The 57,671-nt window shown below is 72.5% G+C and carries 43 protein-coding genes and 1 pseudogene (2 of these 44 only partly in view); 17 read left to right on the plus strand and 27 right to left on the minus strand.

All coding sequences use genetic code 11. The features are described from left to right. The 8 genes from O7619_RS20700 to O7619_RS20735 all read right to left on the minus strand — a co-directional run. Positions 1–1,043, minus strand: the 5' portion of a protein-coding gene (locus tag O7619_RS20700; RefSeq protein WP_282282846.1) for a lyase family protein. 409 nt of this gene lie to the left of the window's left edge; 1,043 of the gene's 1,452 nt are visible here — the first part of the coding sequence; its start codon is at positions 1,041–1,043; the stop codon falls past the left edge of the window. Continuing rightward, on the minus strand, positions 1,040–2,011 hold the full coding sequence (locus O7619_RS20705; RefSeq protein WP_282282847.1) for an amidohydrolase family protein: 972 nt from the start codon (positions 2,009–2,011) through the stop codon (positions 1,040–1,042). The genes O7619_RS20700 and O7619_RS20705 overlap by 4 nt, the downstream gene beginning before the upstream one ends. Beyond that, complete coding sequence (locus O7619_RS20710) at positions 2,008–2,835, minus strand: creatininase family protein (RefSeq protein WP_282282848.1); 828 nt, start codon at positions 2,833–2,835, stop codon at positions 2,008–2,010. The genes O7619_RS20705 and O7619_RS20710 overlap by 4 nt, the downstream gene beginning before the upstream one ends. After that, positions 2,823–4,607, minus strand: a complete 1,785-nt coding sequence (locus O7619_RS20715) for an iron ABC transporter permease (protein ID WP_282282850.1) — start codon at positions 4,605–4,607, stop codon at positions 2,823–2,825. The genes O7619_RS20710 and O7619_RS20715 overlap by 13 nt, the downstream gene beginning before the upstream one ends. Then, complete coding sequence (locus O7619_RS20720) at positions 4,604–5,677, minus strand: ABC transporter ATP-binding protein (RefSeq protein ID WP_282282853.1); 1,074 nt, start codon at positions 5,675–5,677, stop codon at positions 4,604–4,606. Before O7619_RS20720 ends, O7619_RS20715 begins: the two co-directional genes overlap by 4 nt. Before the next feature lie 110 nt (positions 5,678–5,787). After that, positions 5,788–6,837: an extracellular solute-binding protein gene (locus tag O7619_RS20725; RefSeq protein ID WP_282282854.1), complete on the minus strand. Its 1,050-nt coding sequence runs from the start codon at positions 6,835–6,837 to the stop codon at positions 5,788–5,790. Positions 6,838–6,873: 36 nt separating this feature from the next. Next, positions 6,874–8,037 (minus strand): ROK family protein, encoded by a 1,164-nt coding sequence (locus O7619_RS20730; RefSeq protein ID WP_282282855.1) that lies wholly within the window; start codon positions 8,035–8,037, stop codon positions 6,874–6,876. A gap of 518 nt (positions 8,038–8,555) precedes the next feature. Further along, positions 8,556–8,930, minus strand: coding sequence for a nuclear transport factor 2 family protein (locus O7619_RS20735; RefSeq protein ID WP_282282856.1), 375 nt, complete (start codon positions 8,928–8,930; stop codon positions 8,556–8,558). A gap of 70 nt (positions 8,931–9,000) precedes the next feature. Between O7619_RS20735 and O7619_RS20740 the strand changes: the two genes are divergently transcribed. After that, positions 9,001–9,612: a TetR/AcrR family transcriptional regulator gene (locus O7619_RS20740; protein WP_282282857.1), complete on the plus strand. Its 612-nt coding sequence runs from the start codon at positions 9,001–9,003 to the stop codon at positions 9,610–9,612. 320 nt (positions 9,613–9,932) lie between these two features. Further along, on the plus strand, positions 9,933–10,823 hold the full coding sequence (locus O7619_RS20745) for an SGNH/GDSL hydrolase family protein (RefSeq protein ID WP_282282858.1): 891 nt from the start codon (positions 9,933–9,935) through the stop codon (positions 10,821–10,823). 154 nt (positions 10,824–10,977) lie between these two features. On the opposite strand, the gene O7619_RS20750 is transcribed toward O7619_RS20745, so the two are convergent. Then, a complete protein-coding gene (locus O7619_RS20750; protein WP_282282860.1) occupies positions 10,978–11,268 on the minus strand; it encodes a flavin reductase in 291 nt (96 codons plus the stop codon). A 159-nt stretch (positions 11,269–11,427) separates the two neighbouring features. On the opposite strand from O7619_RS20750, the gene O7619_RS20755 reads away from it, so the two are divergent. Further along, entirely contained in the window at positions 11,428–11,637 is a 210-nt protein-coding gene (locus O7619_RS20755) for a hypothetical protein (RefSeq protein ID WP_089155922.1), read from the plus strand. A gap of 103 nt (positions 11,638–11,740) precedes the next feature. Here the strand turns inward: O7619_RS20755 and O7619_RS20760 are convergent, their stop codons facing one another. Both O7619_RS20760 and O7619_RS20765 read right to left on the minus strand, forming a co-directional pair. Next, on the minus strand, positions 11,741–12,283 hold the full coding sequence (locus O7619_RS20760; protein WP_282288888.1) for a GNAT family N-acetyltransferase: 543 nt from the start codon (positions 12,281–12,283) through the stop codon (positions 11,741–11,743). Positions 12,284–12,310: 27 nt separating this feature from the next. Beyond that, a pseudogene (locus O7619_RS20765) lies at positions 12,311–14,449 on the minus strand (penicillin acylase family protein); the annotation flags it as partial. Positions 14,450–14,537: 88 nt separating this feature from the next. Here O7619_RS20765 and O7619_RS20770 point away from each other — a divergent pair. The 10 genes from O7619_RS20770 (at position 14,538) to O7619_RS20815 (ending at position 27,280) form a co-directional block, all read left to right on the plus strand. Beyond that, positions 14,538–15,248, plus strand: a complete 711-nt coding sequence (locus O7619_RS20770) for a siderophore-interacting protein (protein ID WP_282282864.1) — start codon at positions 14,538–14,540, stop codon at positions 15,246–15,248. Beyond that, positions 15,248–16,492, plus strand: coding sequence for an MFS transporter (locus O7619_RS20775; protein WP_282282865.1), 1,245 nt, complete (start codon positions 15,248–15,250; stop codon positions 16,490–16,492). Before O7619_RS20770 ends, O7619_RS20775 begins: the two co-directional genes overlap by 1 nt. A 69-nt stretch (positions 16,493–16,561) precedes the next feature. Continuing rightward, positions 16,562–18,067, plus strand: a complete 1,506-nt coding sequence (locus O7619_RS20780; protein WP_282282866.1) for an aspartate aminotransferase family protein — start codon at positions 16,562–16,564, stop codon at positions 18,065–18,067. A gap of 8 nt (positions 18,068–18,075) precedes the next feature. After that, positions 18,076–19,338, plus strand: a complete 1,263-nt coding sequence (locus O7619_RS20785) for a SidA/IucD/PvdA family monooxygenase (RefSeq protein ID WP_282282867.1) — start codon at positions 18,076–18,078, stop codon at positions 19,336–19,338. Continuing rightward, positions 19,335–19,904, plus strand: a complete 570-nt coding sequence (locus O7619_RS20790; RefSeq protein ID WP_282282869.1) for a GNAT family N-acetyltransferase — start codon at positions 19,335–19,337, stop codon at positions 19,902–19,904. Before O7619_RS20785 ends, O7619_RS20790 begins: the two co-directional genes overlap by 4 nt. Beyond that, complete coding sequence (locus O7619_RS20795; protein ID WP_282282871.1) at positions 19,901–21,670, plus strand: IucA/IucC family siderophore biosynthesis protein; 1,770 nt, start codon at positions 19,901–19,903, stop codon at positions 21,668–21,670. The genes O7619_RS20790 and O7619_RS20795 overlap by 4 nt, the downstream gene beginning before the upstream one ends. Positions 21,671–21,754: 84 nt before the next feature. Next, complete coding sequence (locus O7619_RS20800; RefSeq protein ID WP_282282872.1) at positions 21,755–22,930, plus strand: siderophore biosynthesis protein; 1,176 nt, start codon at positions 21,755–21,757, stop codon at positions 22,928–22,930. Next, on the plus strand, positions 22,927–24,546 hold the full coding sequence (locus O7619_RS20805) for an IucA/IucC family siderophore biosynthesis protein (protein ID WP_282282873.1): 1,620 nt from the start codon (positions 22,927–22,929) through the stop codon (positions 24,544–24,546). Before O7619_RS20800 ends, O7619_RS20805 begins: the two co-directional genes overlap by 4 nt. After that, positions 24,543–26,138: an IucA/IucC family protein gene (locus O7619_RS20810; protein ID WP_282282874.1), complete on the plus strand. Its 1,596-nt coding sequence runs from the start codon at positions 24,543–24,545 to the stop codon at positions 26,136–26,138. The genes O7619_RS20805 and O7619_RS20810 overlap by 4 nt, the downstream gene beginning before the upstream one ends. Continuing rightward, positions 26,135–27,280: an alanine racemase gene (locus O7619_RS20815; RefSeq protein ID WP_282282876.1), complete on the plus strand. Its 1,146-nt coding sequence runs from the start codon at positions 26,135–26,137 to the stop codon at positions 27,278–27,280. Before O7619_RS20810 ends, O7619_RS20815 begins: the two co-directional genes overlap by 4 nt. A gap of 23 nt (positions 27,281–27,303) precedes the next feature. Here the strand turns inward: O7619_RS20815 and O7619_RS20820 are convergent, their stop codons facing one another. The 5 genes from O7619_RS20820 to O7619_RS20840 all read right to left on the minus strand — a co-directional run bounded on the left by O7619_RS20820 (position 27,304) and on the right by O7619_RS20840 (position 34,925). Further along, a complete protein-coding gene (locus tag O7619_RS20820) occupies positions 27,304–28,248 on the minus strand; it encodes a siderophore-interacting protein (protein WP_282282878.1) in 945 nt (314 codons plus the stop codon). 18 nt (positions 28,249–28,266) lie between these two features. Next, on the minus strand, positions 28,267–30,366 hold the full coding sequence (locus O7619_RS20825) for an iron ABC transporter permease (RefSeq protein WP_282282880.1): 2,100 nt from the start codon (positions 30,364–30,366) through the stop codon (positions 28,267–28,269). 5 nt (positions 30,367–30,371) lie between these two features. Beyond that, on the minus strand, positions 30,372–31,355 hold the full coding sequence (locus tag O7619_RS20830) for an iron-siderophore ABC transporter substrate-binding protein (protein WP_282282882.1): 984 nt from the start codon (positions 31,353–31,355) through the stop codon (positions 30,372–30,374). Positions 31,356–31,384: 29 nt separating this feature from the next. Beyond that, complete coding sequence (locus O7619_RS20835) at positions 31,385–32,194, minus strand: ABC transporter ATP-binding protein (protein ID WP_282288889.1); 810 nt, start codon at positions 32,192–32,194, stop codon at positions 31,385–31,387. Positions 32,195–33,308: 1,114 nt separating this feature from the next. After that, positions 33,309–34,925, minus strand: coding sequence for a cellulose-binding domain-containing protein (locus tag O7619_RS20840; protein ID WP_282282883.1), 1,617 nt, complete (start codon positions 34,923–34,925; stop codon positions 33,309–33,311). 347 nt (positions 34,926–35,272) lie between these two features. On the opposite strand from O7619_RS20840, the gene O7619_RS20845 reads away from it, so the two are divergent. After that, positions 35,273–36,106 (plus strand): hypothetical protein, encoded by an 834-nt coding sequence (locus tag O7619_RS20845; RefSeq protein WP_282282884.1) that lies wholly within the window; start codon positions 35,273–35,275, stop codon positions 36,104–36,106. Positions 36,107–36,194: 88 nt separating this feature from the next. Here O7619_RS20845 and O7619_RS20850 read toward each other — a convergent pair whose 3' ends face one another. After that, positions 36,195–36,857, minus strand: coding sequence for a response regulator transcription factor (locus O7619_RS20850; protein ID WP_282282885.1), 663 nt, complete (start codon positions 36,855–36,857; stop codon positions 36,195–36,197). Beyond that, positions 36,845–38,071, minus strand: coding sequence for a sensor histidine kinase (locus O7619_RS20855; RefSeq protein ID WP_282282886.1), 1,227 nt, complete (start codon positions 38,069–38,071; stop codon positions 36,845–36,847). Before O7619_RS20855 ends, O7619_RS20850 begins: the two co-directional genes overlap by 13 nt. A 246-nt stretch (positions 38,072–38,317) precedes the next feature. Between O7619_RS20855 and O7619_RS20860 the strand changes: the two genes are divergently transcribed. Together O7619_RS20860 and O7619_RS20865 are read left to right on the plus strand one after the other, a co-directional pair. Continuing rightward, positions 38,318–39,793, plus strand: a complete 1,476-nt coding sequence (locus O7619_RS20860; protein WP_282282887.1) for an arabinofuranosidase catalytic domain-containing protein — start codon at positions 38,318–38,320, stop codon at positions 39,791–39,793. Positions 39,794–39,881: 88 nt separating this feature from the next. Beyond that, positions 39,882–42,638, plus strand: coding sequence for a beta-L-arabinofuranosidase domain-containing protein (locus O7619_RS20865; protein ID WP_282282889.1), 2,757 nt, complete (start codon positions 39,882–39,884; stop codon positions 42,636–42,638). Positions 42,639–43,486: 848 nt separating this feature from the next. Here the strand turns inward: O7619_RS20865 and O7619_RS20870 are convergent. The 9 genes from O7619_RS20870 to araB form a co-directional block, all read right to left on the minus strand. Next, positions 43,487–44,476, minus strand: a complete 990-nt coding sequence (locus tag O7619_RS20870; protein ID WP_282282891.1) for a LacI family DNA-binding transcriptional regulator — start codon at positions 44,474–44,476, stop codon at positions 43,487–43,489. A 260-nt stretch (positions 44,477–44,736) separates the two neighbouring features. After that, complete coding sequence (locus O7619_RS20875) at positions 44,737–46,803, minus strand: RICIN domain-containing protein (protein ID WP_282282892.1); 2,067 nt, start codon at positions 46,801–46,803, stop codon at positions 44,737–44,739. A gap of 234 nt (positions 46,804–47,037) precedes the next feature. Then, positions 47,038–48,540, minus strand: coding sequence for an L-arabinose isomerase (araA, locus tag O7619_RS20880; protein ID WP_282282893.1), 1,503 nt, complete (start codon positions 48,538–48,540; stop codon positions 47,038–47,040). A 26-nt stretch (positions 48,541–48,566) separates the two neighbouring features. Then, a complete protein-coding gene (gene yjfF, locus O7619_RS20885) occupies positions 48,567–49,559 on the minus strand; it encodes a galactofuranose ABC transporter, permease protein YjfF (protein ID WP_282282894.1) in 993 nt (330 codons plus the stop codon). Next, positions 49,556–50,626 carry an ABC transporter permease gene (locus O7619_RS20890; protein ID WP_282282895.1) on the minus strand — a complete coding sequence of 357 codons (1,071 nt, stop codon included), beginning with the start codon at positions 50,624–50,626 and terminating at the stop codon, positions 49,556–49,558. Before O7619_RS20890 ends, yjfF begins: the two co-directional genes overlap by 4 nt. Further along, positions 50,623–52,164, minus strand: coding sequence for a sugar ABC transporter ATP-binding protein (locus O7619_RS20895; protein WP_282282896.1), 1,542 nt, complete (start codon positions 52,162–52,164; stop codon positions 50,623–50,625). Before O7619_RS20895 ends, O7619_RS20890 begins: the two co-directional genes overlap by 4 nt. A 72-nt stretch (positions 52,165–52,236) precedes the next feature. Beyond that, positions 52,237–53,232, minus strand: coding sequence for an ABC transporter substrate-binding protein (locus O7619_RS20900; RefSeq protein ID WP_282282897.1), 996 nt, complete (start codon positions 53,230–53,232; stop codon positions 52,237–52,239). A gap of 95 nt (positions 53,233–53,327) precedes the next feature. Beyond that, positions 53,328–54,011, minus strand: coding sequence for an L-ribulose-5-phosphate 4-epimerase (locus O7619_RS20905; protein WP_282282899.1), 684 nt, complete (start codon positions 54,009–54,011; stop codon positions 53,328–53,330). Then, positions 54,008–55,690: a ribulokinase gene (araB, locus tag O7619_RS20910; protein WP_282282901.1), complete on the minus strand. Its 1,683-nt coding sequence runs from the start codon at positions 55,688–55,690 to the stop codon at positions 54,008–54,010. The genes O7619_RS20905 and araB overlap by 4 nt, the downstream gene beginning before the upstream one ends. Positions 55,691–56,364: 674 nt before the next feature. Between araB and O7619_RS20915 the strand changes: the two genes are divergently transcribed. After that, positions 56,365–57,671, plus strand: the 5' portion of a protein-coding gene (locus O7619_RS20915; RefSeq protein ID WP_282282902.1) for a ricin-type beta-trefoil lectin domain protein. The gene runs 328 nt beyond the window's last position; 1,307 of the gene's 1,635 nt are visible here — the first part of the coding sequence; its start codon is at positions 56,365–56,367; its stop codon lies beyond the right edge, outside the window.

Genomic DNA, 57,671 nt, shown 5'->3' on the forward strand with positions numbered 1-57,671 from the left:
GGCGGGTTCAGCGGCGCGATCTCGGCGAGGAAGCCACCGACGAGCGCGAAGAACCGCCGCGCCCGGTCGTTGCTCTCCCAGAGCCGCACCTGCACGTCGGTGGTGGCGTTGTTGGAGTCCTCCCACCAGGCGGCGCCCACGTTGTTGAGCACCGAGGCGGCGTCCGCCGCGGCCTGCCCGGCGTAGGAGACCAGGTGCTCCAGCACCACCGGGTTGCGCTTCTGCGGCATGATGCTGCTGCCCTGGGTGAAGTCGCCCGGGGTGGTGACCCACTGCCAGCTCAGCCAGTCCATCAGCGTGCGGGCCAGCCGCGCGCCGGTGGCGAGCGCCCGCGCGTTGACCGTGCCGACCCGGACCAGGTGGTCGGCGCCGGCCACCGCCTCGTACGAGTTGGTGACCAGGCCGGCGAAGCCGAGCAGCTCGGCCACCCGGGCGGGGTCGATGTCCAGGTCGGTGCCGGCGAACGCGCACGAGCCCAGCGGCGAGACGTTGAGCTGGTCGATCACGTCGGCGTAGCTGGCGGCCTGGCCGGCGAGCGCCTCGGCGTAGCCGGCGAGCGCGTGCCCGATGGTGGTGGGCTGGGCCGGCCGGCGGTGGGTGTAGCCGGTGATGACCACGTCGGCGTACCGGTCGGCCTGGTCCAGCGCGGCGCAGCCGGTGTCCAGCACCCGCTGGAGCACCTCGACGAGCTGGTCGCGCAGCAGCATCCGGAACACGCCGGCGTCCAGGTCGTTGCGGCTGCGGGCGAGCTGCACGTCCAGCTCGGAGGTGGGGATGCCGCACGCCGCCGCGAGCCGCTTCTCCAGCAGGTAGTAGGTGTCCTCGAAGCTGCCGTCGTACGCCGGGGGCGCGCTGGTGTCGGCGCGCAGCTCGGCCAGCCCGCGCAGCAGGCGGGCGCCGCGCTCGGCCGGGATCAGCCGCTGCTCGGTCAGCATCACCACGTGCGCCTGGCTGGCGCGCACCATCGCCGGGTAGAGGTGCCCGACGTGGTGGTCGTACGTCGGCGCCAGGTGGTAGCGCTGGTAGGTGGTCAGCGTGCTCATCGGGTTTCCTTCCAATCGACGGTCGGGCCGAGCAGCCGCTCGGCGTTCCCGGCGAAGATCGCGCGCAGGTGGTCCTCGGGCAGGCCCAGCTCGTGGCAGACGCGGAGCTGGTCGTCGAGGTAGCGGGTGACGTAGCCGCGCGGGAACCAGGACGAGTCGCTGCCGTAGACGATGCGCCGCGGCCCGATCGTCTCGTAGCAGCGGCGGAACAGGTCCTCGAGCGTGAGCTTGTACGGCATCCAGCGCACCCACTGGTTCGAGCCGGACGTGTCGATGTGGATGTTCGGGCAGCCCCAGGCGGCGAAGGACAGCTCCTGCACGTGCTGGACGCCGAAGTGCGGCACCACCACGGCCAGCTCGGGGAAGCGGCGGGCCATCCGGACCAGCTCGTCCGGCCCGCCGTACCGGCCCACGGGCAGGCCACCGGCGCTGCCGTAGTGACCGATGTGGATCAGCACCGGCACGCCGAGCCGCTGGGCGGTGGCCCAGAGCGGGTCCAGGTCGGTGTGGTCGAGCGGGCCGCGCAGCAGCGGCGCGAACAGCTTCAACCCGCGCAGCCCGCGCTCGGTCACCGCGCGTTCCAGCTCGGCGGCGGCGTCCGGGCCGTACGGGTCGTGGTGCGCGAAGCCGAGCAGCAGGTCCGGGTGCCGGTCGACGACGTCGGCGAGCGCGTCGTTACCGCCGCCGGTGACGAAGACCGCCCGGCGCACCCGCACCGCGCGCAGCTCCTCGGCCCACCGGTCCGCCTCGTCCTCCCAGCGCTCGGCGGGCGGCTCCGGGTCGGGGAAGCTCCAGGCCCGACGCCACTGCCGGGCGTACGGCGCGGACCCGTCGGCCCGCGCCGCGCGTTCGTGCTCGCCGCCCGGGTGCATCCCGGCGGCCTCCTCGCAGGCGTGGATCGTCTCGTCGGCGCCGATGCGGAAGTGCAGGTGGAAGTCGACGACGTCGAGTCCCCGGTCGACGGTCACACGTCCTCCTCAGGGAGCGGGTCGGCGGTGGGCGGGGCGGGCATCGGGGCGGCCACCCAGGCGGCGACGATCTCGCGCAGCCGCTCGCCGGCCGTGCTGCGCACCGTGCGGCCGGCCTCCTCGGTGGCCCGCGAGACGTGCCCGGACCAGCCCTGCCACGGGTCGGGGCGGGACTCGACGAGCACGTACGGGTGGGTCACCGGCAGCTTCGGTCGTGGCGGCAGGTCGGTGGCGGCGTCCAGGCGTACCGTCTCCGGCGCGAAGCCGAGCACGCCGGACGTCTCGTACGCGCCGCCGTGTCCGCGGGCGATCACGTCGCCGTACAGCTCGCCGGTCTCCGCCGGGGTGACCAACTGGAACCAGTTGACGAGCAGCAGGCTCGCGGTGCGCCGCCCGGAGACCCACTCCATCGCGGCCCGGACGGTGGACATGTTGGCGTCGTGTCCGTTGACCACCAGCAGGCGGGGGAAGCCGGCGGCCACGATGCCCTCGATCACGTCGGCGAGGTAGCCGACCGCGATCTCCGGCCGGATCGCCACCGTGCCCGGCCAGGGTCGGGTCTGCCCGGGGCAGGCCGCGTACGCCACCGGCGGGAACAGCACGCCGCGCGGGCCGGGACCGGGCGCGGCGCTCTCGGCGGCGAAGCCCTCGGCGAGGATGAGGTCGGCGCCGAGCGGCAGGTGCGGCCCGTGCCACTCGACCGCGCCGACGGGCAGCACCGCGAAGTCGGCCGCCGCGACGACCGCGGCCAGCTCGCCGCCGGGGATCCCGGCGGCGGGCAGCAGCCCACCGCCGGCCGGCCAGAGGGTCGTCACGCCGTCCATTTCACTGCCTCCCGGGCCGCCCGGCCGCCGCTCTGGAGCCGGCCGGAGACCACCATCACCACGAAGATCAACACCACCTGGAGCATGCCGTACGCGGCGGCGGTGCCGACCTCGAACGAGTACATCCGGTTGTTGATCTCCACCGAGATCGGCGCGGTCTCCGAGGTGTAGATCAGCACCGAGGCGACGAACTCGCCGACGCCGTTGACGAACGCGAGCAGCGCGCCGGCCAGCACGCCCGGCAGCATCAGCCGCAGCGTGACCGTGCCGAACGCCCGTCCCCAGGACGCGCCGAGGTTGCGGGCGGCCTCCTCCAGCGACGGGTCGAGCTGCGCCAGCGTGGCCGAGCTGGACCGGAACACCAGCGGCAGGAACCGCACGAAGTAGGCCAGCGGCATGATCCAGAAGGTGCCGATCAGCACCTGGCCGAAGCTGAACGCGTTGCCGGTGCTGAACGCCGAGATCAGGTTGATCGCGACCACCGTGCCGGGCAGCGCCCACGCCAGCATGACCGCCACGTCGAGCAGGCCGCGCCCGCGGAAGTCCAGCCGGCGCACCGCGTACGCGATGAGCACGCCGACCACGACGCAGCCGACGGTGGCGAGCAGGCTCATCTGGAGCGAGTTGACGATCGGCCGGTAGGCCCCCGGGTCGGAGAAGATGGTGGTGAAGTTCTGCGTGGTGTAGCCGGACGGAATGACCTCGGTGGTCCACGAGCCGTCCTGCGAGAACGCCACGAGCGCGATGGTCGCCACCGGGGCGAGCAGCACGACGACGGCGAGCAGCGAGGCGGCCAGCGCCAGCCAGCGGGCAAACGGGTTGGTCAGCTCACGGCGGTGGCTGGCGACACCCTTGGACTGGGAGCGGTAGCTGCGCCGCCCCTCGTACCAGCGCATGCCGAGCAGGAACAGCACCGACACCACGGCCAGCACCGACGCGTAGGTCGAGGCCATCGGCAGGTCGCCGTTGGTGCGGTTGATGTAGATCTGCATGGTCATGGTCCGGTCCACCCCGAACAGCAGCGGAGCGGTGTACGACGCCAGCGACGTCATGAAGACCAGCAGCGAGGCGGAGACCAGCGCCGGGGTGAGCATCGGCAGCAGCACGGTCCGCCACACCCGCACCCGGCTGGCGCCCAGGTTGTAGGCGGCCTCCTCCACCGACGGGTCCATGCCGGTCAGTGCGGCGGACGCGGCCAGGTAGAAGAACGGGTACATGGTGAACGTGTGCACCACGAGCACGCCGGCGATGCCGCTGAACGGCAGCACCGGGTTCTCCGTGCCGAAAAGCTGTTGCAGCGCGCGCGGCAGGATGCCGGTCTCGCTGTAGAGGAGCTGGAACGAGATCGCCCCGATCAGCGGCGGCAGCGCCGCCGGCACCAGGATGATCGCCTCGATCAGCCGGCGGCCGGGGAAGGAGAACCGCTTGAGCAGGAACGCCATGGCGACGCCGACGATCCCGCAGAGCAGCACGCTGGCGGCGGAGATCAGCAGCGAGGTGAGCAGCGCGGAGCGGGCCACGCCGTCGCCGGTGAGGAAGCGGGACCAGTTGTCCGGCCCGTCCACGCCGACGCTCTCGCCGAACGTGGCGAGCATCGGCTGCACCACGTAGCCGAAGAGGATCAGCACCAGCGGGAACACCAGGACGTACGGGAACCAGCGCGAGTTGGCGCCGATCGTCGGGCGGCGGAAGCGCCGACCGCCCGGCGGCGTGGGGTCCTCGGTGACCGGCGGGACGGTGGCCGCGCTCGGGGTCGCGGGGATGGTGCTCATGCGCCCACCACCCACATCCGCTCCGGCGGCAGCCGCAGCCCGACCTGGTCGCCCACGGCCAGCCCGCCCGGCACGTCGATCGCGGCCACCTGGACCGCCTCGCCACCCACGTCGACGAGCAGGTTGGTGGCCATGCCGGTGAACTCCAGCTCGGTCACCCGGCCGCTGAGCGTGCCGTCGTCGGTGGGCGGGCCGAGCGTGATGTGCTCGGGGCGTACCGACACCAGGGCGGTGCCGCCCTCGCGGAGCCCGTGCTCGGCGGGCGCGGCGACCGGCACCTGCCAGCCGCCGGGCAGCGCCACGGTCACCGTGTCCGGTCCGGCGGTCACCACCGGCAGGCTGAGCACGTTGCTGCGGCCGATGAACCGGGCCACGAACGAGGTGGCCGGCCGGTGGTAGATCTCCTGCGGCGTGCCGACCTGCCGGACCCGGCCGGACTCCATCACCGCGATCCGGTCGGACATGGCCATCGCCTCGGACTGGTCGTGCGTGACGTAGAGCGCGGTGGTGCCGGAGTCCTTCTGGATCCGGCGGATCTCGACCCGGGTCTCCTCGCGCAGCTTCGCGTCGAGGTTGGACAACGGTTCGTCGAGCAGCAGCGTGCGGGGCCGGATCACCAGCGCCCGGGCCAGCGCGACCCGCTGCTGCTGGCCGCCGGAGAGCTGGTCGATCCGCCGGTCGCCGTACCCGCCCAGGTGGACCTCGCCGAGCACCTCGTCGACCCGCCGCTTGGCGTCGGCCCGGCCGACCTTGCGGATCTTCAGGCCGTACGCCACGTTCTGGGCGACGCTCATGTGCGGGAAGAGCGCGTAGTTCTGGAACACCATGCCGGTGTCGCGCTTGTTCGGCGGCCGGTTGGTGACGTCCTCGGCGCCGAAGCGGATCCGGCCCGAGCTGGGGAAGTAGAAGCCGGCCACCATGCGCAGGGTGGTGGTCTTGCCGCAGCCGCTCGGGCCGAGCAGGGTGAAGAACTCCCCCGCGCCGATGCGCAGGTCGACGTCGTCGACCGCCGCGGTGTCGCCGGCGCGTGGGAAGCGCTTGCTCACCGACTCCAGCGTGACATCGATCATGATGTCTCTCCTTGCGTCCGGTAACCGGGTCCGACCGGTGACGGGTGGGGGCGGTTCGGGAGGCGACGGCGGTACGCCGGGCGCGTGGCGCGCCCGGCGTACCCGTCCGGTCAGCCCTTGTTCTTGATCTCGCTGTTCCAGTGGTTGATCCACTCGGTCTCGTGCTTGCCGACCACGTCCCAGTCGACGTCCATCGGCTTGAGGTCGAGCTGGGCCAGCCACTCCGGCTTCTCGGCGATGTCGATGGCCGGGATCTGGAAGTAGTCCTTGGCCAGCTCGGCGCGGAGCGAGTCGTCGAAGAGGAACTCCAGGAACTTCTGCGCGCCCTCGCTGTTGCCGCCCTTGACCTGGGCCAGGCCGTCGACCAGGACCGGAGCGCCGGAGGCCGGCATCACGTAGCCGAACGGCATGTTCGCCTGGTTGGCCTGGAGCAGGATGTCCTGGAGGTTCCAGGCGCTGATCGTGCCCTGCTGCCGGGACAGCTTGAGGTAGAGGTCGGTCGGGTTGGCCGCGTACGCGCCGGTGTTGGCGTCGAGCTTCTTCAGCCAGTCGTAGCCGGGCTGCGGGTTGCTACCGTCGGGCGACTTCTGCTGGATCATCGAGGCGTAGATCGATCGCATGGTGCCGGACGCCGCCACGTCCCGGATGATGATCTTGTCTTTCCACTCCGGCTTCAGCAGGTCGTCCCAGTCCTTCGGGGCCTGCTCCGGGGTGAGCGCCTTGTTGTTGTACATGATGACCTCGGGCAGCAGGATCTCGCCGAACCACCGGCCCTGCGGGTCCTTGTACGCCTCGTCCATCTTGCCGGCGAACGACGGCTGCCAACTGGTCAGCAGGTCCTCGGACGCGCCCGCCGCGAGACCCTGCTGGGTGCCGCCCCACCAGACGTCGGCCTGCGGGTTGGCCTTCTCCGCCCGGACCCGCTCCAGGATCTCCTGGGCGCCGAGGTTGAGCACCTCGACCTTGCCCTTGTACTCGGGGTACTTGGCGGTGAACTTGTCGACGACGAAGGTGGTCACCTTCTTGTCGCGGGCCGTGTAGATCGTCAGCTTCTCGGCCTCGCCGGAGCCGGAACCGGAGTCACCGGAGCCGCCGCCGCAGGCGGTGCCGGCGGCGAGGACGGTGGCGAGCGCACCGGCGAGCAGGAGTCGACGTCTCATGGGGTACCTCCGAGGGTGTGTTGAGTGGTCGAACGGTCAGGGAGCGGGTAGCAGGTTGGACAGACCGGACGCGGCGGCGGAGAGCGCGTAGCTGATCGCACCGTGCAGCACCGCCTGGTCACCGAGGACCGCGCGGCGAACCTCGGTCGGGCTGGGGGTGCCGAGGGACACCAGCGCCTGGAGCCGCTCCACGGCGTCGTCGTCGAGGTCGGCCGCGGCGCCGCTGAGCAGCACCCGCCCGGGGTCGACCACGCAGGCGCAGGAGACGATGAGGCGGGCCCAGGCGGCGAGCACCTCGGCCAGGTAGGCGGCGGCCCGCTCGTCGGTCGCGGCCAGCTCGACGAGCGTCCGCACCGGTGCGGACGGCCGGCGGCCCGGCGCGAGGGCCACCACCCGCTCGGCGATCGCGCCGGCCGACCACCGGGCCTCGAACGGCCCGATGCCGTCGTGCCCCCGGTCGGCCGGGTCGAGCGGCAGGAAGCCCACCTCGCCGGCCGCGCCGCCGGCGCCCCGGCGCACCTGCCCGTCGAGCACCAGGCCGGCGCCGATGCCGTCGGCGACGTGCAACAAAAGAAGGTCGGCCACGTCGCTGCCGGCGCCGGCGGCGTGCTCACCGGCGGCCATCAGGTTCACGTCGTTGTCGATCACCACCGGCACGCCCAGCCGCCGCTGCACCGACTCCCCCACCGGGCGCGCCTCGACCAGCCCGACCGACGGGGCCAGCCGGACCGCGCCGCCGGTGGAGACGCCGGGCGCGGCGATGGCCACGCCACGCAGCGCGGGCAGCCCCGCGCCGGCCAGTTCCGGCACGGCGGTGCAGATGAGGTCGACGATGTCACCGGTACGCCGCACCGCGCGGTGGCCGATCACGGCCCCGTCGCTGTCGGCGATCTCGCAACTGATCCGGGCCGGCTCCAGCGCGACGGCGGCGACCAGCTCGGCCCGGGGGTTGAACTCCAGCATGGCGCGGGGACGGCCGGCGCGGGAGGCGCCGGGGCCGCGCTCGATCAGGTAGCCCTCGGCGATCAGGTCCCGCACCAGCGGGGTGAGCGTGGCGGGGCTCAGCCCGGTCAGCTCGGTCAGCTCGGCACGGGACAGCACCCGGGCCGAGCGGGCGGCGGAGATCACGCTGCTGCGCTTGATCTCCTTCGACCGCTCTCGGCTCACCGGGCTCGTCGGTGGGGTCACCACGTCTGTCACACTTCCTTCCTACGGCGAACGAACTATTGCGTCAAGTCACGATCCGGTCTCGCGGGCTCCACAGCCGGCCCGCGAACTGGACAAACGGCGACAGTGAGCGCTTCCAGACAGGTCCGGTTCCGCCGATGCCACCTCTTCGGCACCCACGATCAACCCGTCCTTAGTTCGCTTCATGAAGAAATATCGTCGCGCCCGTCTCCCGAGCGCCGTGATGACCCTGCCATTGAGGACAGTCGCCCTTCCAGCGGGGGCGTCGACCGGTCGCCGGCAACTCTCCGGCGCCCGGCGCCTGTCGGGCTGAGAGCAGAAACGACTCACCGGCCGCGCCTCGACCGGCCCCCTTTTGGGTGCACCTGTTGTCGCTCCCGCGACGACAGGTGCACCCGGAACCCTCAGGTCCAGATCCCGCGCGGCGCGCGCCCGTCCGGTACGAACAACCGGGAAGGCCGCCCTCCCGGGAGCCGCCCGGTATCAATCCCCGTGAAGCGTGGAGCGTTGTTCGAGCTGCGTGGGTGGAACTATGCGGAGGGAATCGTCCGGGTGGCTTGGATGGCGCGGCGCAGCCGACCGTCGGCAGCCAACTCCCCGAACATGTAGATCTCCGTGGTGATGACGGCGCCCTTGTGCAGCTCCGCGATGAGCCGGTATCGGGCGGCGACCTGGTCGCCGTCCACCAGTGCCTGCTCCACCTCGACACGGAGACCAACTGCCCGTCTGCGGGCCGGACGGATGTGATCCAGAAGCCGCTGCCGGTCCAGCAACACGCCGTCGTTGACCAGCTCATAATCCGGCGTGTGGTAGCGGTCGAGCACGGTCGCCGGATCCTCGTCGCCCAACCCCGCCTCCTGCGGATAGCGGATCAGATAGCCGGTCAGATCGGTACGGGGCGTCATGCGATCTCCCTGAAACGACTTATCTTTGACGGCGTGTCCACGGTAATGCCGGGGCGGTAGGTTAGACAACATGTCAGAGTTAACAGGTGGTCGTCGCCGACGGCGGCGTTCGGACGCCGAACGCAGCGCCGCCGCCGTACTCGACGCCGCCGTCCAGGTGCTCGGTCGGCACCCGGACGCGAAGGTGGAACAGGTCGCCGCCGCGGCCGGCGTCACCCGCCAGACCGTGTACGCCCACTACCCGTCCCGGCCGCTGCTGGTGGCCGCGGTCGTCGACCGCATCACCGCCGAAGCCGTCGCCGCCCTCGACGCCGCCGACGTCGACGCCGACGACGTCGACAGCGGCACTGTCACCGAGGCGCTGCTGCGCTGGCTGGACGTCACCTGGCGGCTCTTCGACCGGTACCCGCTGCTCCTGCACCCCTCGGTGACCGCGATCGATCAGGCGGAGTCCGACCGCCAGCATGCCGGAGTCAACGAGCGCCTGGAGCGGCTGATCAGGCATGGCCAGGCCACCGGCGAGTTCGACGGCACCCTCAGCCCGGCCTGGTTGGTCTCCGCGACCATCGCGCTCGGTCATGCGGCCGGTGGCGAGGTCGCTGCCGGCCGCATGACCACCGCGCAGATGGCGGCAGTGCTGCGCCCCAGCATCCTGCGCCTCTACGGCGTCCGCGAGCCCTGACCCCCACGATGGACGCGAGCATGTCTTCCCCACCCTCGCGCCCGTCGACACCACCACCGACCCAGGGGTACGCGGAACGCTGCCCGCCCGGGTCGGGATAGCCGCCGCCGGTGGCGCCGACCGCCGCCACGCCCCGCGCGACCCGGCGGCGGCCGACGTGGCCCGGCTCGCGGCCCTCGTCGGCCTGGCCCGCTGAACGAGCCCCGACGGCCCACATACCCGGCTCCCATTTAATGAGGACCTTCTATATTGACGGATGTCGCAGGCGCGGACAGACTCTCGGCACCACCACCCCCATGATCCCGCTCCGGGAGGGCGCCATGAACCGTCCCCGCCTGCCGTTCGCGCGTACGGCCGCGCGACTGGCCGCGCTCGCCGCGGCCACCGCCGGCGTGCTGCTCGCCGTCACCGCACCCGCGCACGCCGCCGTGCCGTCCGGGCGGTACGTGGCGCTCGGCGACTCGTACACCGCCGGCCCGCTCATCCCCACCCAGATCGACCTGAACTGCCTGCGGTCCAACCGCAACTATCCGTCCCTGGTCGCCGCGTCCGCCGGCTCGTCGTCGTTCGCGGACGTGAGCTGCTCCGGCGCGACCACCGACGACATCCTGTACGGCGGGAGCGGGCAGCTCGGCATCAACGAGCCGCCGCAGCTCAACGCCGTCACCTCGAACACCGCGCTGGTGACGGTGCAGATCGGCGGCAACGACATCGGGTTCTCCGGGATCATCAGCACCTGCGCCGAGGCGAGCGTCAGCAGTCCGCTCGGCTCACCGTGCAAGGACCGGTACACCGCCGGTGGCACCGACCAGCTCCGGGCCCGGATCGCCGCCGCCGCGCCGAAGGTGACCACGGTGCTGCGGTCGGTGCGGCAGGCCGCGCCGAACGCGCGGGTCGTGGTGCTCGGCTACCCGGCGATCGTGCCGGACAGCGGATACGGCTGCTGGCCGGTGGTGCCGATCTCCTACCAGGACGTGCCCTACCTGCGCGGCGTCGCGAAGGCGCTCAACACGATGCTGTCCGACACCGCGGCGGCGAACGGCGCGAGCTACGCCGACGTCTACACCCCGTCGATCGGGCGGGACGCGTGCAAGAGCAGCGGCACCCGGTGGGTCGAGGGCCTGGTGCCGCAGAACTCGGCCGCTCCGTTCCACCCCAACGCCCGAGGTGAGCAGGGCATGGCCACCGCCCTGCTGGCGCACCTCAACTGAGCTGATCCGGTCCTGAGCCCGGCCCCGCACGCCGCGGGACCGGGCTCGGGCCGGGCCGGCGCAGGGTGGGCCGCAGCACGAAGCCCCTAGCCCACATTCAGGGATTCCCCTCCCACTTCCCAGGACGCGGGGAGATCTTGGAAGCAAAGTGCCCCTACAGGGGCCATCCGCTTCCAAGATCGCGGAAGGGCTGCCGTCGCGTCGCCGCGAGACGCCGGACCCAGCCGAGGAACCGGCCGTGGAGCGCCTCCGGGTCGGGTGGGTTCGGGTACAGCCGGGTCAGGTCGGCGGTCGCCTCGGTCAGCAACCCGGCCATGTCGACGGCCAGCCACCTCGCCTCCCCTGTGTAGTCGGCGGCCAACTCGGCCCGGGCCTCGCCGCACGGCCAGGGGTGGGCGCAGGCGGTGCAGATCCAGAAGGGCTTGAGCGGGGCGTGACGCTGCACGTGTGACCTCCCGGGATGGGTCGGGTAGCGGATGGTGCCCCGTACCGCCGGACGTCGCCGCCAGCGGCGCGAGGCCCGCAACCACTCCACTCCAATCCCGAGGAGTTGTCAATCTGTAAGTGACGAATGCACAGTATCTGTCGTGCCTACGTTCGGACGGTGAGACGACCACGGCTGTACGGGCCCGGCGAGCTGGCGGCCCTGTTCGGCGTGTCGCGTCAGCGGGTTCTCCAGATCACCCGCCGTCCCGGATTCCCCGAGCCGCTCGCCCGGCTGATCGGCATGAACGTCTGGGACGCGGACGAGGTCGACGAGTGGGCCCGGCACCACCGCCCGCCCCGCCCGACCGACGGCGACGAGCAGGGCTGATCGACACCAGCTCGGCGAGGTGGCGGGGTCGGACCGGCCGGGATGACACCACCTCGCCGGAATGGAGTGGATCAAGGCGACGCGCTCGCCGGGTCGGCGTGGGTCAGGTGGTCTCGAAGCGCTCGCGGGTGAGGAACGCCAACTGGGCGCGCTTCTCCGGCATGTCGATCTCGTCGGCGAACGTGAAGCCCTCCGTCCGGAGTCGACGCAGCGCCGCCTCGTTGCGCACGTCCGGCTCGACCACGATGCGCCGCGCCGCCGGGTCCCGCAGCAGGAAGCGGGCCAGCGCCGGGCCGACGGCGGCGGTCAGGCCGCGCGCGTACTGCCGGGACGGGTTCAACAGCAGGTGCATGCCCACGTCGCCGGCCTGAACCGGGTACCGCTCCCCCACCGGGTCCGCCTCCGGGCGGTAGGTCTGGAACAGCCCGATCGGCTCGTCGTCGAGCAGGATCAGGTAGGCGTGATGGGTGTCCAGCCCGTCCAGGAACGTGTAGACCTCGCGTACCTCGTCGAGGGTGTGCGACCCCATCCCCCAGAACGAGTTGCGGGGCAGCGTGACCCAACCGTGCAGCAGTTCGGCGTGCCGGTCCGGCCGCACCGGCTCCAACGCGAGGTCGCCGAGGGGAATCCGTTCCAGGGGGATCACGATGGTGTCGTCCTTTGCGAGAGGGCCGGTGGGCACCGGGATCAGCGTCCCGGCGGCCCACTGGGTCAGTTGGTCGGTGAAGTGCGGGTCTCCGGGCCGTCCGGACGCGCCGAACGGGACGATCCAGCGGCTGGCCGCCCGGTCGGTCAGATCCCACAGGTAGCGGGCGACCGGGCCGCGCCAGCAGTCGTCGGAGACACCCGGCACGCTGGCGGTGGCGAGGACGCAGTCGGTGTCACCGGCGAGCGCCACCCGCTCCCGCATCGCCGCGACGGCGTCCACGGTCGCGGCGGCCACGCCCAGGTGCACCGGGTGCGGCAGGTGCCGCCGGCCCCACGCCTCGGGCGCCGGCGCGGCGGCCACCTCGACAAGCGCGTCGCCACCGAGCGACCCGACATCGAGCCCGGCAATCCCGGACGACCCGACATCGAGCCCGGCAGCACCGAGCGGCCCGGCATCGAGCCCGGCCTCAACGAGCTGGTCCAGGGCCAGGCCGATCCGGGTCGCCGGGTCGGTCCAGGGGGTGAACAGCTCGTCGTACCCGGACGGTTGGTGCAGCGCCCGCAGCGACGGGTGGGCGGCCAGCCGGCGGGCGAGCGCGGCCCGCCAGGCCGCGTACGCGCCGGCCTCGATCGAGTCGGCCGCCATCTGCCGGTCCCAGGACAGCAGCCGGTCGCGCAGCGCGCGGGCCGGCGCGTCGAGCCGGGCCGGGTCGAGCCGGCGCAGCAGCCGGTACGTCGGTGTCGCCGGGAGTCGGGCGTCGGTGTGCACGGTGGACGAGTCGACGCCGGCGGCGAGCAGGGCGCGGATCCGCCGGGCGCGGTGCGGCGGCGCGAAGTCGACCCCGTGCGCGGCGACATCCGCGCGCCGGTCGTTGGCGCAGACCGCGACGCCGTCGCACGCCCGCCCCGCGCGACCGTCGGCAGAGCCGCCGAACGCCCGCCCCGCGCGACCGTCACCGCCCGACACGGTCTCGTCCACCATCGGCAGGTGGTCGCCGCGCCAGTGGTGTCGCGGCTCCCAACCGGGCACCGGCTCCCGGCGGCACCACTCGTCGCGTACCGGGACCAGGCCGGCGACCAGGCGGCGGACCTCGCCCCCGGTGTCGGCGGCGAGCACGCTGTTGACGGGCTCGACCCAGTCGCGCAGCGCGTCGGCGACGTCGCCGGCCCGGCGGGCGCGCAGCAGCGGCAGCAGCGCCTCGAAGCCGAGGCGGGCCTCGACCCGGCTCGGCGTGCGCAGGCTGAGCGCCTCGCCGGTGACCCGGTCGTGGTCGATCACCGGGCCGCGCGGCGTCTCGATGATCTCGACGGTCTCCGGGGTGCCGCCGCGCACCTCGACCGTCTCGACGTGGCGGGCGGCCGGGGTCCAGCCGTCCGGGTCCCGCACCAGCACCCGGTCGCCGTCGCGGCGGAGTTGCTCGCGGTAGAGGTCCTGGTAGTCGGCCATCGCGTTGGTGACGGCCCAGGCCACGTGCCCGGTGTGACCGAAGTGCGGCAGGCCGGGTACGCCGGGGAAGGCGAGCCCGACCACGTCGAACTCCGGGCAGGCCAGCCGGACCTGCTGGTAGACGCCGGGGAGTTCGAGCAGCCGGTGCGGGTCGCCGGCGAGCACCGGGCCGCGTCCGGTGGCGGGGTCGGCGGGCAGCGCCCAGGCGTTGCTGCCGGACGACGCCGGCCCCTCGACGGCGAACAGGCCGACCGCCTCGGGGCCGAGCGTGCGGGCGACGTGGGCGTGCCAGAGCTTGTTCGGGAACGTGGAGAACAGCACATGCTGGACCAGGAAGACGCCGAGCGGCGTCCAGGGGTGCCAGCGGTCCGGCGTGCTGCCGGTGGCGGCGAACTCGGGCGCGGCGGCGGCGCCCTCGGCCAGCCCCTCGTTGACGCCGTCGACGTACGCCCCGACCCAGCGGCGGGTGTCCGGGTCGAGTCGTTCGTGGCAGCGCCGGGCGGTGTCGTCCAGCCGGGCCCGCCGGGCGAAGCGGTCCCAGGCCAGCTCGGTCGGGCCGACCCGGGCGGCCAGCCGGCCCTCGGCGCGCCACCGCTCCACACAGATCTGCCACGCCCGGTCCAGAGCGGCGACGCGGCCCTGGAGGCGGGCCAGCGCGTCGGCGTCGCCGGCCCAGAGTTGCGGCACGCCCCATTGGTCGCGATCGACGCGCGTCATCGGCTCCGCCCGACCGGACGGCAGTTCCCTCGACTAGACAATTAGGTTACCCTTCCCTAACTGAGGTCTACCTTACCGGGAGGGATTCGTGAAACGGAACTGGGAGGGCCTGGTGCTGAAGGCCATGGGCGGCCGGGACTTCCGGCTCACCGTGCTGGGCACCGAGTCGGTCGACGGGCACTACCAGCGCCTACTCTTCGACGACGGCGGCCTGCTCACGGCGTACGGTACGCACCCCACCATGTGGATCCGGCTCTGGTTCGACAACGGCGGGCGGGCGCACCAGCGCGCGTACACGCTCGTCGATCCGGATCCGGCGACCGGACGGTTCACGCTGGAGTTCGCCCTGCACGACGGCTGCGCCGCCAACTGGGCCGCCGCCGCCACGGTCGGCGACACCATCGACGCGACGGTGCAGGGCAGCGCGTTCCAGCTCCCCGATCCGGCACCGGAGCACCTCTATCTGGTCGGCGACGCCGCGTCGCTGCCGGCGGTCAACAGCCTGCTCGACGCGGGCGCCGACATCCCGGCGACGGTCTGGTTGGAGTACGCGCACGAGGGCGAGAAGGCGCTGACCCCGCGCGCCCGCGCCCACCACGACGTGACCTGGGTGCCACGGCGCGACGCGGGGCGGCACCTGGTCGACACGGTCCGCGAGGCGCTGCCCGCCGCCGGGTCCGCGCACTACTGGCTGGCCTGCGAGGCGGCCACCACCCGCGACCTCACCCGGCACCTGCGGCGCACGCTCGGCGTCGGCAAGCACCAGCTCACCTCGCTCGGCTACTGGCGGGCCGCCTGATGGGGCGGCTCGGCACGCTGACCGCGCTCTACGTCACGCAGTATCTCGGGGTCGGCTTCATCACCGTCGGACTGACCGCCATCCTGCGCGACGGCGGCACCTCACTGGACACTCTCGCGCTGGTGCAGGTCGTCGGCCTGATCTGGCCGATCAAGTTCCTCTGGGCGCCCATCCTGGACCGGTACGGCTCCCGGCGCCGCGGCCACTACCGGTCCTGGTTGCTGGTGTTGCAGACCGCGCTGGTGCTGACGCTGCTGGCGCTGCTGCCGTTCTCCCACCCGGCCGACCAGCTCGGCCCGGTCGTGGCCGTCTGCGCCGCGTTCGTGTTCTTCTCCGCCACCCAGGACATCGCCGCCGACGCGGTCGCGGTGCGGCTGCTGACCGCCGCCGACCGGGGCACCGGCAACGGCATCCAGGTGGCGGCCAGCTATCTGGGCAACCTGCTCGGCGGTGGCGCCTGCGTGCTGGTGTACGACATGTTCGGCTGGGTGCCGGCGATCGGTCTGCTGGCCGCGCTGACCGCGGTCGGGCTGCTCGTGGTGTGGCGGTTCCGGGAGCCGGAGCGCATCGACCGGGCGGTCCGGATCGGCGCCGCGTACCGGGCGCTGGTGTCGGTGTTCGGCCAGCCCGGCTGCCGGTGGTGGACGTTCGGCGTGGTGCCGCTCGTCTACGTCGGCGCCGGCATGGCGTACGCGCTCGTCACGCCCGCGCTCGTCGACGCCGGCTGGTCGCTGGGGCGGATTGGCGTGGTGACCGGCGTGGTGACGAGCGTGCCGGCGATCGTGGCCGGGCTGGTCGCGGGGATCGGCATCGGCCGGTTCGGCCGGGCCGGCGTGCTGGTGGCCGGCGGCGTGACCCTGGCGCTGTCCACGGTGGCGCTGCTGCCGCTGATGAACGGTCGCGCGCCACTTGGTGGCACGGTCGCCGCGCTGTCCTTCTTCCTGGTCGCCTACACGATCGCCAACGTGGTGCTCTACACGGTCAACATGGACTACTCCCGGCCCGGTAGCGGCGGCACCGACTTCACCGTGTTGTCGTCGTTCGGGCTGGTCTGCTCGTTCGTGGCCGCCTCGCTCGGGCTCGCCGCGGCCGAGCGGTTCGGCTATCCGGCGGTGGCGCTGGCGTCCCTTGTGCTGGTCGCCGCGGGGGTCATGGTGGGTGTCACGCACCAGCGGCGGTTCCCGCCGTCCGGGACGGTGTCGCGGCCGGCTTCCGTGCGGGAGCCGGACTTGCTTGTTAGGTAAGCCTAACCTAAGCTGATCTCCACGTGGCCGCGAGCCGCGATCCTGTCCGCACGACTACAGGGAAGTCGCATGAGTTCGATCGGCACCGCAGCCCGCGCCCACCTGTTCAACGCCGACTCGCTCGGGCGATACCGGGACGTGCTGGCGCGCGGCGTCGAGCGGGTCGCCCACCGGGCGGCCGGGGCGGACCGCCCGTTCACCGGCATCACCCCGGAGGCCCTCGCCCCGCTGGTCAACGGCATCGACCTGGACCGTCCGCTCGGTGACACCGACGCCGCCCTCGACGAGCTGCACGACGTCTGGTTGCGCGACGCCGTCTGGTTCCACCACCCCCGCTACCTGGCCCACCTGAACTGCCCGGTGGTCATCCCGGCGCTGCTCGGCGAGGTGGTGCTCAGCGCCGTCAACTCCTCCCTGGACACCTGGGACCAGAGCGCCGGCGCCACGCTGATGGAGCGACGCCTGATCGAGTGGACGGCCGGACGGATCGGGCTCGGCGCCGCCGCCGACGGCGTCTTCACCAGCGGCGGCACCCAGTCCAACCTCCAGGCGATGCTGCTGGCCCGGGAGGAGGCGTACCGCCGGGCGGTCGGCGCCGCGGCCACCCGCCCGGCCCGGCCCGAGGTGCTGGCCCGGCTGCGGATCATCACCTCCGCCGCCGGCCACTTCAGCGTGCAGAAGGCCGCCAAGCTGCTCGGCCTGGCCGCCGACGCGGTGCTCACCGTGCCCACCGACGCCGGCCGCCGGATGCGCACCGACGAACTGACCCGCGCCATCGACCGCTGCCGGCGCGACGGCCAGGTGGTGATGGCCGTGGTCGCCACCGCCGGCACCACCGACTTCGGCACCATCGACCCGCTCCCGGAGATCGCCGACATCTGTGCCGCCGCCGGGATCTGGCTGCACGTCGACGCCGCGTACGGCTGCGGGTTGCTGGTCTCCCCCACCCGCCGGCACCTGCTCGACGGCATCGAGCGGGCCGCCTCGGTGACCGTCGACTACCACAAGTCGTTCTTCCAGCCGGTCAGCTCCAGCGCGCTGCTGGTACGCGACGGCCGCACGCTGCGGCACGCCACCTGGCACGCCGACTACCTCAACCCGGCCCGCGCGGTCGAGCAGGGCATCCCCAACCAGGTCGACAAGAGCATCCAGACCACCCGCCGGTTCGACGCCTGCAAGCTCTGGCTCACCCTGCGGATCATGGGCCCGGACGCGATCGGCGCGCTCTTCGACCAGGTGGTCGACCTGGCCGCCGACGCCTGGCGGCACCTGGACGCCGACAGCCGCTTCGAGGTGGCGGCCCCGTCCCACCTGAGCACCGTGGTGTTCCGGCACGTGCCGCCCGGCGCCGACCCGAACATGGTCGACGAGGCGAACCTGCACGCCCGAGAGGCCCTCGCCGCCTCCGGCGCGGCGCTCGTCGCCGGCACCAAGGTCGACGGCGCGCACTGGCTGAAGCTCACCCTGCTCAACCCCGAGACCACGGTCGCCGACATCGCCCACGTGCTCGACCTCGTCGCCGACCACGCCACCTGGTACGCCCGGACCGCGGCCACGCTGGCCCCGGTCGGCTGAGGAGAGACATGCCGGACTTCATCGCGATCGGCCTCGGCCCGTACAACCTCGGCCTGGCCTGCCTCACCGCGCCGCTCGACGACCTCGACGGGCTGTTCCTGGAGGCCCGCGACACCGTCGACTGGCACCCCGGGATGATGCTCGACTCGACCCGGTTGCAGACGCCGTTCATCGCCGACCTGGTCACGCTCGCGGACCCCACCTCGCCGTACTCGTTCCTCAACTACCTGAAGGAGACCGGTCGGCTCTACCCGTTCTACATCCGGGAGAGCTTCTTCCCGCTGCGCGCCGAATACAGCGACTACTGCCGCTGGGCCGCCGCCAAGCTGCCGAACCTGCGCTTCCGGCACGCCGTCACCCGGGTCGAACACGACGGCGACCACTACGTGGTGCACGCCGACACCCCGGACGGGCCGGTCACCCACCGGGCCCGGCGCCTGGTGCTCGGCACCGGCACCCCTCCGTACCTGCCGCCGGCCTGCGCCGGCCTCGGCGGCGACCTGATCCACAACTCCCGCTACCGGGAACACCGGGAGGCGCTGCGCGCCAAGGGCAGCATCACCGTCGTCGGCAGCGGCCAGAGCGCCGCCGAGATCTACGCCGACCTGCTCGCCGACATCGACGAGTACGGCTACCAGCTCACCTGGGTCACCCGCTCGCCCCGGTTCTTCCCCCTCGAATACACCAAGCTGACGCTGGAGATGACCTCACCGGACTACGTGGACTACTTCCACGCCCTGCCCGAGCCGACCCGCTACCGGCTGGAGGCGGCACAGAAGCCGCTGTTCAAAGGCATCAACGCCGACCTGATCAACGACATCTACGACACGCTGTACGCCAAGAGCCTGCACGGGCCGACGCCCACCCGGCTGCTGACCAACACCGAACTCGTCGAGGCCGCACACGTCGACGGCCGCTACCGGCTCGGGCTGCGCCACACCGAGCAGGACCGGGCGTTCACCCTCGACACCGAGGGCCTGGTGCTGGCCACCGGCTACCACTACCGGGTGCCCGAGTTCCTCGCGCCGGTGCGCGACCGGCTCCGCTTCGACGGCCACGGCCGCCTCGACGTGGCCCGCAACTACAGCGTCGACCACACCGGCCGGGGCGTGTTCCTCCAGAACGGCGGCACGCACACGCACAGCATCACCTCCCCCGACCTGGGCATGGGCCCGTACCGCAACTCGTGGATCATCCGGGAGCTGACCGGGCGGGAGCACTACCCGATCGAGAAGACGATCGCGTTCCAGGAGTTCGGGGTGGTCCGGTGAGCGTGTTCTCCCGGGTGGACGACCGGCTGGGCGAGTTCGCGCTGCGCCCGCTGGACGCCGACGCCGACGCGCCGCTGCTGCACCGCTGGGTCACCCATCCGAAGGCGGCGTTCTGGCTGATGGGCGACGCCGACGTGGCGGGCGTCGCCGAGGCGTACCGGGCGATCGCCGCGCACCCGCACCACGCCGCGTACCTCGGGTCGTGGCGCGGCCGGCCGGCGTTCCTGGCCGAACGGTACGACCCGGCCCGGGTCGAGCTGGTCGGGTTGTACGACCCGGAGCCCGGCGACGTCGGCATGCACTTCCTCTGCGCGCCCACCGACACCCCGGCGCACGGCTTCACCCGCGCCGTCATCACCACCGTCATGGCCTGGCTCTTCGCCGACCCGGCGACCCGCCGGGTGGTGGTGGAGCCGGACGTGCGCAACACCGCCGTGCACGCGCTGAACGCCGCCGTCGGCTTCACCGTCGTCGGCGAGATCCGCAAGCCGGAGAAGGACGCGCTGCTCAGCGTCTGCACCCGCGAGCGGTTCCGGAAAGCCACCGAAGGAGACCAGCGGGCATGATCGACCACCTGACCCCCGAGGCGTGGGCGACGGCCAACCGGCTGCTGGTGCGCAAGGCGCTCGCCGAGTTCGCCCACGAGCGCCTGATCGTCCCCGAGCCGGCCGGGCCCGGGCGGTGGGTCGTGCGCGGCGACGACGGGACGGTGGAGTACCGGTTCGCCGCGCGGCGGCTGGCGCTGGACCACTGGCAGATCGACGCCGGCAGCATCACCCGGCACCGCGACGGCGCGGAACTGCCGCCCGACGCCGTCGACCTCTGCGTGGAGCTGCGCGGCGCGCTCGGCCTCACCGACGCGGTCCTGCCGGTCTATCTGGAGGAGATCACCTCCACCCTCGCCGGCGCCGCGTACAAGCTCGGCAAGCCGGTGGTCACCGCCGCCGAGCTGGCCGCCGCCGACTTCCAGACCATCGAGACGCAGATGACCGAGGGACACCCCTGCTTCGTGGCGAACAACGGCCGGCTCGGCTTCGGCCTGCACGACTACCACCGGTACGCCCCGGAGGCCGCCGCCCCGGTCCGGCTGCTCTGGCTGGCCGCGCACCGCGACCACACCACCTTCACCTGCGCCGCCGACCTCGACTACGACACGCTCGTCCGCGCCGAGTTGGACGACGAGACGCGGGACCGGTTCGCCGCCACGCTCACCGGGCTCGGCCTCGACCCGGCCGACTACCTGCTCATCCCGGTGCACCCGTGGCAGTGGTGGAACAAGCTCGCCGTCACGTTCGCCGGCGAGGTGGCCCGACGCCGGCTGGTCTGCCTCGGCGAGGGGCCGGACGAGTACCTCGCCCAGCAGTCCATCCGTACCTTCTTCAACGTCACCGACCCGGCGAAGCACTACGTCAAGACGGCACTGTCGGTGTTGAACATGGGCTTCATGCGGGGCCTGTCCGCCGCGTACATGGAGGCCACACCGGCGATCAACGACTGGCTCGCCGAGCTGATCGGGAAAGACCCGGTGCTCACGGGCACCGGACTGTCGATCATCCGGGAGCGGGCCGCGGTCGGCTACCGGCACCGGCAGTACGAGGCGGCGACCGACAGGTACTCCCCGTACCGGAAGATGCTCGCGGCGCTCTGGCGGGAGAGCCCGGTGCCCGGTCTGGAGCCCGGCCGGCGGCTGGCCACCATGGCGTCGCTGCTGCACCTCGACCGCGACGGCCGCCCGCTGGCCGGCGCGCTCATCGACGCCTCCGGGCTGCCGGCGGCGGACTGGCTGCGCCGCTACCTGGACGCCTACCTGGTGCCGCTGCTGCACAGCCTGTACGCCTACGACCTGGCGTTCATGCCGCACGGCGAGAACGTCATCCTGGTGCTCGACGGCGGCGTGGTGGAACGGGTGATCTTCAAGGACATCGCCGAGGAGATCGTGGTGATGGATCCGGACGCGGAGCTGCCGGAGCAGGTCCGGCGGGTCCGGGCGGCGATCCCCGAGGACGAGAAGATCCTCGCCGTCTTCACCGACGTGTTCGACTGTTTCCTGCGGCACCTGAGCGCCGCCCTGCACACCTCCGGCGTGCTCGACCAGGACGACTTCTGGCGCACGGTCGCCGCGTGCGCCACCGGTTACGCCGCGACGGTGCCGCACCTGGCCGAGCGGATCCGCCGGCACGACCTGTTCGCACCGGAGTTCCCGCTGTCCTGCCTCAACCGGCTCCAGTTGCGCGACAACCGGCAGATGGTGGACCTGGCCGACCCGTCCGCGGCGCTCCAGTTCGCCGGCACGCTGGCCAACCCGCTGGCCCGGTTCGCGCCGCCCCGATGACCGATGCCCTGCCCGCGCCCGGCGAACCTCGCAGAACCACATATTTAGGATAGGCTCGCCTAAACCTGAGCGCGAGGAGGCGGGATGCGGCTCTACCTGACCGCGTTGAACCCCACCGACGCCGTCCTGGAGGGCTTCCTTCCCGCAGCCGACGCGCTCGACCTGCCGGTCACCGTGCTGACCGACCGGCCGGGCGAGTGGCCCACCGGCGCTCCGGTGCGGCGCTGCGCGGTCCGCGACGCGGCGGCGGTCGTCGCGGCCACGGCGGCCGAGCCGCCCGCCGCGTTGCTGTCCAACAGCGACCACCTCCAGGAGGCGACCGCCGTCGCGGCCGGCAAGCTCGGCCTGCCCGGCAAGGACCCGGACGCGGCCCGGCGTTGCAAGGACAAGGCGGCCATGCGCCGCGCGCTCGCCCACGCCGGCCTGGACCCGGTCCGCGTGGTCACCGTCGACCCGGGCGCGCCGCCCGACGTGCCGGACGGCCTCCTCCCCGCGGTGGTCAAGCCCCGCGACGGGGTGGCCAGCGAGGACGCTTACCTGGTCACCGACCGGGCCGACCTGGCGGCCCGGGTCGCCGCGATCCGCCGGCGACGACCGGAGGTGGCCCTCGTCGTCGAGGAGTACCTGACCGGGGAGCTGCACACCTACGACACGCTCGGCGACGGACGCTCGCTCGCGACGCTCGGCGGCTGGCACACCGGCCTCGGCCCGCCACCCACCTTCACCGAGGTCAGCCTCGACTGGTCACCCCCGCCATCCGCCCACCGCGCCCGGCTCCGCACGCTGCTCGACGCGCTCGGCGTCGGCTTCGGGGCCTGCCACACCGAGTACGTGGTGCGGGGCGACCGGATCCGGCTGATCGAGGTGAACGACCGGCTGATCGGCGACCGGATGGACCTGATCCTCACCGACCTGCTCGGGGTGCCGCTGTTCGCCCACGTGATCCGGCTGCACCTGGGCGATCCGCTGGCCGCGCTGGACCTGCCCGACCCATCCGCGCTCGACCGGCACGCCCGGGTCGAGTACGTCTGCGCCGACCGGTCCGGCCGGCTCGCCGCGGCACCCGGACGGCGGGACACCGTCCGCGACGGCGTCCGGCTGTCCTGCCGGCCGATGCGTCAGGTGGGCCGGGTCGCGGAGCACACCGGCACCAACCGCGACTACCTGGCCGCGCTGCACGGCATCGGCCCCGACCCGGACGGTGTGCGGGCCGCGCTCGCCGCGTTCCGCCGCGAACTGAGCTGGACGATCACCGGATGATCGACGACAGCGAGCGGCAGGTGTTCGCCCGGGTGCTCGACGCCCTGCTCCGTGAGGACCACCTCGGTCTCCTGCGTCACGGCCGGCTCGTCGGCGACCGCTGGGAGACCCCGTGCCCGGCCGGGCTGCTGCGCGTACCGGTCCGGGTCGACGGTTTCCAGGCGGCGCTGCGCTGCGCGAGCGCCACGGTGGACGTCCGCGTCGGGGGCGGCGGCGACCGCCGGGTGGACACACTCGACGGCCTGCTCGCGCTGCTCGCCCCGGTCGGCGACGCCGAGGCCGAGGCCGGGTGGGCAACGTTCGTCGCCGAGTGCCACGCCGACCTGCGGGCGCGCCGGCACGCCGCCCGGGCCCGACCGGCGGTGTTCGCCGCCGTGGCCGCCGAGCGGGCGACCGCGCCGGCCGGCATGGCGGCGGCGCTGCTCGACGACGTGCTCGCCGCGCACGCCGGCCACCCGGTCTACCCGACCGACCGCTGCCGGCACGGGCTCCACGACGACGACCTGATCCGGTACGCCCCGGAGCACGCGCCCCGCTTCGCGCTGCGCTGGTACGCCGCGCCCCGGGCGGAGGTGCGGCTCACCGGCCCGTTGCCCGCCTGGTGGCCGGCGGCGGAGCGGGCCGGCGACCTGCTGCTCCCGGCGCATCCGCTCACCGCGGCCCGGCGCGCGCTGCCGGCGACGGACCGGCCGGCGGTGACCGTGCGGCCCACCCTCTCGATGCGGACGGTGGCGCTCGCCGACGACCCGTACACCCATCTCAAGCTGCCGCTGCCCACCGCCACGCTCGGCGCCCGCAACCGGCGGGGCCTGCGACCGGACACCCTCGCCGACGGCGCGGCGGTGGCCGGGCTGCTCGACCGGATCGCCGCCGCCGAACCCGCCTTCGCCGGCCGGATCCGGCACGCCGACGAGCACACCTACGGTCACCTCGGCGACGACGACGGGGCGGCGTTCCTGCTCCGCCGGTTCCCCCGGGACCTGTCCGGCACCCGGGTGGTGCCGGTGGCGGCGCTCGCCGCGCCGGACCCGGCGGGCGGCACCGTGCTGGAGCGGATCGGCCGCGACCGTCCCGTGGCCCTGTTGGAGTCCTATCTGGACCTGCTGCTCGACTGGCACGTCTGCCTGTGGCTGCGCTACGGCGTGGCGCTGGAGGCCCATCCGCAGAACATCCACCTGTTGCTGCGGCCGGACGGGACGCTCGGCCTGCTCTACAAGGACGACGACGGCGCGCGGCTCGACCGGCGGCACCGGCGCGGGGTGACCCTGCGGGACACGCGGATGTGGGCGGCAGACCCGGGCGAGCTGGCCGACGTGTTCGTCACCATCACGCTGCACCTGGCCGCCGCCGCGCCGCTGCTGGCGCTGGCCGCCCGGGGCGTGCCCGTGCCGTCGCCGGCCGCCGCGCTGACCCACCGGCTCGTCGCGGCCCGGGACCGGTGGGGCGACGGGCCGGCGGCGCGGACCTTCACCGAGCGGGTGCTGCGGGCCGACCGGTTGCCGGTCAAGGCGATGGTCACCGCCGGCACCCTGCTGCCGAAGCAGCGGCTCGGCTGCGCCGACGTGAACAAGTACTACCGGCGCACCGGCCCGAACTACCTGCGGGAGACGCGATGACGAGCACGGGCCTGCGTCGTCGGGCGGCGCCGCACACCCGCCCGGCGGACCTGGCCACCGCGCACGCCGTGTTCGGCTGCCTGGTCCGCGAGGTCGCCGCGCCGGCCGGCACGGTCGCCGTGACCGCCGACGAGGTGCGGGTGCGGCTCGGCGCGACCGGGGTGGTGCTGCGGTGCGCGGTGACCCGGGTGTCGCCGGTCGGCGCGCACCGCTACCACGGCCCGGTGCGGCACCGGCTCGACGGCGGCCGGTGGGCCGGCCTGGACGCCGAGCGACTGGCCGGGCTGGTGGCGGCGGAGCTGACCGCGCGCACCGGCCGCGACAATCCCGAGTTCCTCGGGCAGGTGCGGGCCAGCCGGGACGTCGTGGCCCGGTTGCTGGCCGGGCGGCCGGCCGTCGACCCGACGCCGACCGGGGACCCGACCCTCGACGCCTATGTGGCGTCGGAGCAGTCGCTCGTCCTGGGCCACCCGCACCACCCGACGCCGAAGTGGCGCAGCGGCGACCCGGCCGGCTGGCGGGCGTACGCGCCGGAGCTGCGCACCGCGTTCCGGTTGCGGTGGCTCGCCGTGCCGGACGACATGGTGGCCGAGGCCGGGCCGGTCGAGGAGCTGCTGGCCGCCCTGGACCCGCCGCGCCCGCCGGCCGGACACCTGGCGCTGCCGGTGCACCCGTGGCAGCTTGCGCTGGTGCCACCGGCGGATCCCCGGATACGCCGGCTCGGCCCGGGCGGCGCGCCGGTGCGGCCGACCGCGAGCGTCCGCACGCTCTACTCCCCCGACGCGGACCTGTTCGTCAAGACGAGCCTGCACGTGCGGATCACCAACTGCCTGCGCAAGAACGCCAGGTACGAGCTGACCGGCGCGGTCGCGCTGACCGGGCTGCTCGCCGGGATCCCGCTGCCCGACGGCGTGGCGTTGCTCGCCGAACCCGCCTACCGGACCGTCGACTCCCCCGGCGCGGACGAGGCGTACGGAACGATCCTGCGCACCGGCCTGCGTGCCCACCTGCGGCCCGGGCAGACGCCGGTGCTGGCGGCGGCGCTCGCCGCCGCGCCACTGCCGGTCGCCGACCCGGTGGGCTGGTGGCGGCGCTACGTCGGGCTGCTGGCGCCGGCCGTGCTGGACGCCTGGCTGCGGCACGGCGTGGTGCACGAGCCGCACCTGCAGAACGTGGTCGTGGTGCGCGACGCCGACGGTCGCCCGGCCCGGATGCTGCTGCGCGACCTGGAGGGGGTGAAGCTCGACACCAGCCGCTGGACCGCCTGGCCGGAAGGAGTGCCACGGCAGGCCGGGTACGGCCCGGACGACGCCCGCCGCCGCGTCGTCTACTGCCTGTTCGTCAACCACCTGGCCGGCGTCTGCGGCGCCCTGGCCGACGCCCGCCCGGGGATCGAGCCGGCCCTGTGGCGGGAGGTGCGCGCGGTGGTCGCGGCGGTGGCCGCCGAGCTGGGCGATCCGCCGGAGTTGCGCGCGCTGCTTGCCGGTGACCCCCTTGTGGCCAAGGCGAACCTGCTGGTGCGGTGGCGGCGGGACGCGGACCGGGACGCGCCGTTCGTGCCGGTGCCGAACCCGTTCGGCGGTCGCCGGTGACCCGGCCGGTGTACGTCCACGACCTCGACGCGCTGGCCGGGCACGCGCGGGCGATCCGCGCGGCGCTGCCCCGGCCGGTCGAGTTGCTCTACGCGGTCAAGGCCAACCCGGAGCCGGACGTGCTGCGCACGCTCGCGCCGGTCGTCGACGGCTTCGAGACCGCCAGCCGCGGCGAGCTGCGCCGCCTCGCCGAGGTGCTGCCCGGGCGGCCCGCCGCCGGGTACGCCGGGCCGGGCAAGACCGACGCGGATCTGCGCGCCGCGCTCGCCGCGGGGGTGGCGCGGATCCACGTGGAGTCCCCGGCCGAGCTGCGTCGCCTCGGCGCGCTGGCGACGGCCACCGGCCGGACGGCACGGGTGCTGCTGCGGGTGAACCTGCCCCTGGACGTGCCGGGGGCGAGCCTGGTGATGGGGGGACGACCCAGCCCGTTCGGGATGGACCCGGCGGACGCGGTGGCGTGCGCCCGCCGCCCACCGGCCGGGGTCGAGGTGCACGGCGTGCACGCCCACCTGGCCAGCGGGCTGGACGCCCCCCTCGCCGGCGCGGTGGCCGAGGCCGTGGTCGGGTGGGCGGTCGCCGAGGTCGGGGCGCGCGAGGTCGACGTGGGCGGCGGCATGGCGGTCGACTACGGCGACCCGGCGGCCCGGTTCGACTGGGCCGGTTACGGCCGGGCGCTCGGCGACGTGCTCGACGCGCACCCGGGGGTGCGGCTGCGGATCGAGCCGGGCCGGTCGGTCACCGTCCACTGCGGGGCGTACCTGACCGAGGTGATCGACGTGAAGCGCTCGTACGGCGAGTGGTTCGCGGTGGTGGCCGGCGGCACGCACCACCTGCGGACGCCGGCGGCGAAGGGGCACGCGCAGCCGTTCACCGTGCACCGGCGGCGCGGCGGCGCTGGCCCGCGCACCGACGGCGGGCCGGTGACCGTGGTCGGGCAACTGTGCACGCCGAAGGACGTGTTGTCCCGGTCGGCGGACGCCGGACCGGTGGGCGTGGGCGACGTGCTGGTGTTCGCCATGGCCGGCGCCTACGCCTGGAACATCAGCCACCGGGACTTCCTGCTGCACGAGCCGCCGGAGTTCCGGGTCGGCGACCCGGACCGGATCGCGGCGGAGTGGGCCGACCGGCCCGTCGGCGGGTGACCGGCGACGGTGGCCCGACCGCCTCAGCCCTCGGCCCGACCGGCCCGCCAGTAGCCCATGAACGCCACCGCCCGCCGGTCGAGCCCACGCTCGCCGACCAGATGCCGGCGCAGGCCACGGATCACCGCCGCCTCCCCTGCCAGCCAGGCGTAGAGCGCCGCGCCGTCGGCCCGATCCGGCACCTCCCAGAGGACCTCCCGGTCCGCGTCCCCGCTGCCGTCCGCCGGCGCGTCGGCCGCCGGATCCGCCGGCCGGTCGGCCGCCGGGCCGCCGGGCGCGGCGGTCGGCGCCGGCAGCAGCCGGGCGGCGAGCGCGGTCACCGCCGGGGTGAGCCGGCTGCCGTGCGGGGTCCCGTCGCGCGGCAGCCAGGTCACGGTGACGCCGGCCGGTGCGCGGCACGGCAGCTCGTCCCCCGCCGCCGGCACCTCCACCACCGCGTGCCCGCGCGCGCCGGCCGGCAGCCGGTCCAGGATCGCGCAGATCGCCGGGGCGGCGGTCTCGTCGCCGGCCAGCAACAGCGTCGCGCCGGCCGGCGGCCGGAACTCGGCCCCGCCGTGCTCGCCCGCGTAACCCGCGTCCGGGCCGACCACCGCGAGCCGGTCACCGACCCGGGCCCGCCGCGCCCACCGGGTCGCCGGGCCGCCGTCGCCGTGCAACGCCATGTCCACGTCCACCTCGTACGCCTCCGCGCGGACGGCCCGCACCGTGTAGGTGCGGATCGGGCTGCGCCGGTCCGCCGGCAGGTCCCGCCACCGCGGGAACCAGTCCGGCCCGTCGGGCAGTTCCCCGGCCGCCCCGTCGGCCACCGGCAGGGCCAGCTTGATCCGCTGGTCGTACCCGTTGTCGGCGAACCGGTCCAGGTCCGGCCCGGTGAACGTGACCCGCAGGAACGACGGCCCGAGCCGGCGCAGCGCGCGGACCTCCACGGTGAACACGCGCCACGGCGCGACGGCGAGCGTGCTGGTCATGATGACGTCCTCTCGGTCTCAGTGGCCACTGGCCGCGGTGCGGGAACGCCACAGCAACCAGACGAAGTAGGGGGTGCCGATCATCGCGGTGACCAGCCCGGCGGGGATCTGCGCCGGTGCGATGACGGAACGGCCGAGCGTGTCGGCGAGGCTGACCAGCGTCGCGCCGAGCAGCACCGCCACCGGCAGCACGCGGGTGTGCCGGCCGCCGACGAGCGCCCGCGCGGCGTGCGGCGCGACCAGGCCGACGAAGCCGATCACGCCGACCGCGGACACGGCGGTGGCGGTGAGCAGCGCCGCCAGGCCGAGCGCGACCAACCGGGCCCGTTCCAGCCGGACCCCGAGCACCCGGGGCGTGTCGTCGTCCAGGGCGAGCAGGTCCAGCTCCCGGCGTACCGCGGCCACCACCGGGACGGCGAGCAGCAACGCGAGCGCCACCGGCAGGACCTGCGGCGCGGTGCGCCCGTAGGTGGAGCCGGACAGCCAGGTCAACGCCTTGCCGGTGTTCCACGGGTCGGAGGACACCACGATGAACGTGATCACCGCGGCGCCACCCTGCCACACCGCGAAGCCGATCAGCACCAGCCGGTCCGAGTTCAGGCCGTGCCGCCGGGCCAGCCCGTAGACGAGGGCGAACGCGGCGACCGCGCCGGCGCCGGCCGCGCCGGAGAGCGCGAGCACGCCGGCCGTCGGGGCGAACGTCAGCAGCGACACCGCGCCGATCCCCGCGCCGCCGGTGATACCGAGGATGCCCGGTTCGGCGAGCGGATTGCGGCAGACCGCCTGCACGGTGGTGCCGGCCAGGGCGAGCGCCGCGCCGGCCAGCAGCGCCGCCGCGACGCGCGGCCAGCGCGCGTCCAGCACGAAGGTGTACGCCGGCCCGGTGCGCCCCTGCACCCAGTTGGCGATGTCGCCGAGCAGCACCCAGGTGTCCCCGGCGAGCATGCCGAGCGCCAGCGCCGCGACGGCCGCCACCGCGCCGGCCACCACCACGGCGGTGTGGAAGGCACGCGAGCGTACGGCCGCGTGGCCGCCCGGCGGCTGCCGGGTGGGCCCGGCGTCGCGGTGCCGGCGGGCCAACCAGACCAGCAGCACCGCGCCGAAGAGCGTGGTGACCACGCCGGTCGGCACCTCCACCCCGGCCTGCCCGCCGAGCACGGCCCGCAGCAGCACGTCGGAGCCGAGCACGACGATCACGCCGACCATGCCGGACAGCGGCAGCAGCACCCGGTGCCGGTGCACCTCGGGCACCCAGCGGCCGAGCAGCCGGACGATCACCGGCGCGCCGAGCCCGACGAACCCGATCGGGCCGGCCAGGGTGACCGCTGCGGCGGAGAGCAGCACCGCGAGCAGCACCACGCCGAGCCGGGTGCGGCGCACGTCCAGCCCGAGCACGGTGGCGGTGTCGTCGCCGAGGGCGAGCAGGTCCAGCTTGTGCCCGAGCGCGACGAGCAGCAACGCGCCGACCCCGATCACCGGGGCGAGCTGGGTGAACGCCACCAGGTCGCCCTGCACCAGCGAGCCGTTGCCCCAGGCGAACAGCCCGATGGTGGCCTGCTCGAAGAGCAGCAGGAGCAGCATGGTCAGCGAGGCGAGCGCCATCGCGGTGGCCGAGCCGGCGAGGATCAGCCGGGTCGTCGCGGCCTGACCGCCGGCCGACAGCAGCATCACCAGACCGGCCGCGGCGAGCCCGCCGCAGAACGCGAGCCCACCGGCGGGCAGCGCCGGCAGCGCGATGCCGAACGCGGCGGTGGCCACGATCGCCAGGTGTGCCCCGGCGTTCACCGCGAGGGTGTCCGGCGAGGCGAGCGGGTTGCGGGTGGTCGACTGGAGCGCCCCGCCCGCGAAGCCGAGCGCGACGCCGACGGCCAGCCCGGTGAGCAGTCGCGGCAGGCGGGAGGCGACGAGCACCCGGGCGGTCTCGTCGTCGGCGCTGCCGAGCAGCCGGAGCAGGTCCAGCGCCCCCACCGCGGAGGTGCCCTGGGTGAGGTGCACCCCGGTGATCGCCACCAGCAGCGCGGCGGCGAGGGCGAACGCGCCGGCGACCCGGCGGCGGGCGGGCGGTGGCCCGACCGGAGCCGGCCGGGTGGCCGGCTCCGGCGGGGCGGTGGCGATCATCGGGCTCAGGCCGTGTAGACGGCGACGAGCTGGTCGACGTACTGCTTCGCGGAGAGCGTGCCGCCGAAGGTCCAGATGCCGTTCGGCATCTTGTGCAGCTTGTTCTGCTGCACGAACGGCAGCGAGCGCCAGATCGCGTTGCCGGCGAGCCCGTCGGCGAAGACGTCCTCACCGTCCGAGGCGTTGTAGAAGAAGTGCAGGTCCTGGCCCTTGAGGACGGTCAGCCCCTCGACGTCGGTCTGTCCCAGCCCCCACATCGGGTCGGTCTTGCCGGTCCACGCGTTCTTCAGGCCGAGCTGGATGCCGAGCTGGGAGACGAGCGCACCCTGGCCGAACATGCGGATCGACACGGTGCTGCCCTCCTTCCAACCGTCGGCGACGGCGAACTGCCGGCCGGCCGCGCCCGCGTCGGCGATCTTCTTCCGCCCGTCGGCGAGCGCGGCGTCGAAGTCGGCGAGCAGCTTCTCCGCCTGCGCGGTACGGCCGGTGGCGGTGGCGATCATGGTGAGGTCGGACCGCATCCGGCCGAGGTTGTCGGTGGCGTCACTGCCCTTGGTGACGAGCACCGGGACGTACTTCTCCAACTGGGTGACGATCGCCGCGCCGCGCTCGGCCTCCATCACCACCAGGTCCGGCTGGAGCGCCACGATGGAGTCGACGCTCGGCTCGCCGCGCGTACCCACGTCCTTCACGCCCGGGTCCAGCGGCGCGGCGGTGACCCAGGTGGCGTACCCCTTGGGGTCGGCCACGCCGACCGGCATCACGCCGAGGCCGACGAGCATCTCGACCTCGCCCCACTCCAGGCCGACGACCTTGGTCGCCGGGTTCTTCAGGGTGACGGCCTTGCCACGGCTGTCGGTCACGGTCACCGGGCCGGCGGCCGGCGCATCGGAGGCGGAGGGGGCGGCGGGCGCCTCGGTGGTGCCGCAGCCGGCGATCAGCAGCGCGGTCGCGGCGGCGGCCAGCAGGGTCAAACGGGTACGCGACATCGGTTTCTCTTCTGTAGGCAGGGATGGATTCAGTGGGCGGCGCGGCTGGTGTGCCGGCCGACGGGGCGGGTGGAGAGCAGGCCGGTGACCGGGTCGACGGTCACCTCGACCCGGATGCCGTACGCCTCGGTGAGCGCCGCCTCGGTGAACACCTCGCGCGGCGTGCCGGCGCCCCGTACCCGTCCGGAGTGCAGGAGCACGACCTGGTCGGCGACGGCGGCGGCCTGGTTGAGGTCGTGCAGCACGACGCCGACGGCGACGCCGGCGGTGTCGGCGAGTTCCCGCACCAGGTCGAGGATCTCCACCTGGTAGCGCAGGTCGAGGAAGGTGGTCGGCTCGTCCAGCAGCAGCACCGCGGTGTCCTGGGCCAGGCAGGTGGCCAACCAGACCCGTTGGAGCTCACCGCCGGACAGCTCGTCGACCGGACGCCCGGCCATGCCGTCGACACCCGTGACGGCCATCGCCCGGTCGATGGCGGCCGGGCCGTGCGGGTCGCCGGCCCGCCACCGCTGCCGGTACGGGTGCCGGCCGTAGCCGACCACGTCCCGCACGGTGACCCCGCTCGGGGTGGGGCGGCTCTGCGCCAGCAGCGTGACCCGGCGGGCGAAGTCCCGGGCGGACAGCGCCCGCGCCGGAGTGCCGTCGGCGAGCACGATCTCGCCGTGCTCCAGCGGGTGCAGCCGGGCCAGCCCGCGCAGCAGCGTCGACTTGCCGCTGCCGTTCGGCCCGACGAGTGCCGTGACGGCAGCGGGCCGCAGCGTGATCGCGGCGTCATGCACCACCGTGGTCCCGTGGTAGCCCAACCGCAGCTCACTGCCCCGCAGGCCGTCGGCCCGCACCGTTCCGCTCGTCACGAAGGTTAGGCTAACCTAATCGCCAAGCGCGATGTCAAGCCGCCCTCGACCCTCCCTCGTTCCGCCGACCCGGATCGCCCGGCCGATCGACGTTGCACCCCTCCCCCGGAAGCGCGCGGACGCTCGTCCTACCCGGCCGAGGGCGGAACCCGACCCCCGCCCGCCCCACTCCTTGCCAGCGCCGCCTTTCGCCGGCCCGGCCCTCGCCGGCCCACCCCTCGCCCGTCCGCGCCAAGCCGCACATCACGGAAGGTGACGTGCACAGAGAGTGGTGCCCCACCGGAGCACCCCCCGAATTAGGCACGAACCAAGGCCCCATAAAGGACAATTACCCTCGCCACCAGCCTCCGCCGTCCTCCCCTCCCGCAGCCTTTGCTCTGCACCCACGGACGCATCACTAACCGAGGGTGTTCGCTGCGCTTGTGGCTGCAGAGCAAAGGCGACGGAGGAGGAGCCAACGTCCGGAGGGACGGTTACGCAGAGTCACAGCCACGGGAGGCTGGCGCTCCGGCGACCCACGCGGCCCATTCACTCGCTCGGCCGAACGTGACCGGTGCCGGCCGGGGGGCCAGTGCCGCGAGCCGCTCCGGAAACCACGGCACGGCGCCATGCTCGACCCTCCCCCGCCCGACCCCGCCACCCCTCGCCGCCGTCCCGCCGTCCCCACGTCCCGCCCCGCCATCGCGCCGCGCCGTCGCACCGTCCCGCCGTCGTTACGCCGCGCCGTCGTGCGGAGGAAGGGGCGGTTCGTACCAGGACTCGGGGCCACTGGATTACCTGACCGGCAACAGACCCACCTTGCACCCATTTGGCCCGTCTTGATACCCGCAGTGCCCGGGAGACGTCGGTACGCCGGACACCAGTTCGGTGAGGTGGCGGTATCCGACCACCGGCGATGCCACCACTCCACCGAACTGGTGTCGATCACCGGCCAAACGATCACCGCCCGCCCCTGCGCGACGTCCCGAAGAGACCCGGCGACTTGGACAGTTTCCGTCAGCGGGAACGGAAACTGTCCAAGATCGCGGTCCGCGGGCGTCGCCCGTCGAACGGACGGGACGGGACGACGGCGGGACGGGGTGACACCGGAGCGAAAGGGCTAGAGAGAGACCACCCGGCCGCCCAACGTCACGACCAGGCGCCCGTCCGAGGCGAACGACCAGCCGAGCGCGCCCGACCACCCGGAGCAGCGGGAGCCGTTCGAGCCGGACCAGAACTGGTTCGAGCCGTCCACGTTGCCGACCGTCTTGTCGTTCGAGCCGCTGCCACTGCGGCAGGACGTGTTGCCCCGGAAGACCGAGGTGCCGGCGTCGAACGAGAAGTTGCGCTCGCCGTTGTCGATGCTCAGGTTGTTGGAGATCGTCATCGAGCCCGGGTTGCGGTTGTAGGTGAAGCCGTGCTTGCCGTTGCGGTACGCGATGGTGCGCCGCACGGTGTGGTTGACCGCGATGTCCTCGCCGCCGAGCTTGAAGCCGTTGCGGTCACCGTTGGTGTTCTGGGTGCCGTTGCTGAGCGTGCCGTTGTTGTAGGACAGCGAATCCTCGATGGTCACCGGCCCGATCGCGCCGGTGTCGGTCTTGGTGTAGAGGTCCCAGCCGTCGTCGATGTTGTTGTGCGAGACCGCGTACCGGAACGTGTTGCCGCTGCCGACGGTGAGCTTGGCGGCGAACCCGTCGGCGTCCTCGCCGTCGGAGTCGGCGTTGTCGTGCGACTCGACGCTGATCATCAGGTTGTTGGCGGGCCACTGGTCGCGCGGGGTGCTGGAGGAGATCCGGGACAGTTGCAGGCCGGTGTCGCGGTTGAACCGGGTCACCGTACGCTCGATGATGTTGTTGCTGCCGCCGACGGCGATGCCGTTGTCACCGGCGCGTTCCACCACGATCCCCCGCACGTGCCAGTAGGACCCGTTCAGCGCGAGGCCACGGTTGGCCGAGTCCTCGTTCATCGCGGAGAAGTTGAGGATCGGCGTCTCGCCCGGGTAGGCGTACAGATTCTTGCGGGCGCTCGCGGTGCCGTTGTTGCCGGCGGCGATGGTGACGGTCTGGGCCAGGCTGTAGGTGCCGCCGCGCAGATAGATGGTGCCGCCCGCGCCGACCCGGGTGATCGCCGCGGCGATCGTGGTGGGGCTGGCCTGGGTGCCGGGCGCGCTCGCGCTGCCGTTCGGCGCGGCATACACCGCTCCGCTCGTCGGCGGCGGGGGCGTCGGCGGCGGGGTCGTCGGGGGCGGGGTGGTCGGCGGCGGGGTGGTCGGCCCCGGCGGCGGGGTGCTGGTCCCCCCGGGGTCGGTGGGGATCGCTCCGCCGCAGGTGACGCCGTTGACCGCGAACGACGTCGGCTTCGGGTTGCTGACGCTGTTCCAGGTCCCGTTGAAACCGAACGACGTGGTCGCGTTGGTGCCGAGGCTGCCGTTGTAGCTGACGTTGGCGGCCTGGACCGACGCGCCGGTCTGGGTGATGTCGGCGCTCCACGCCTGGCTGACGGTCTGTCCGGCGCCGAAGGACCAGGTGACGGTCCAGCCGTTCAGCGGGTCGCCGAGGTTGGTGAGGTTGACGTTGGCGGTGAAGCCGCCGGACCACTGCGCGGCCACCGTGTAGTCGACCCGGCAGCCGGGCGCCGCCTGGGCGGCGGTCGCGCCGAGGGCCAGGCCGGAGGCGACGAGCGTCGCCACGGCGGCGGTGGAGGTCCACAACGCCGTACGGCGCTGTCGGTTGATCATGAGGTTCTCCTGCGGGTGGTGATGCGGTGCCAAGCCGACGCCGACACCGATGCCCTGTCGGTGTCGGCGGCTGGCCTTCCAGCCCCGGACGCCAGCCCCTCGCGCGCCTCCCGCACAGAAAGCGTTTTCAGCGCAGACTACTGACGTACCTCGATGCGGTCAATCGGACCACCGGACGGTGAACGATCCCGCCGCCGCGCCCGTACCCATGCCCGACAGGGACATCGTCCGGAACCGCGATGCCGGAGCGGGCACGAGCACGATTCCTGCGTCTCACTTCGCACCGCGGGGTGGCGGAGCGGCACGCACGCCGCGCCGACCCTCCAGGTCAACCAAAGGAGAGGTGCATGGCCAGGGGTACGCGCAACAACGCGGTCCTGAAACTCGGTGGGGTGGGCGCCCTCGCGGCGCTCCTGCTCGCCGGCGGGCTCCAACTGGCGTCCGCCGACGAGAACGGCGGGTCGGCCGCGCCGGCCGCCGCGCAGACCGTGAACTGCCCGACGGTACGCGACAAGCTGCCCGCGGTGCCCGCGGCGGCGAACGCCGAGGTGGAACGGGAACTGGCCAACCTGGACCAGGAGATCGCCCGGCAGAACGAGCGGCTGGCACGGCTCGCGGTGAAGCCGGAGGGCGGACCGAACTTCGTCAACAACGCCATCCTCGGCCCGCTGAAGAGCAAGCGTACCGCCGCGCTCGACCGGATCGAGATCGCGTTCAACCGGATCGGCGCGCAGCGCCCGAACCTGGACGCGCTGGCGACCTGCGGACTCAATGCCGCCGGCGTGCCGAGCGCCGTCAACGGCGGTGCCGCCCAGAACGGCGGTGCCGCCCAGAACGGCAACACCGGCCAGAACGGCGGCGCGCAGAACGGCGCGGCGGCCCTCGGTGTGGCCCGGACCGTCAACTGCCCCCGCGTACAGCTTCCCGCCGTCCCCGCGGCGGCGGCCGGTCAGGTGCAGGCCGAGCTGGCCGCCCTGGACAAGCAGATCGCCGAGGCGAACGCCCGGCTGGCCCGGCTCGCGGTGAAGCCGGAGGGCGGACCGGCCTTCATCGACAACGCCATCCTCGGGCCGCTGAAGGACAAGCGTGGCGCCGCGCTCGACCGGATCGAGATCGCGTTCAACCGGATCGGCGCGCAGCGCCCGAACCTGGACGCGCTGGCCCCCTGCGGCCTGAACTGAGGTGTAAGGAGAGCCCACCGCCTCGTCGACGTCGCTGATGTCGATCCGGGCGCAGCCGATGCGCGCCACGGCCGGCGCGTCGCCGCACTCAGGCGCCGCGCCGGCCGTCGTTCAGGTAGCGCAGCACGGCGGTGACCCGGCGGTCGGCCCGGTCGTCCGGCGGCAGGTGCAGCTTGGCGAAGATGTTGCGGATGTGCTTGTGCACCGCGCCCTCGGTGACGAACAGCCGCTCGGCGATCGCGGTGTTGCCGAGCCCCTCCGCCATCAGCGCCAGCACCTCCTGCTCGCGCGGTGAGAGCTGGGCCAGCGCGCCGTCGTCCCGGCGGTTGCGGGCGAGCAGTTGCCCGACCACCTCGGGGTCGATCACGCTGCCGCCGTCCGCCACCCGGTGCAGCGCGCCGAGGAACTCCTCGACCCGCCCGACCCGTTCCTTGAGCAGGTAGCCGAGCCCGGTGGCGCCGACCGAGAACAGCTCGGTGGCGAACGCCTGCTCGACGTACGCGGACAGGACCAGCACGGCGAGGCTGGGCCGGCGCCGACGGGCCTCGACCGCGGCGACGATGCCCTCGTCGGTGTGGGTGGGCGGCATCCGCACGTCGACGATCGCCACGTCGGGCCCGTGGGCGTCGACCGCGGCCAGGAACTCGTCCGGGTGGTCGGCGGTGGCGACCACGTCCAGGTCCTCGGCCCGCAGCAGCAGCGCCAGCCCCTCGCGCAGCAGCGCGTCGTCCTCGGCGATCACGATCCGCATGGCAGCTCCACGTGCATCCTCGTCGGCCCTCCGGTGGGGCTGGTCAGTGTCATCCGGCCGTCGTACGCCTCGACCCGCCGCCGGATGCCGGTCAGGCCGGACCCGCGGGTCTCGTCCGCGTCGCCGTGGCCGTCGTCGGAGACGGTCACCAGCAGCCGGTCCCGCTCACGGCGCACCGCGACGTCGACCGCGCTCGCGCCGCTGTGCCGGACCACGTTCGTGAGCGCCTCGGCCACCACGAAGTAGGCGGTCGCCTCGACCGCGGCGGCGCAGCGCACGGAGACGTCCACGGTGAGCCGGCACGGCACCGTCGATCCGCCGGCCAGGCCGGCGAGCGCGCCGGCGAGCCCCCGGTCGTCGAGCACCGGCGGCAGGATGCCGCGCACCACCGTACGCAGTTCGCCGAGCGCCTGCTCGGCGGCGTGCTGCGCCCGTTCGAGGATCTCGTCGGCCCGGGTCGGGTCCCGCCGCAGGGCCCGCCGCGCGGCGCCGAGCAGCACGTTCACCGCGACCAGCCGGTTCTGGGTGCCGTCGTGCAGCGACCGTTCGATGCGGCGCAACTCCACCGCGTGCGCGTCCAGGGCGGCGGCCCGGGTGGCGGTGAGTTGGGCGACCCGCATCGACAGGTCGACCCCCGGTGGCGGGGCGAGCAGCCACCGGCCCGGCCACGCCTGGGCGCGCGCCAGCGCCGGGCCGACCGCGACGCCGACGACCAGCCAGGCCAGGCCGAGCAGCCCGACCGTCAGGGCGTCGGGCAGCCCGTCGATCCGCCACCAGACGATCCCCGGCGCGCCGTCCTCGGGTCGCAGCAGCCGGAACCACAGCGGGAAGGTGATGTCCTGCACGGCGGTGAGCGGGAGCGCGAGGCCCACGATCCCGGCGCCGAAGCCGAGGGGCGCGTGCAGCGCGATCCAGCCGAGTTCCCGCCGCACGACCGGGTCGCGCAGCGCCGTGCGCAGGTCGGTCGGCGCCGGTCCGGGCGTGGGGAGCGGCCCGCCCCAGCGGGACAGCCGGGCGCGTTCCCGGTCGGCCACCGAACGCACCCCGCGCAGCGCGCCGGGCGCGAGCAGCAGCCCGACGCCGACCAGGCCGGCGGCGGCCACCGTGATCGCCCACAGCAGCGCGCCCCACGCCAGCACCGCGGTGCCCAACCCGCCGACGAGATGCTCCAGCGCGTCCACCGCGGCGCGGACCCGCTTCCGCACGTACCCCACGTCGGCCCACCCCCGGCGTCACGATAGGTCACGGTGGTCGTCGCCGGCAGCGCCGGCGGCGGAAAGTACAGCCTGCTGTACCGGCGGCAGCTCGTGAGAGCGCTAACATCGTTGCTTTTGGATCTTCCGTCACACCCGGCGTCACGTCCATCCGGTGGCCAACGTGTTGACAGTCGCCTATATGAACGCCACGCTAAGGGCAATTGTTAGCGTTAACTCGGTCGTCATCTCCGCGAAGGAGGATCGATGGGCCCCACCACCCCCCGCCACCGCCTGGCCGTCGCCCTCGCACCCCTTGCCCTGTTCGTCGCGGTCACCGCGGCGGTGCTCGCCCCCACCGCCACGGCGCGGGCCGCCGGGACCGGCCCCTGCGACATCTACGCCTCCGGCGGCACCCCCTGCGTCGCCGCGCACAGCACCACCCGCGCGCTCTACGGCGCCTACTCCGGACCGCTCTACCAACTGCGACGCGCGTCCGACAACGCCACCCGCGACGTCGCCCCGCTCGCCGCCGGCGACGTCGCCAACGCCGCCACCCAGGACTCCTTCTGCGCCAACACGAGCTGCCTGATCAGCGTCATCTACGACCAGTCCGGCCGCGGCAACCACCTCACCCAGGCCCCGCCCGGCGGGTTCTCCGGCCCGGCCGCCGGTGGCTACGACAACCTCGCCGACGCCACACTCGCCCCGGTCACGCTCGGCGGACGCAAGGCGTACGGCGTCTTCGTGGCACCCGGCACCGGCTACCGCAACAACAACACCAACGGCATCGCCAAGGGTGACCAACCCGAAGGCATGTACGCCATCTTCGACGGCACCCACTACAACGGCGGCTGCTGCTTCGACTACGGCAACGCCGAGACCAACAGCCGCGACAACGGCAACGGCACCATGGAGGCCATCTACTTCGGCAACATCAAGGTCTGGGGGTACGGCACCGGCAACGGCCCCTGGATCATGGCCGACCTGGAGAACGGCCTCTTCTCCGGCGTCAACCCCGGCTATAACGCCAACGACCCGTCGATCAGCCACCGGTTCCTGACCGCGATCGTCAAGGGCGAACCCAACCACTGGGCGATCCGCGGCGGCAACGCCCAGTCCGGCGGCCTGTCCACCTTCTACGACGGCAAGCGCCCCAACGCCTCCGGCTACAACCCGATGAAGAAGGAAGGCGCGATCATCCTCGGCATCGGCGGCGACAACAGCATCGGCGCAGCCGGCACCTTCTACGAAGGCGTGATGACCTCCGGCTACCCGTCGAGCGCCACCGAGGACGCGGTCCAGGCCAACATCACCGCCGCCGGTTACGCGGCGAGCACCGGCGGCAGCCGGCAGAACGTCGAGATCGTGGGCGGCCAGTCCGGGCGCTGCGTCGACGTGCCGAACGGCACCACCACCAACGGCACCCAGACGCAGCTCTACGACTGCTGGGGCGGCACCATGCAGCGCTGGACCTACACGTCGGCCCGGCAACTCCAGGTGTTCGGCAACAAGTGCCTCGACGCCAACGGCCAGGGCACCAGCAACGGCACCACCGTGATCATCTGGGACTGCCACGGCCAGGCCAACCAGCAGTGGAACGTCAACAGCAACGGCACCATCACCGGCCAGCAGTCCGGTCTGTGTCTCGACGCCAACGGCGCCGCCACCGCGAACGGCACCAAGCTGATCCTCTGGGCCTGCAACGGCGGCGCCAACCAGCAGTGGAGCCTGCGCAACTGAGCCACCGGCCGGGCGGAGCACCTCCGCCCGGCCCGCGCCGCCGGCCCGTACCCCCGCCACCTGCCCGTTCCGTCACGAAAGGCCCCTCATGCCCGCTCCTTCGATGAACCGCCGGATGCTTCTGCGCGCGACCGGCGCCACCGCTGTCGCGACCGCGGCCGGCGCCGCCGTCGGTTCCCTCGCCGGCGGCGGCCCGGCCAGCGCCGCCCTGGCCCCGGCCCGTCCGGACCTCGGCGTCTCCGCCTACACGTTCGACCCCGTCCAGGTACGACTGACCGCCAGCCGCTGGTTGGACAATCAGAACCGGACGCTGAACTACCTCCGGTTCGTCGACGTCAACCGGCTGCTCTACAACTTCCGCGCCAACCACCGGCTCTCCACCGCCGGCGCCGCCAGCAACGGCGGCTGGGACGCGCCGAACTTCCCGTTCCGCACCCACATGCAGGGCCACTTCCTGACCGCCTGGGCGCAGGCCTGGGCGGTGGCCGGCGACACCACCTGCCGGGACAAGGCGGTCACCATGGTCGCCGAGCTGGCGAGGTGCCAGGCCAACAACGGCGCGGCCGGCTTCAGCACCGGCTACCTGTCCGGCTTCCCCGAGTCCGACTTCAGCGCGCTCGAAGCCCGGACGCTCAACAACGGCAACGTGCCCTACTACTGCATCCACAAGACGCTCGCCGGCCTGCTCGACGTGTGGCGTCTGATCGGCAGCACGCAGGCCCGTGACGTGCTGCTGGCGCTCGCCGGCTGGGTCGACTGGCGCACCGGCCGGCTCAGCTCGTCCCAGATGCAGGCCATGCTGGGCACCGAGTTCGGCGGCATGAACGCGGTGCTCACCGACATCTACCAGCAGACCGGCGACGCCCGTTGGCTGACCACCGCCCAGCGCTTCGACCACGCGGCCGTGTTCAACCCGCTCGCGGCCAACCAGGATCAGCTCAACGGGCTGCACGCCAACACCCAGGTGCCCAAGTGGATCGGCGCGGCCCGGGAGTACAAGGCCACCGGCACCACCCGCTACCGCGACATCGCCACCAACGCCTGGAACATCACCGTCGGCGCACACACGTACGCCATCGGCGGCAACAGCCAGGCCGAGCACTTCCGCGCCCCCAACGCCATCGCCGGCTACCTGAGCAACGACACCTGCGAGGCGTGCAACACCTACAACATGCTCAAGCTGACCCGGGAACTGTGGCAGCTCGACCCCGACCGCGTCGCGTACGTCGACTTCTACGAGCGGGCGCTGCTCAACCAGATGATCGGCCAGCAGAACCCGGCCGACAGCCACGGCCACATCACCTACTTCACCCCGCTCAAACCGGGCGGGCGGCGTGGCGTCGGCCCGGCCTGGGGCGGCGGCACGTGGAGCACCGACTACAACTCCTTCTGGTGCTGCCAGGGCACCGGGCTGGAAACCAACACCAACCTGGCCGACGGCATCTACTACCACAACGGCACCACGCTGACCGTGAACCTGTTCCTGCCGTCGGTGCTCACCTGGAGCGAGCGCGGCATCACGGTCACCCAGAGCACCTCGTACCCGGTCTCGGACACCACGACGCTCACCGTCACCGGCTCGGCGGGCGGGTCCTGGACGATGCGGATCCGGATCCCGTCGTGGACCACCGGGGCGACGGTGAGCGTCAACGGCACGGCGCAGGACATCGCCACCACGCCGGGCAGCTACGCCGTGATGACCCGCGACTGGGCCTCCGGCGACGTGGTGACCGTACGGCTGCCGATGCGGGTGACCACGGTCGCCGCCAACGACGACGCGGCCGTCCAGGCGGTCATGTACGGGCCGGTGGTGCTCTCCGGCAACTACGGCAACACCACGTTGAGCGCGCTGCCGACGCTGGACACCGGCTCGGTCACGCGGACCGGCGGCGACTCGCTGGCGTTCACCGCCCGGGCCAACGGCGCCACCGTCAACCTCGGGCCCTTCTACGACGCGCACGGGTTCAACTACACGGTCTACTGGCGGGCCGGCACGAGCAGCGGCGGTGGCGGCGAGGCGAGCTTCCGGCTGGCGAACGCCGCCAGCGGTCTCGTGCTCGGCATCCAGAACATGTCCACCGCCGACGGCGGGCTCGCCCTCCAGTGGGGCGACACCGGCACCGCCGACCACGACTGGCAGCTCGTGGTCGACGGGTCGGCGCTGAAGCTGCGCAACGTCAACAGCGGCAAGGTGCTCGGCGTGGAGAACATGTCCGCCGCCGACAACGCGCGGATCCTCCAGTGGGCCGACAACGGCACCGCCGACCACCTCTGGACCGTGGTCGACGTCGGCGACGGCACCCACAAGCTGCGCAACTCGCACACCGGCAAGCTGCTCGGCATCTCCGGCGGCTCCACCGCGCAGGGCGCGATGGCCGTGCAGGACCCGGACAACGGCAGCCCGGACAACCAGTGGCGCTTCCTGCCGAACGGGGCCCGCCGGTTGCAGAACCTCGGCAGCGGGCTGGTGCTCGGCGTGCAGAACATGTCCACCGCCGACGGCGGACTCGTCATCCAGTGGGGCGACACCGGCACCGCCGACCACCTCTGGACCGCACTCGTGGACACCGGCGGCTACCTGCGGCTGCGCGCCTCGCACAGCGGCAAGGTGCTCGGCGTCGAGGGCGCCTCCACGGCCGCCGGCGCCCGGATCGTGCAGTGGGCCGACAACGGCACCACCGACCACCGGTGGCGGCTGCGCCACGGCGGCAACGGCTACTTCCGGATCCAGTGCGCCAACGGCGGCCGGGTCCTCGGTCTCAGCGGCGGCTCCGGCAGCCAGGGGGCGCAGGCCGTGCTCGCCGACGACACCGGCGCCGCGCACCAGCGCTGGCGGTTCCTCTGAGATCCCGGGTACGCGGGTCCGGCCGTCGCGGCCGACCCGCGTACCCCCGGAGACGCCGTCGTCGCCGGGCCGGGCGACCCGGCGACGACGGCTCCGCCCCACCGTCGACGGCTCGGGCTCGGGCTGATCGACAAACAGACCCACATTGCGCCTCCTTGTCCCCCTTCACACCCACGGTCCCCGGGAGACGCCGAGTGACATCGGTGCCCCGGTGGCCGGACGGTCCTGTGGCCGGACACCAGTTCGGTGAAGTGGCGGCATCCGACCACCGGCGATGCCACCACTCCACCGAACTGGTGTCGATCATTAGCCAAACGATCACCGCCCGCCCTTCCGCGCACGAGACCCGACCACCGTGCAGCTAGTTGCCCGTTTCACGCCTGCGCGGCATCTCGAAGAGACCGGGAGATCTTGGAACGAAACGGCCCCCAGAGGGGCACTTTGCTACCAAGATCTCTGTCGATCCCAAGATGCGAACGGCTCATCCCTGGAAGTGGACACAGCGCGTTGGGTTCGACGTCCGCGCGCTCTTCATCGGTTGAGGTGATGCGACGCGGTGGGCGCCGGACGGCCGGGAGGAGCACCGGCCGGGAGCAGCGTGGAGCCGAACAACGAAGGTGGGAGCTGACGATGCGGGCCGCCGAACGAGGGCTCAGCCTGCCGTGACGGGCACCCCACTACGGCTCGGCGCTTGCACGCGGCGGGCACCGGCGACGGCTCGGCACCGCATGGTGGGCGCCCGGCGACGGCCCAGCGCCACACCGCGGACGCACACGCGACGGCTCAGCGCCACATCGCGGACGCACACGTAACGGCCCAGCGCCGCACGGCGGGCGCGCGGTGACGGCTCAGCGCTGGGGCGGCGGGCCGACGCTGCGCCGGGGCACAAGCGTCGGGGCGACGGTCCGCCGCAGCGGCCCCACGCTTGTCGACTCGATCTGCGCCAACAGCAGGCCGAGACTGGCCCGGGCCACGGCCGCGAAGTCGGGTCGCACGGTGGTCAGCGGCGGGATGAAGTAGGCCGCTTCGGGCACGTCGTCGAACCCGACCACGCTGAGGTCGTCGGGCACCCGCCGGCCGTGCTCGTGCAACGCGCGCAGCACCCCGAGCGCCAGGTGGTCGTTGGCGGTGAAGACCGCGGTGACCTCCGGCATCCGGGCCAGCATCTGCCCACAGCGGTAGCCCGCCGCCGCGGACCAGTCCGCCGGGACCAGCGGGGGCACCTCGGCGCCAGCGAGCCGCAACGCCTCACGCCAACCCTCGATCCGGCCGGCGCTGTCGAACCAGTCCGACGGGCCGGACACGTGCCACACCGTGCGGTGCCCGGCGTCGAGGAGGTGCTGGGTGGCGGCTCGCGCGCCGGCGACCTGGTCGACCGTCACCAGCGGGATCGGCCGGCGCGGGTCGCCGTCGACGGTCACCAGCGGTACGTCGTGGGGCAACCGTTCGAGCGCCTCGCCGGCTGACTCGACCGGCGCGATCACCACGATGCCGGCCACCCGGTGCGCGAGGTGGCGTTCCACCGCCTCGGAGATGGATCGGTGGTCGAGGTTGCTGACGCTGACGATGCTGACCGCGAAGCCGGCTTCGGCGGCGGCCTGTTCCAGCGCGGCCAGCAGTGAGGCCGGGCCGTAGAGCGTGGTGTTCTGCGCGACCACGCCGATCACCTGGGACCGGCCGGTCACAAGCGTCCGGGCCGCACGGTTGGGCCGGTAGCCGAGTTCGGTGATGGCCGCCTGCACCCGCAGGCGGGTCTGCTCACGCACGTTCGGGTGCCCGTTGAGAACCCGGGAGACCGTCTGGTGCGAGACACCGGCGAGGCGAGCCACATCAGTCATCGCAGGACCGCGCACGGCCACCTCACTTTCGCACATGCCCGCGTGGCCGAGACGGGTCGCCGTCGACCGGGTCGACCCGGGTGGCGACAGTCTACGCCAGAGATCGCGCCGGTCACGGTGCGATCGATCACCATTCGAGTGGCGGCATCGGAATGTCGGGGAATTGACGGCCGAACCCGGGGCGGGGCAATTCCGATAACGTCGGAACCCCCACCCCGGGCAATTCCCGGCGACTCAACGGCGGATAGCGGTGGCCCGGGTCACGGCGTCGTGAGCGAGAACTGCCGCACCGTCACCGCGCCGCCCAGCGCCTGGGTCGCGTAGTTGAACATGCCGAACCGGTATCCCATGAAGAACTGCCATGCGTTGTTGAGCGTCAGCGCGTTGCCCAGCGGCACGAACGTCACCCCGTCGGTGCTGTAGGAGAACGTCGCCTGCCGGCCGGAACCGGGCCTGATGTCGGCCTTGGCCCGCAGCCATATCCGCCCGCCGGAGACCGGGGCGCTGGCGATCTCCGACCCGGTGGAGGTGGTGTTCCAGGCGCCGCTGGCCATGGTCAGGCCGTTGGTCATGACCACCCGGGTGGCGCCGTTGTCCCGCCGGACGCCGATCCACGCCGAACTGTCGCGCAGCATGGCGAGCCCGGACCGGTCGCCGTCCCGCATGGCGGAGTAGTCCAGCTCGACCGTCGCGGTCGAGGTCGGGCCCTGAATCCGGTGCGTCACCGTGTTGCGGGCCTGGTAGAGGTCATTGGTCACGCTGGCGGTCTGTAGGCGGAGGCCGTTGTTCACCGACCACCGGCTGTTGTCCGGGTTGTGGTTCCACTCGTACTGCACGCCGAGTGTCGTGCCGGAGAACGTGTCGGTGCCGGTGAGCGGCTTGACCGGATGCAGCGGCAGCGGGTTGGGGTAGCTCGCCCCCCACGCCCCGTTCACGGTCTGCACCTGTGGCCAACCGTCGGCGGTCCAGGTGATCGGCGCCAGCGTCGGCATCCGGCCGCCCGGGTAGGCGTCGGTGAAGGCCATGTAGTACCAGGAGCCGTTCTGCGTCTGCACCAGCCCGCCCTGGTGCGGCACGCCGCCGCCGGAGATGGGACCGGGCAGGTTGAGCAGCACCTGCCGCTGCTCGTACGGGCCGAACGGGCCGTTGGTGGACTTGAGCACGTACTGGCCGTTCGCCGGCCGGGTCAGCCAGATGTAGTAGGCGCCGTTGCGCTTGTAGAAGCGTGCGCCCTCCAGCGTGCCGATGCTCGACGGGGTCTGGTAGACCTGCTGGGCCCGCACCTGGGTACGGCCGTCGGCGGAGAGCTGCGCGACGCTGATCGTGCCGTTGCCGTACGCGACGTACATGGTGTCGTTGTCGTCGATCAGCATGCCGGCGTCGTAGTAGCAGTTCGGGATGGTGGTGAGCTTGCTCCACGCGCCGTCGACCGCGCCGGCGGTGTAGATGTGGGTCTGGGCGAAGTCGATGCACCCGGCCCAGTAGTAGGTGCGGTTGCTGGGCCGGTAGTTCAACGTCGAGGCCCAGATGCCGTCCACGTACGCCTGGCTGCCGGGAGGCAGGTCGTATTTCGTGCCGAAGTCCAGCCGGGGCACCGAGTGCCCGGCGAACTCCCAGTTCACCAGGTCCCACGAGCGCAGGATCGGAGCGCCGGGCGAGTAGTGCATGGTCGAGGCGGACATGTAGTAGACGTCGCCGACGCGGATGATGTCGACGTCGGCGAAGTCCTGCCAGACCGCCGGGTTGGTGAAGGTGCCGCCGGGCGGCGGGTCGGTCGGGGTGCCGCCGCCGTCGACGCGGACGAGCTGCCACTGCTGGTTCGCGCCGTTCCAGTCGTCGTACTGGACGATGTTGCCGCCGTCGGCGGTCGAGGCGTTCTGCACCTCCATCACCTTGTTGGAGTTGCGGTTGATCAGCCGGACGTAGCCGCCGTCCGAGTCCGCCAGCCGGAACTGCTGGTTGGTCCCGCCGTGGTCGCTCCACTGCACCACGGCCGTGCCGTTGGCGGTGGACGCGCCGGTCACGTCCAGCACCTTGCCGGAGTGCCGCGAGCGCACCCGGTAGTAGCCGCCGCCGGAGTCCACGAACTGCCACTGCTGCCAGGCCCCGTTGTTGCGCGTCCACTGGGTGATCCGCGCCCCGTCGTTCGTGGCCTGGTTGTAGAGGTCCAACGCCTTGCCGCTGTTGCGGTTCACCAGCACGTAGTACGCGGTGGTGTCCACGGTCGCCGCCGAGGCCGGCCCGGGGGCCACCCCCACCAGCACCCCGCCGACCACCATCGCCACCAACCCCGCCAGGAGCCGGGACAGCCGACCTGTCGCCACCATGACCCTCCTCATGTGATCGTTAACAGCGGCCCCTGCCCGAGGGGGGAACCAGATGCACGCCAACTGCGGCGCATGCTGAGCGCGGAACGGCCTGCGGAAGGTGCCGGCGATCCCAATGCATCGACTGTGAGCGATAACATGCCGTTCGTCAAGCCGTAACATCCCGGACACGAGCGGGTGGCGTGCGCCGACGCGAACGTCGGCACACGCCACCCGTGGCGGTGGTCCCGGCGGTCAGAAGCCGCGGGCGAGCCGGTAGTACGCCTGGTTCCAGCGCAACTCGTCGGCGAACCGGTGCGGCTCGGTGTCGCCGTCGATGACCGCCAGCTCCGTCCGCGCCATCTCGGCCAGGTCGCGCAACTCCTCCACGCCCACCGCCTGGGAGAGCACGGTGTGGTGCGGCGCGCCCGCGGTGATCCACGCCTCCGCCGAGCCGGCCAGGTGGGGGCGGGGCCGCCAGACCGCCCGGGCCACCGGGAGCCGGCGCAGCGGCTGCGGCGGCGGCACCACGTCGACCACGTTGGCCACGAGCCGGAACCGCTCCCCCATGTCGGCCATGCCGAGCACGACGGCCGGTCCGGGCGCCGCGTCGAAGACCAGCCGGACCGGGTCCTCCCGGCCGCCGATGCTCAACGGGTGGATCTCCGCGGTCGGCACGTCGGCGGCGATGCTCGGGCAGACCTCGAGCATGTGCGCGCCGAGGACCACCTCCTGCCCGAACGTCAGGTCGTAGGTGTAGTCCTCCATGAAGGACGTGCCGCCCTCGACGCCGACCGCCATCGCCTTCAGCGTCCGCACCAGGACCGAGGTCTTCCAGTCCCCCTCGCCGCCGAACCCGTACCCGTCGGCCATCAGTCGCTGCACCGCGATGCCGGGGAGCTGGCGCAGGCCGCCGAGGTCCTCGAAGTTGGTGGTGAACGCCCGGAAGCCACCGGCGTCCAGGAACGAGCGCAGGCCGATCTCCTGGCGTGCGGCGTACCGCAGGGAGTCGTGCCGGTCCCCGCCCGGCCGCAGCGCGGCGTCCAGCCGGTAGGCGTCGTCGTACTCCTTGACCAGGTCGTCCACCTGTGCGTCGCCGACCTGGTCGACGGCCGCGACCAGGTCGTTCACGCCGTAGGTGTTGACCGAGACGCCGAACCGCAGCTCCGCCTCGACCTTGTCCCCCTCGGTCACCGCGACGTCGCGCATGTTGTCGCCGAAGCGGGCCAGCCGCAGCGTCCGCACCGACGACCAGCCGATGGCCGCGCGGGCCCAGGCCCCGATCCGACCCACCACCCGCGGGTCGGTGACGTGCCCGGCGACGGTCTTGCGGGCCACCCCCAGGCGGGTCTGGATGTACCCGAACTCCCGGTCGCCGTGTGCGGCCTGGTTGAGGTTCATGAAGTCCATGTCGATGGTGTCCCACGGCAGCGCCACGTTCGCCTGGGTGTGCAGGTGCAGCAGCGGCGTCTGCAGCGCGTCCAACCCGGAGATCCACATCTTGGCCGGTGAGAACGTGTGCATCCAGGCGATCACCCCGACCGCGCCCTGCACCGCGGCGTCCCGACAGGCCGCGAGGATGTCCGTGCTGGTGGTCAGGACCGGCTTCCAGACCACGCGGACGGGGATGTCCGGCGACTCGTCCAACCGGGCGGCGATCTGCCGGGACTGGTCGGCGACCTGCCGGAGCGTGTCCTCGCCGTAGAGGCCCTGGCTCCCGGTGAGGAACCAGACCTCGGGCTGGGGGTGAGTTGCCATGTTGTTGCCTTCCGCGCTAGTTGCCATCACTTGAACCGGATGCCGATGAGGCGCTGGAGGAGGATGAACGCGAAGAGCAGACCGCCGATCACGATCTTGGTCCACCAGGAGTTGAGGCTGCCGTCGAACGTGATCAGGGTCTGGATGACGCCCAGCACCAGCACGCCGAGGACGGTGCCGAAGACGTATCCGGACCCGCCGGTGAGCACGGTCCCGCCGATCACCACCGCGGCGATCACGTCCAGCTCCATGCCGACGGCGATCAGCGGCGCACCGGACAGCGTGTAGAACGACAGCAGGAGGCCGCCGATGGCCGAGCAGAGCCCACTGATCGTGTAGACGGCGATCCGGGTCCGCCCGACCGGCAGACCCATCAGCAGCGCCGACTGCGCGTTGCCGCCGACCGCGTACACGTTGCGGCCGAACCGGGTGTACGCCAGCACGTACGCGGCGATCAGCACCACCGCGAACGCGATCAGCACGCTGATCGAGACGAAGTTCCCGGCCGGGTTGCCGATCCGCTCCTGGGACATGCCGGTCCAGAAGCCGTCGGTGATGGAGATCGAGGAGCCACTGATGAACGTGCACATGCCCCGGGCGAAGAACATCCCGGCGAGTGTGACGATGAATGGCTGGATCTCGAAGAAGTGGATCGCGCAGCCCATCAGGAACCCGAGCGTGGGGCCGATGAGCAGCGCGATGACGAGCACCAGGGCCGCCGGCATGCCGTCGCGGAGCAGGGCGGCCGACACCATCGCGGTCATCGCGACCACCGAGCCGACGGACAGGTCGATGCCGCCGGTGAGGATCACGAACGTCATCCCGACCGCGACCACGAGAACGAAACCGTTATCGATGAAGACGTTGAAGATCACCTGAACGTTGGAGAAGGCGCGGTACTGGGACACGCCGATGCCGTACATGACCAGCAGCAGCGCGAGCGTGGCCAGCACCGGGACGTGCCGTCGGGGCAGGCTGGGCCGCCAGGACCGGACGGCGGACAACGACGTGCTGCTCATGCCGAAACCTGCTCCTTCTCCCGCTGCGGCGTGGCCGGACCGGGTTCGACGCCGCGCCGGCGCCGCCGGAACCGGGCCCGGAACGCCGGGGCCTGCACCAGGCAGACGGCGATGACGACGACGGCCTTGAACAGCAGCGACGTCTGCGGCGAGATGTTCATGGCGTACACGGTGGTGGTCAGGGTCTGGATGATCAACGCGCCGAGGACGGTGCCGCCGAGGGAGAACCGGCCGCCGGCCAGCGAGGTGCCGCCGATCACCACCGCGAGGATCGCGTCCAACTCGATCCAGAGCCCGGCGGCGTTGCCGTCGGCGCTCGACACGTTCGCGGTGACCATGAAGCCGGCGAGCGCGGCGCACGCGGCGCTGACCACGTAGACGAGGAAGACCACCCGGCGCGACCGGATGCCGGCCAGCCGGCTGGCCTCGGCGTTGCCGCCGACCGACTCGACGATCAGCCCGAGCGCGGTGCGCCGGGTGAACGCGGCCACCAGCAGCGCCGCGGCGAGCGCGATCAGGATGGCCAGCGGCAGGGTCAGGAAGTGCCCGAGCCCGATCGCCCGGTAGGGCTCGGAGTTGATCGTGATGATCTGGCCCTCGGTGACCAGTTGGGCGATGCCCCGGCCGGCCACCATCAGGATCAGCGTGGCGATGATGGGCTGGATGCCGATGACGGAGACCAGCACGCCGTTCCACGCGCCGAGCACGAGCGCGGCCCCGAAGGCCAGGGCCAGCGCGGTGAGCACGGTGGACGGGCTGTTCTGGTCGGCCGACTCACTGATGTGCAGGCAGGCGATCGCGCCGCTGATGGCACAGAGTGAGCCGACGGACAGGTCGATGCCGCCGGTGGCGATGACCAGGGTCATGCCGAGCGCGACCAGGATCAGCGGCGCGCTCAACCGGAGGATGTCGATCGGCGTGCCGTACAGGTGGCCGCCCTTGACCTCCACGGCGAGGAAGCCGGGCCGGTAGGCGGTGTTCGCGGCGATCATCACCACGAGCACCAGGACCGGCCAGAACAGCCGGTGCCCGGTCAGCGGGCGGAGGCGGTCGGTGACGGTGTTCATCGGTTCACCTCCTCCCGGGTGGTTCCGCTGGCGATGGTGCGCATGACGCGGTCCGCGTCGAGCGAGCCGTCGTTGTCGAGTTGGGCGACCATCTCACGGTCGCGCATGACCGCGACCCGGTGGCTCAGGCGCAGCACCTCCTCCAGCTCGGCGGAGATGAACAGCACCGCCATGCCGCCGTCGGAGAGCTGCACCACCAGCTTCTGGATCTCGGCCTTGGCGCCGACGTCGATGCCGCGGGTGGGCTCGTCGAGGATGAGCAGGCGCGGCTCGGTGATGAGCCAGCGCGCCAGCAGCACCTTCTGCTGGTTGCCGCCGGAGAGGTTGCGCACCGGCAGCTCCGGGTTCGCCGGCCGGATGCTGAGCGCCTCGACGTACTTCTGCACCAGCTCGTCCTGGCGGCGGCGCGGGATCGGCCGCAGCCAGCCGCGCGCCGCCTGCATCGCCAGGATCATGTTCTCCCGGACCGACAGCTCGGGCACGATGCCCTCCGCGCGGCGGTTCTCCGAGCAGAAGCCGATCCCCTGGCCGATGGCCTGGACCGGGGTACGCAGCGGGGCCCGGCCGCCGTCGAACAGGACCTGGCCGTGGTCGGCGCGGTCGGCGCCGAAGAGCAGCCGGGCGACCTCCGTCCGGCCGGAGCCGAGCAGACCGGCCAGCCCGACCACCTCACCGGCGTGGATACGCAGGCTGAACGGGGCGACCGCGCCACGGCGGCCCAGTTCGGCGGCATCCACGAGCGGGGCCTTGTCGTCCGGCGCGACGGTGGCGCGCTCCTGCTGCACGTCGAGCCCTTCCAGCACGTCCAGCTCCTGGCCGATCATCTTCTCCACCAGGCTGAACTGCGGCAGCTCCTCGGTCCGGTACTCCCCCACCAGGCTGCCGTTGCGCAGCACGGTGATCCGGTCGGCGATGCCGTAGACCTGGTCCAGGAAGTGGGTGACGAACAGGATCGCGATCCCGTCGTCCCGCAACTGGCGCATGATCCGGAACAACTGGGCGACCTCGCCGGAGTCCAGGCTGGAGGTCGGTTCGTCGAGGATGAGCACCCGGGCCTGGACGTCGATGGCCCGGGCGATGGCGACCATCTGCTGCACGGCGAGGGAGTATGTCCCGAGCTGAGCCCCGACGTCGAGGTCGAGGTCGAGCCGGGCCAGGAGCTGACGCGCCCGCCGGCGCATCTCGCCCCACCGCACGGCGCCCAGGCGGCGGGGTTCCCGGCCGATGAAGATGTTCTCCGCCACCGACAGGTTCGTGCAGAGGTTCACCTCCTGGTAGACGGTGCTCACACCGGCTGCGGCGGCCTGCATCGGCCCGCTGAACGACACCTGGTCGCCGGCGAGCGTGACGGTGCCGGCGTCGGTGCCGTAGACGCCTGTCAACACCTTGATCAGGGTGGACTTGCCGGCGCCGTTCTCACCCATGAGGGCGTGGACCTCGCCCGGGAACAGCCGGAAGTCGACGTCGTGCAGCGCACGGACGCCGGGGAAGGACTTGCTGATTCCGGTCATGGTCAGGACCGGACGGTCACCCGTCATGCCATCGAACCTCTTCTGGGAACGTGGTGGCACGGGGGTCGCCGTCGGCGTGACGGCGACCCCCGGTGTGGATCAGTACTTGCGGTTGGGGAGGGCTTCCTTCGCCGTCGTCTGGGTGAAGGTGGTCTCCTCGGTCTCGATCCGAGCCGGCACCTCCTCGCCCGCCGCGACCTTCTTCGTCAGGTCCATGAGCTGCGGGCCGAGCAGCGGGCTGCACTCCGCGATGAAGTTGAACTTGCCGTCGGCCAGGGCCTGCATGCCGTCCTTCACCGCGTCCACGGTGATGATGGTGATGTCCTTGCCCGGCACCTTGCCGGCCGCGGTGATCGCCTCGAGCGCGCCCAGGCCCATGTCGTCGTTGTGCGCGAAGAGCACGTCGATCTTCGGGTTGGCCTTGAGGAACTGCTCCATCACCTGCTTGCCGCCGGCGCGGGTGAAGTCACCGGACTGCGACGCGATGATCTTGAGGTTGGGGTTGGCCGCGATGGCCTCGCCGAAACCCTTCTTCCGGTCGTTGGCCGGCGCCGAGCCGGTGGTGCCCTGAAGCTCGACGATGTTGACCGGGCCGGTGGCGGACTTCTTCTCCTCCACCAGCCACTCGCCGGCGAGCCGGCCCTCCTTGACGAAGTCGGAGCCGAGGAACGTCTTGTAGAGCGACTTGTCGGCCGAGTCGACGGCGCGGTCGGTCAGGATGACCGGGATGTTCGCGTCCTTGGCCTCCTTGAGCACGGTGTCCCAGCCGGACTCCACCACCGGCGAGAAGGCGATCACGTCGACCTTCTGCTGGATGAAGTTCCGGATCGCCTTGATCTGGTTCTCCTGCTTCTGCTGCGCGTCGTCGAACTTCAGCTCGATGCCCGCCTCGCTCGCCGCCTCCTTGATCGAGGTGGTGTTGGCGGTACGCCAGCCGCTCTCCGCGCCGACCTGGGAGAAGCCCAGGACGAGCTTGTCGTCGCCGCCGCCGGAATCGCCGCCGGTGTCGCTGTTGCCGCAGGCGGCCATGCTGCCGGCGAGCAGCACGCCGGCAAGGGCCGCGATGACCGTACGGGCCATACTCCTGGTTCGCATCGTTCTCCTTGTGGGTGGGGTGATCCGGGCGCGCGACCGGCGGAGCCGGGGCGACCGGTTTGTGGTGGTGGGATGAGAGGTGGTGCTGGTCCGAGTCACCCGGTGGGCGGGCGTTGGCCGTACACGTTCTGGTAGCGGTCGTGGAGCGCGTCGATGTCGGCCGGCGCGATCGCCAGCGGCTGTCCGAGCGCGCGGGCCAGGTGCGCCGTGCGCGCGACGTCCTCGCACATCACCGCGGCCTTGACCGCCGCGCGGGCGTTCTTGCCGATGGTGAAGACGCCGTGGTTGCGCATGAGCACCGCGGGTGACCGGTGCCCGGACAGCGTGCTGACGATGCCCTTGCCGATGTCGTCGCCGCCGATCAGCGCGAACGGCCCGACCGGGATCTCGCCACCGAACTCGTCCGCCTGCGCGGTCAGCCAGCACGGGATCGACTCGCCCCGGGCCGCCCAGGCGGTGGCGTATCCGCTGTGCGTGTGCACGACGCCGCCGACCTCGGGCATCGCGCGGTAGACGTAGGCGTGCGCGGCGGTGTCGCTGGACGGCGAGCCACCGCCGTCGACCACGACGCCGTTCAGGTCGCAGAGCACCATGGTGTCGGCGGTCAGGTCGTCGTAGTCCACCCCGCTCGGCTTGATCACCATGAGGTCCTGCCCGGGAACCCGCGCGGAGACGTTGCCGGAGGTCCAGGCGACCAGGTTGTAGCGGGTCAGCTCGCGGTGCAGACCGGCGACCGTCTGCCGCAGCGCGGCGATCTGCCGGGCGACGTCGGCGTTCATGCGACCACCTCCAGGGTCGAGTCGTGCGGTGCCGCGGCGGCGTCCACCGCCGCGTTCCGGATCGCCCGCAGGCGGAGCATGACGTCGTTCCCGCCGCGACCGAAGTGGTCGTGCAACGCCCGGTATTCGGCGTAGAGCGCGTCGTAGGCCCGGACGTTGGCCGGGATCGGCCGGTAGACGCCCTCGTCGACCCGGCCCATGGCCGCCGACGCCTCGTGCACCGTCGGGTACGCCCCGGCGGCGACCGCGGCGTGGATGGCCGACCCGAGCGCCGGCCCCTGGGCCGAGCCGATGATGCTCAGCGGCCGGTTGGTGACGTCGGCGTAGATCTGCATCAGCAGCCGGTTCGAGGTCAGCCCGCCGGCCACCACCAGGTCGTCGACCGGCACGCCCGCCTCGGCGAACGCCTCGATGATCATCCGGGTGCCGTAGGCGGTGGCCTCCAGCAGCGCGCGGTAGACGTCCGCCGGCCGGGTGGCCAGCGTCAGCCCGACGACGAGCCCGCTGAGGTCGTGGTTGACGAGCAGCGAGCGGTTGCCGTTCCACCAGTCCAGCGCCACCAGGCCGTGCGCGCCGACCGGCTGGGCGGCGGCCAGCTCGGTGAGCCGCTCGTGCGTGTCCAGGCCGGCCGGGGCGGCGTGCCGCACGAACCACCCGAAGATGTCGCCCACGCCGCTCTGCCCGGCCTCGTAGCCCCAGGCGCCGGGGCTGATGCCGCCGTCGACCACACCGCACATCCCGGGAACCTCGGCCGGGTGGGTGCCGTTGAGCACGTGACAGGTGGAGGTGCCCATGATCGCCACCAGCCGGCCCGGGTGCAGCGCCTGGGCGGAGGCGGAGGTGACATGCGCGTCGACGTTGCCGACCGCGACCGCGATGCCCTCGGGCAGCCCGGTCCAGGCCGCGGCGCGCGCGCTGAGCGTGCCGGCCCGGTCGCCGAGCGGCAGCAGCGGGCCGTCCAGCTTGGTCACGAAGTCGGTGAAGGCCGGGTCGAGCGCGGCCAGGTAGTCCGGCGACGGGTACCGCCCGTCCTGCCGGATGCCCTTGTAGCCGGCGGTGCAGGCGTTGCGGGTCTCCGCGCCGCACAGCTCCCACACGATCCAGTCGGCGGCTTCGATGAAGCGCTCGGCCCGCCGGTAGACCTCGGGGTCCTCGGCCAGGATCTGCAACCCCTTGGCGAACTGCCACTCGGCGGAGATCTTGCCGCCGTAGCGGCCGATCCACGGCTCGCCCCGCTCGTGCGCCAGGGCGTTGATCCGGTCGGCCTGCGGTTGCGCGGCGTGGTGCTTCCAGAGCTTGACCCAGGCGTGCGGTCGGTGACGCAGCTCCGGCACCTCGCACAGTGGGGTGCCGTCGGCGAGCGTCGGCAGCACGGTGCAGGCGGTGAAGTCGGTGCCGATCCCGATCACCCGGGCCGGGTCCACGCCGGCGGCGGCCAGCGCGGCGGGCACCGCCTCGCGCAGCACGTCACGGTAGTCGTCGGGATCCTGCAACGCCCAGTCCGGGGGCAGCGGCGGTCCACCGTCGGGCAGGACCGTCTCGATCACCCCGCGCCGGTATTCGTGCACCGCCGTGCCGAGTTCGGCCCCGTCGCGGACCCGCACCACGAGCGCCCGCCCGGACAGCGTGCCGAAATCGACCCCGATCACGTACCGGTCGGCCGCGTCCACCTCGCTCATTTGCACCTCTCCCGTGTCACGGAGTTAGTGTTAGCGCTCACATATACATCCGTCAAGACACTCGAACGCAACGGGTGCGTAACGGGAACGGTCGCCGCGCGACACCCACCGCGGACGGCTCGGGTACCGGCCCGCCCGTCCCTCGCGGGAGATCCACGAGAGCGACCGACAGTCGACGGATCCGGGCCCACGCGACGCGATGTTAACGAGAACAATCGATGCCTCACGTCGCCGCTCGTCGATCACCCGCCCGCACCCCGGCACGGAGGCCGGGCCGTCCGCCGGACAGGCCGTCAGAGGGGCTCTCAACGGCACTTTTTCCGTCCGGCCGAGTTTCTGACGGCGCTGTCGACGAGCGTTACGAGACGCCTTCAACTATTTACACAGTTTGATGTCAGCGATAACATCCGCGGCATCACTACGCCGGCGTGCCATCCCCGGGCGGACGCAACCGGCACGCAGCGAGGTGGCGGCCGGCGGCGTCCCGGCCATCGCCGAACCCACCACCGAAGAGCGGCTGCCTTCGATCCACCGGTCCCCTCAGGACCACGGCTCCCCGGTGCCCACCGACGACCCGTGGCCCGGACCGCGGCAGGCGGTCGCTCCCCTGAAGGGCGCCGGCCCCGTCGGCGCCCGTCAACCGAGGAGGACCTGTGCGTAGAAGGACACGATGGATGATGGCCGCCCTGGGAGTGGCGGCGGTCACCCTCGCGGCCACCGTCACCGACGGGGTGGTCGCCCCGCAGCCGGCGCGGGCGCTGGACAACGGTGCGGCTCGTACGCCGCCGATGGGGTGGAACAGTTGGAACACGTTTGGTTGCAACATCAGTGAGTCGTTGATCCGGCAGATGGCTGATGCGATGGTCAGTTCGGGGATGCGGGATGCCGGGTATCAGTATGTGGTGGTGGATGATTGTTGGATGAATCCGAATCGGGATTCGGCGGGGAATTTGCAGGGGGATCCGGGTCGGTTTCCGTCGGGGATGAAGGCCCTGGGTGACTACATTCATGCGCGGGGGTTGAAGTTCGGGATCTATCAGGGTCCGTTGACGAAGACGTGTGCGCAGTATTTCAACAGTTATCCGGGGTCGACGGGGGCGCAGGGGCATGAGGTGCAGGACGCGCGGCAGTTCGCGGCGTGGGGGGTGGATTATCTGAAGTATGACTGGTGTTCGCCGTCGGGGTCGATCGATGAGCAGGTGCGGGTGTTCAACCTGATGCGGGATGCCCTCGCCGGGACGGGTCGGCCGATCGTGTACAGCATCAACTCCAACAGTGTGCACTCGAAGACGGGTCCGCAGCGGGACTGGGGTGATGTGGCGAACATGTGGCGGACCACGGAGGACATCACGAACACGTGGAACTCGGGTCAGACCAACGGGTATCCGATGGGGATTCAGAACATTGTGGACGTGACGGTGCCGCTTGCGGGGCGGGCGAAGCCGGGGGCGTTCAACGACATGGACATGTTGGAGGTGGGTCGGGGTGGGATGACCGACACGGAGATGCGGAGTCATTTCGCGTTGTGGGCGGTGATGGCGTCGCCGTTGATCGCGGGTAATGATCTGCGGAACATGAACGCGGCGACGCAGGCGATTCTGAAGAATCCGACGTTGATCGGGATCAGTCAGGATGCGTTGGCGTTGCAGGCGGCGCAGGTGTCGTTCGACGGTACTCGTCGGGTGTTGGCGAAGCGGTTGGCCAACGGTGATGTGGCGGTGGCGTTGTTCAACCAGGGCAGTGGCACCACCACGATCTCCACCACCGCGGCGGCGGTGGGTAAGAGCGGCACCTCGTTCACGTTGCGCGACGCGTGGACCGACACGACGAGCACCACGTCCGGCGCGATCTCGGCGAGCGTGCCCGGCCACGGCACCGTCGTCTACCGGGTCAGCGGGGGCGGCACCACCACCCCGCCGCCCACCCCGACCACGTTCCGGCTGCGCAGCGAGTCGTCCGGCCGGTGCCTCGACGTCGACAA

The organism is Micromonospora sp. WMMD998, assembly GCF_029581235.1.
Classification (GTDB): domain Bacteria; phylum Actinomycetota; class Actinomycetes; order Mycobacteriales; family Micromonosporaceae; genus Micromonospora.

Coding starts and splice junctions, on each gene's coding strand:
- O7619_RS20720 (WP_282282853.1), bottom strand. CDS start 5,677: ATGATCGATGTCACGCTGGAGTCGGTGAGCAAGCGCTTCCCACGCGCC.
- O7619_RS20820 (WP_282282878.1), bottom strand. CDS start 28,248: ATGACCAGCACGCTCGCCGTCGCGCCGTGGCGCGTGTTCACCGTGGAG.
- O7619_RS20905 (WP_282282899.1), bottom strand. CDS start 54,011: ATGAACGCCGACGTCGCCCGGCAGATCGCCGCGCTGCGGCAGACGGTC.
- O7619_RS20860 (WP_282282887.1), top strand. CDS start 38,318: ATGGGCCCCACCACCCCCCGCCACCGCCTGGCCGTCGCCCTCGCACCC.
- O7619_RS20735 (WP_282282856.1), bottom strand. CDS start 8,930: ATGACGCCCCGTACCGATCTGACCGGCTATCTGATCCGCTATCCGCAG.
- O7619_RS20845 (WP_282282884.1), top strand. CDS start 35,273: ATGGCCAGGGGTACGCGCAACAACGCGGTCCTGAAACTCGGTGGGGTG.
- O7619_RS20840 (WP_282282883.1), bottom strand. CDS start 34,925: ATGATCAACCGACAGCGCCGTACGGCGTTGTGGACCTCCACCGCCGCC.
- O7619_RS20795 (WP_282282871.1), top strand. CDS start 19,901: ATGATCGACCACCTGACCCCCGAGGCGTGGGCGACGGCCAACCGGCTG.
- O7619_RS20715 (WP_282282850.1), bottom strand. CDS start 4,607: ATGAGCACCATCCCCGCGACCCCGAGCGCGGCCACCGTCCCGCCGGTC.
- O7619_RS20805 (WP_282282873.1), top strand. CDS start 22,927: ATGATCGACGACAGCGAGCGGCAGGTGTTCGCCCGGGTGCTCGACGCC.
- O7619_RS20710 (WP_282282848.1), bottom strand. CDS start 2,835: ATGGACGGCGTGACGACCCTCTGGCCGGCCGGCGGTGGGCTGCTGCCC.
- O7619_RS20775 (WP_282282865.1), top strand. CDS start 15,248: ATGGGGCGGCTCGGCACGCTGACCGCGCTCTACGTCACGCAGTATCTC.
- O7619_RS20890 (WP_282282895.1), bottom strand. CDS start 50,626: ATGAACACCGTCACCGACCGCCTCCGCCCGCTGACCGGGCACCGGCTG.
- O7619_RS20740 (WP_282282857.1), top strand. CDS start 9,001: ATGTCAGAGTTAACAGGTGGTCGTCGCCGACGGCGGCGTTCGGACGCC.
- O7619_RS20870 (WP_282282891.1), bottom strand. CDS start 44,476: ATGACTGATGTGGCTCGCCTCGCCGGTGTCTCGCACCAGACGGTCTCC.
- O7619_RS20865 (WP_282282889.1), top strand. CDS start 39,882: ATGCCCGCTCCTTCGATGAACCGCCGGATGCTTCTGCGCGCGACCGGC.
- O7619_RS20850 (WP_282282885.1), bottom strand. CDS start 36,857: ATGCGGATCGTGATCGCCGAGGACGACGCGCTGCTGCGCGAGGGGCTG.
- O7619_RS20800 (WP_282282872.1), top strand. CDS start 21,755: ATGCGGCTCTACCTGACCGCGTTGAACCCCACCGACGCCGTCCTGGAG.
- O7619_RS20745 (WP_282282858.1), top strand. CDS start 9,933: ATGAACCGTCCCCGCCTGCCGTTCGCGCGTACGGCCGCGCGACTGGCC.
- O7619_RS20875 (WP_282282892.1), bottom strand. CDS start 46,803: ATGGTGGCGACAGGTCGGCTGTCCCGGCTCCTGGCGGGGTTGGTGGCG.
- O7619_RS20780 (WP_282282866.1), top strand. CDS start 16,562: ATGAGTTCGATCGGCACCGCAGCCCGCGCCCACCTGTTCAACGCCGAC.
- araA (WP_282282893.1), bottom strand. CDS start 48,540: ATGGCAACTCACCCCCAGCCCGAGGTCTGGTTCCTCACCGGGAGCCAG.
- araB (WP_282282901.1), bottom strand. CDS start 55,690: ATGAGCGAGGTGGACGCGGCCGACCGGTACGTGATCGGGGTCGATTTC.
- O7619_RS20825 (WP_282282880.1), bottom strand. CDS start 30,366: ATGATCGCCACCGCCCCGCCGGAGCCGGCCACCCGGCCGGCTCCGGTC.
- yjfF (WP_282282894.1), bottom strand. CDS start 49,559: ATGAGCAGCACGTCGTTGTCCGCCGTCCGGTCCTGGCGGCCCAGCCTG.
- O7619_RS20895 (WP_282282896.1), bottom strand. CDS start 52,164: ATGACGGGTGACCGTCCGGTCCTGACCATGACCGGAATCAGCAAGTCC.
- O7619_RS20810 (WP_282282874.1), top strand. CDS start 24,543: ATGACGAGCACGGGCCTGCGTCGTCGGGCGGCGCCGCACACCCGCCCG.
- O7619_RS20900 (WP_282282897.1), bottom strand. CDS start 53,232: ATGCGAACCAGGAGTATGGCCCGTACGGTCATCGCGGCCCTTGCCGGC.
- O7619_RS20830 (WP_282282882.1), bottom strand. CDS start 31,355: ATGTCGCGTACCCGTTTGACCCTGCTGGCCGCCGCCGCGACCGCGCTG.
- O7619_RS20785 (WP_282282867.1), top strand. CDS start 18,076: ATGCCGGACTTCATCGCGATCGGCCTCGGCCCGTACAACCTCGGCCTG.
- O7619_RS20725 (WP_282282854.1), bottom strand. CDS start 6,837: ATGAGACGTCGACTCCTGCTCGCCGGTGCGCTCGCCACCGTCCTCGCC.